The organism is Sphingobium fluviale, from assembly GCF_004122115.1.
In the GTDB taxonomy this organism is placed as follows: domain Bacteria; phylum Pseudomonadota; class Alphaproteobacteria; order Sphingomonadales; family Sphingomonadaceae; genus Sphingobium; species Sphingobium fluviale.
The window spans coordinates 52,888-107,926 of record NZ_SBKP01000006.1; the positions used below are offsets into that span (position 1 = coordinate 52,888).

A 55,039-nucleotide genomic window follows, 5' to 3' on the forward strand; every position below is an offset into this window, starting at 1 on the left:
GATCTCTTTCGATCGTAGCCAATTCACCAATTCCTCCTTCTCCTTATCCCGAATGGATTGCCCGATCGCGTCAAGCACCGCCTTGGATACCAGGGGTAAATCGACAGAACCCCCTGTTGTCATCATGAGGCGGGTCAGATCTTCTTCGCCTTTCTCAAACTCGTAGAGATATCCCTGGCTGCGGATTTCGCCTTGGATCGCGCGGGATATTAGTTCGATCAGCGCTTCCTGAGACACCTTCATCACGCACCATAACCTTTCTGTTCAAGCCAGCACAGGGCAGCGATACAGGCTGCTAGGGTGATGACCGTACTCATTTCTGCTCCATTCCGATCACACGCTCGGCAAAGCACGCCGTCAGGATCAGGAGTAGTCCGACCGGCGCATTAAGCCATCCTGCACCGTGAAGCGCAATCCAAAGCATGAGCAGGCCGACCGTGCAAGATACGGCGCTACAAAGGTTGCGAAGAGCCAGTGTGGCGAGATAGCGCCCGCGAGACTTTGCTGCGCGCCAATCCCCAAGCAGGACTTTCAATTCCGCCCCATCTGTCATTTCTGCTCCTCCTGCAATATTGCGCGCACGGCAGTATATCCTGTTTTCTCGCTCCATATTTCGTGACACTCTCTCACTGCTTCATTAGGCTCAGCGATGGTGCCGCAAATCATGCACTCTTTATGAGTATACGGCTTACGGGCCATATCTGACCATCTTACAGGCGAGCCATCATCAGGTATCCGCCACTCCCAACCACCGCCAACATAACGCCAGTCGTGGCCATCAATGACCATTCTGATATCGATCCTGTCGGCAAGGCTCGCTATAGTGGCTGGGTCGGTCATGGGCATATATCGTCTCCATCGCTCCCGCCGTCTGCCGCACAGCACAGAAGGATCAAAAATAGCGCGCCTGATCTGGCCAAAAGCCTGTAATTGCGCACGAATGAAATCCTGCCGCTGCTTCTCAAACCACGCCATCACCCCACCTCATTTTGTGTAAGGAGTGCGCGGCGGCGGGCGTGCCATCCAGCGGAGTATTCTAAGCGAACGCTTGTTGTTCCTGCATCGCGCAGTAACTCCTCCAACCCAGCCACGCGGTCGCGTAGTTGGGCTATGGTGGCTTCGGCGGATTGCGCTCGTGCCCGCTCCTTATTGAGCGCATTATTGCAACGCCTGTAGTGCATCTGGCCAAGCTCCACCTCCTCCCGCAGCGCATCAAGCTCGGCGGATTGGGTGGCTGACGCATGCATCTGCAATATTCTATTAGCCTCGTCGCAGATGGGAGACATTACAGCAAAACCCTCTTTGTCGAACCACCCCCCATGATTGCTCGCCAATAGGCACACATGCGAGATAAAATTGTAGACGTCTTCCGGTAAAGCCGTCGCTGCGGCATCACTTACTTCCATGATCGTTCCTTTCTGTGAGGCGGCGGGCCTCCTGCTGTTGTGCCCATTCAAGAGCGCCCTCATAATCGCCGTCGATGTCATGGCTATCGTCGTCCCATTCAGACGCTAGGACGAATGTCAGGCAATCAATGATCGCGATGAGCTTGCGCCTGCTGAGACGCTTCCCGCTCACCCCTCGCCTCCTTGGAGTGTTGCGAGAGCGCGTAAGCTCGCTGCGGTAAGGGCTAGAGCGGGGGCAGCTGCATTACCTCCTTCGCAATCAAACTGTGGTTCTTCGCCAACTTCACGGTCGATGACAGCCCACGTAACAGGGCCAGCGATCTCAGCATGCCATTCCCGATCCTGTGCGGATCTGAAGTCGCTCGGGCAATAGTTTAGGCCAGCCAGCCACCACCCTTCCGGCACAAGCGTCAGGGCAGCGTCTATAGATTTCGTATAAGGCTCACAGCTCCAGAAGCTATGCGGACCGATCGCGAACGTGCCCGCATCGATTGCAGCGCATGGCCGGAATGCCCCCTCCGGCACAACGCCAACGGCTATAGCAATCTCCGCATCTGTCTCCCGGCACGGCCCCGATAGCGCCTCAACGCGCCGCGCCAACTCCTCCAGCCTGTCGCTCAAGGTTGCTGTGGGGGCGGTCATGCGGCTCTCCATAAAATGGGTTTCTGGTCTTTTGGGATGCGATGCTTGCCGCGAGCCATAGGGTGGGTAGGCGCACCGCTTTTTGTGGTTCCCCAGCACCAGAGATCGGGGTAAGGCGCCTCGCCGCTCTGAATTTCCTCAACGACATGCTCGATCCAGTCTTGATCCCAAGCGATGTTGCCCCAGCAGACAAATACCTGATCTGCGCGCTTGGCAGCGGCAACCAATTCGGACAGGTTAGCGTAGACGATCTCATCGCGCGCCGCCCAATCTGGTCCATTGTTTTGCCAGTCAGCCCAGCGGCGACATTCCGATGGGTCGGATGACACTTTGGACCAAAGGTTCATCGCGTCGTAACCACCGAAGCCGAACAGGCGGAACCACGCATTCCACCAGAGCGACGTTGGGTCGTCCCGTTCATGTCCCGCGTTGGATGGGTTGCAGCCTATCACAAGCGCATGTGGACCCGGCCCCCAATTACGGGTAAGGCGGCGGCGGATGCCTGGCTCAGGGAAATATGCTGACCTTTGCAGAACAGCTTCCCCGAACAGATTCACCTCGTCGGTCATTCCTAAAGGGGCTTTCCTTGCTGTCATGTTAGTGCCTTTCTGGGGGTGGGTTAGAACGGCCTGCATATTTCGCAGTCAATCTCAGCGAAACCATGCGGACAAGGCTGCGGCTTGCTAGAGTGCTCGCCGCAAAAATCGGTTTTCTTAATAACCGGCCATACCGTCATCGTCGGGCAGTGCAGCCCGCCCGTAACGACTGGCGCACGCAGTTTGCACGCGAACATAATGTCGCTGAACTCCGCTGTCCCCCGGTCTGGATTGAGGTAAGGCTGCTCTGAGCGCCAACGACATGTTTCACAGGTGCCCATATCACCCCACCTCCTGCGTATCGGGGCGGGATGCTCCGGGGGTGGGGGAGAGGGTTTTCCAGTTGACACGCGACTCGCAGCTTTCGACAGGGCGAGTTTTCCACACGACAGGACGTTTTTTTGCAGAAAAACGTGCCTTCGAATTAATTTGACATTAACCCTCAGCCTCCACAAAAGTGCCGCATATCTGCGCGGAAGCGGGCTGTGCGGAGCGTTTTTGGGGATGGGTCCGTCTTGTTTGCAAACGACGATCTGAGTGGTGCGCAAGGTGGCGTGGCGGCAGCGGCGCTGACCTTGCCCGCGACTGGCGCGATACGCAGCTTTGGCCGCGCAGTCCCAGCCCCTGCCCGCCCGCAACACTGGCGCGAAAGCCTGAAATACTGGGCCGAGGAGGTCGATCTCGTCCCCGATCTGGGGCGCGATGTCGGCAGCCTGACCTGGTGGCGCGGCCTTGCCACCTGCGCGGCGCTGTGTTTTGTCACCATCAAGCTCGCGCCCGATCTCGCGCCGCTGCCCGGCCTTGCCGAAGCGCCGATGACCGCCGCGCGCTATGACGAAATCCGCTCTCAGATGATTACCCCGCTGGCCTATGGCAGCAACAGCGGACGGCACATGGGGCCGACCGAGCTTGTTTCGCCGCTCGCCAGCACACCTGAACGCCCGATGATCCAGCTCTTCTCCTCCGTGGGGGAGAGCGGCGGCCTGTCCCGCGCGCTTGCGCGTGCAGGCGTTTCCAGCGCGGATGGCCGCGAGGTGATGCGCACGCTGGGCGGGGAGATCAGCCCCGGCAGCATCGACCCCGGCACGCGGCTGGACATTACCTTGGGCCGCCGCCCCCACCCCAAGGCCGCGCGCCCGCTCGATGCGCTGTCGTTCCGGGCGCGGCTGGACCTCGCGGTGGACCTGAAGCGCGAGAATGGCGCGCTCACTTTGCATCGCACGCCGATTGCGGTGGATGACACGCCGCTGCGCATCCGGGGCGTAGTGTCAGACAGTCTCTATCAGGCGGCGCGCGCGGCGGGGGCCACCCCGGCGACGGCGCAGGCCTATCTGCGCGTGATCGCACAGCAGATTTCGCTGGAGCGGATCGGCGCGGGCGACCGCTTCGACATCATCATCGCGCATCGCCGCGCGGCAGACGGCATGGCCGAGCCGGGCGCGCTGCTCTATGGCGGGCTGACGACCGCGAGCGGCAAAAAGCTCGACATGCTGAAATGGACGCATGAGGGCCGCGAGCAGTGGTTCGAGGCGTCCGGCGTCGGCAAAAAGCGCGATGGCCTGGCCAAGCCGGTGGAAGCGCGGCGGATCTCGTCCGGTTTTGGCATGCGCTTTCACCCGATCCTCGGCTATTCGCGCATGCATCAGGGCGTCGATTTCGCGGCGCCGACCGGCACCCCCATTTATGCGGTGACGGATGGCGTCGTCAGCTATGCGGGGCGGCATGGCGGGCACGGCAATTTCGTGAAGCTTGCCCACAGCGGCGGCATCGGCACCGGCTATGCGCATATGCACAGCATCGCCGTCTATGCGGGGCAGCGGGTGCGGCGCGGGCAGGTGATCGGCACCGTCGGCTCCACCGGCATCTCCACCGGCCCGCATCTGCATTATGAAGTCTATAAAAACGGCCAGACGGTGAACCCGCTGTCGGTGAAATTCCAGCAGCAGTCGCTGCTCGCCGGGCGAGAGCTGAAGGCGTTTCGCGCGCGGCTGGACACCCTCAAATCGCAGGCGCGCGGGTCTGGCGTGGCGGTGGTGCCCGCCGATACCGTGAAGGCCGCAGAAGACCGCAAGGTAGCTTCGCGCTAAGCCGCTTGCCGCGCGTTGACGTGCAGCCTAAAAGCCGGGCATGACTTTACCTTCCGCCCCCTACCCCGCACTGCGCCTGCGCCGCACCCGCGCCCATGCGTGGAGCCGCGCGATGTTCGCCGAGAACCGCCTCCACCCGTCTGACCTCATCTGGCCGCTGTTCGTGACCGAGGGTAGCGGCGTGGAGGAACCGATTTCCTCGCTACCCGGCGTGTCGCGCTGGTCGGTGGACCTGATTGTGGCGCGGGCGAAAGAGGCAGCGCAGGCGGGTATCCCCTGCATCGCCCTCTTTCCCAACACGCAGGCGGAGCGCCGCTCTGACGACGGCAAGGAAGCGCTTAACCCGGATAACCTGATGTGCCGCGCCATCCGCGCGATCAAGGATTCTGTGCCGGAGATCGGCGTGCTCACCGATGTCGCGCTCGATCCCTATACCGCGCACGGGCAGGACGGGCTGGTAGACGATCAGGGCCGCATTGTGAATGATGCTACGATCGAAGTGCTGATCGGCCAGTCGCTCAATCAGGCGGCGGCAGGGGCGGACATTATCGCGCCGTCTGACATGATGGACGGGCGCGTCGGCCTCATCCGCGCGGCGCTGGAGGAAAACGGCCATCAGGACATACAGATCATGGCCTATGCCGCCAAATATGCGTCCGCTTTCTATGGCCCGTTCCGTGATGCTGTCGGCTCTCGCGGGTTGCTGAAGGGCGACAAGAAGACCTATCAGATGGACCCCGCCAATTCGCAAGAGGCGCTACGCGAGGTGGCGCTCGATATTGCCGAGGGGGCGGACAGCGTGATGGTGAAGCCGGGCCTCCCCTATCTCGACATTGTGCGCGCCGTGAAAGAACGGTTCGCGGTGCCGGTGTTCGCCTATCAGGTGAGCGGCGAATATGCGATGATCGAGGCGGCCGCAGCGGCAGGCGCGGGCGACCGCGATGCGCTGGTGCTGGAGACATTGCTGGCGTTCAAACGCGCGGGCTGCACAGGCGTGCTGACCTATCACGCGCTGCATGCGGCGCGGCTGCTGGGATAAGCCTCAAGGCTGCCTGAGCGCCGCTTTCAGATCGTCGATCCGGTCGTTCTGCCCATCGACCGCGGCGAGCGCGCTTGTCCGCGCCGCCAGTATTTCGGCAAGCCCGCCCTGCGCTGTGCCATCAGCCATCGCCTTCATCCGGTTGGCATAGAGCGTATCAAGGCTGGCGAGCGCAAACACGCTGTCATAGCGCGCCTCTTCGAGCCGGGCGAGCTCTACCTGCGCTGATACCCAGGCCTCGCTTGATACTGCCGCGCCAGAAGCCCCGCGAATCCCCGGCCCCACCTGCGCATAGAGCGCATCGAACGCACCCTTGCCCTTGTCTGCCTGTGCTGCCAGCACAGCCAGCTCCCTCGCCAGCGCAGGATCAGCCGGGCGGGCCTCACCCTGCTCTGGCTGTGCGGCCGGATCGGGCGGCACCTCACCGCCTACCCGCGCGGTTTCTGCCGGGCGGCGGGCAAGCGAGGGATAACTGCGTCCGTCCTGCCCCATGCTGGCGCAGGCGGAGAGGAGCAGAGTAGCTATGGCAAGTAGGCGTCTGTGCATGGTCCCCTGCCATGTAGGGCGCTGCGGCGGGCTGTGCAACTCCGGCTTTGCATTGTCAGTGCTCGGCAAAGCCCCTATGCGGACCCTCATGCTGACGACGCTCGCCACCATTGCTCCGGTGTTCCTGATGATCGCGACAGGTTATGGCGCGCGCAGGCTTGGCATCATGCCGGAAGGGTCCGGGGCGCTGCTCACCCGCTTCGTAACCTGGATCGCGCTTCCCGTGCTGATGTTCCATATCGCCGCCACTACCGACTGGCGCTCTGTGTGGGATGCGGATTTCGTGGTGGCCTCTCTGCTGGGCAGCGTGGCGCTGTATGCCATGGGCATGGGGATCGGGCGGCTGCGCGGCCTTCCCTTGTCGGACATGGCGGTCGATGGCCTCAATGCCAGCTATTCCAATACCGCCTATCTGGGTCTGCCACTGTTCCTGCTCGCCATCGGACCCATCAGCGCGCCCTATGTCATCATCGCCGCAACTGTGACGCTGATGACATTGTTTGCGCTGGCCGTAGCGACAATCGAGCTGGGTCATCATCGTGCCCAGGGGTTGTGGCATGCCTTGGCCAAGGCGGGCCTTGGCGTCCTCAAGAATCCAATCGTCGCCGTCTCGCTCGCGGGTGTGGCTTGGTGGGTAACAGGCTGGACGCTGCCCAGCGTGGCCGAGCGCTTCACCCATCTTCTGGGCGGAGCAGCCAGCCCGGCGGCGCTGGTCGCCATCGGCCTGTTTCTGGCCGAGCGCCCGCTGGCCGAAGCGATCAACAACCGTTTTGTGCTGGCGCTGGCGGCGGCAAAGCTGGTGGCTCACCCGCTGGTCACGGTGCTGATCGCCTATGGCGTGCTGGGCATGCGCGGCCTGCCCGCCTTCATCGTAGTGGCGATCGCGGCGCTGCCCATTGGCACCGGGCCTTTCATGGTAGCGGGCTTTTACGCGCGGGACGGCAAGGTGACATCAGGCGCGATCCTCGTCACCACGCTGCTTTCGGTGCTTACGCTTTCGGCGCTGCTGGCGTTTTTGCCGCGTTAAACCACCCCGAATCCGGTTGACAGTGCAGCCCCTATCCACTAACGGGCCACATTCCGCGCAGGGTCATGGGGCACTGCACCCTTGGTCTTGTGCCAAGCATTTTTGGATGAAGAGATAAAGCCATGTTCGCTGTAGTGCGCACGGGCGGCAAGCAATATCGCGTAGCCGCCGGAGACAAGATCGTCGTCGAGAAGCTGGCCGGAGCGGCCGGCGACACCGTAACGCTGGACGATGTCCTGCTCGCGGGTGAAGGCGCGGACCTCAAGGACACCAAGGGGCTGACCGTCTCCGCAGAGATCATCGCGCAGGCGAAGGCCGACAAGGTCATCGTCTTCAAGAAGCGCCGCCGCCACAATTATCGCCGCAAGAACGGCCACCGCCAGAACCACACGATCCTGCGGATCGTCGCGATCGGCGGAGACAAGCCGAAAAAGGCCGCCACCAAAAAGGCAGAGGCCGCTGAAGCCGCTCCGGCCGCCGAAGCCTGAGCGCAGAAGAATATTCAAGGAGTCTTGAGAGATGGCACATAAGAAAGCTGGCGGATCGTCGCGCAACGGCCGCGATTCAGAATCCAAACGCCTTGGCGTGAAGAAGTTCGGCGGTCAGCACGTGATCGGCGGCAACATCATCATCCGCCAGCGCGGCACCCGCGTCTATCCCGGCCGCAATGTCGGCATGGGCAAGGACCATACATTGTTCGCGCTGGGCGAAGGCCGCGTGGTGTTCCACGATGGCAAGCTGGGCCGCAAATATGTGTCCGTAGACGCGATGGCGGAAGCCGCCGAATAACAGGACGATCTTTCGCCGGATCGTCCGCATGGGACGCCCCGGAACGAGGATCGCTTTTAACCAAGCGAATCAAAAACGGGGCGCTCCGCAAGAGCTTGCCCCGTTTTTTGTTGTCTGGATCGCCCGGAACATCGCTTTGTCCCGCGCGTTGCACAACCGGGAACATAAGGGGCTGTAATCTCCTATAATGTCGTCAAGCTGTCACCATATTAAGCGATGATAGCATTGCACGAGAGGACCGAATAATGTTTGCCAGAACAGCGCGTTTGCTGCTGCGTCCAGGCTGGGTGGAGGACGCCCCCGCACTGGCTGCGGCTATTGCAGACCCCGCCATCGTCCACAACCTCACGCGGGCGCCGTGGCCCTATACCGAGGATGACGCGCGCGCATACCTTACCGCGCCCCGCGCGGACGCGCTGCCCGATTTCCTGATCGTGAAGCGCACACGCGGCGCACCGCAGCTCATCGGCGGTTGTGGCATCAGCCTGCGCGACGATGGCACGCCTGAGCTGGGCTACTGGATCGCGCGGCGCTATTGGGGGCTGGGCTTTGCCACCGAGGCCGCCAGCGCCGTGATGCAGATTGCGCGCAGCACAGGGCTGGGCCGCATCCACGCGAGTCATTTTCTCGATAATCCGGCGTCCGCTGGGGTGCTGCGCAAGCTGGGCTTCCGCCCGACTGGCCGGATCGAAAAACGCCACAGCGCCGCGCGCGGCGAGGCGGCGGAGTGCGCGCTGTTCGAGGATGCAGACATGCGCCTCCATCGGCCGGACCCGTCGCTGGAACTGTATCGGGATCGCGCGCCGATCGCGGCATAATCCGCTTGCCCCGCATCAGTGCTGGATAAACATGGGATAGCGCTATAAACGCGCTTCCCATGCACTTTCTCGATCAAGCAAAGATATTCATCAAGTCCGGCGCGGGCGGCCCTGGTTCCGTCAGCTTCCGGCGTGAGAAATATGTCGAATATGGCGGGCCGGACGGCGGCAACGGCGGCAAGGGTGGCGACATCATCTTTGAGGCGGTTGCGGGGCTGAACACCCTGATAGACTTTCGCTATACCCAGCATTTCAAGGCGCAGCGCGGCACACCCGGCGCTGGCAAGAACCGCACCGGCGCGGGCGGCGACGATCTCGTCATCAAGGTGCCGGTGGGCACGCAGGTCATCTCGGAGCCGGACGAAGAAGGCTATAGCGAGGTTCTGGCGGATTTCACCAAAGTCGGGCAGCGGCAGGTGTTCCTGCGCGGCGGCGATGGCGGGCGCGGCAACCTGAGCTACAAGACCAGCACCAACCGCGCCCCCCGGCAACATGGCACCGGCTGGCCCGGCGAGGAAATGTGGGTCTGGCTGCGCCTGAAGCTGCTGGCAGACGTGGGCCTAGTCGGCTTGCCCAATGCGGGTAAATCGACCTTCATCAATCAGGTGACGAACGCCAAGGCCAAGGTCGGCGCCTATCCCTTCACCACCACCAAGCCCCAGCTCGGCGTCGTCTCTCACCGCGACCGGGAATTCGTGATCGCCGATATCCCCGGCCTGATCGAGGGCGCGTCCGAAGGCGTCGGCATCGGCGACCGCTTCTTAGGACATATCGAGCGGTGCCGTGTGCTCATCCACCTCATTGATGCGACGCAGGATGACCCCATCGCCGCCTGGGAGATCGTGCAAAACGAGCTGGAGGCCTATGGCGAAGGCCTGGAAGACAAGCCCCAGCTCATCGCGCTCAACAAAGGCGATCTGATCGGCCCTGAGCTGATGGAAGATGTGGCGGGGCAGCTCAGGGATGCGGGGGCGGAGGGCGTATTCCTCATCTCCGGCGCGACCGGAGAGGGCGTGCCCGCCCTGCTCGATGCCGTGCTGCCGATGCTGGATGACGATAGCGCCGCGCTCGCTGCACTGGCCGACGCGCCAGAGGAACCGGAGGGAGAGGAGGGCAAGCCTTGGTCACCGCTCTGAATGGCTTTCCCCCCGCCACCATAAAGCGGCTTGTCGTCAAGATCGGCTCGGCGCTGCTGGTGGACAAGGCGGGCGCGATCCGTACCGAGTGGCTCTCAGGCGTGGTGGCGGATCTCGCCGCGCGAGCCAAGGCCGGGCAGCAGATCATCGTAGTGTCCTCAGGCGCGATTGCGCTGGGCGCGCGCCGCCTCGCCCTGCCCAAGGGCGGGAGGGGGAGCCTTGATGATGCGCAGGCCGCCGCCGCCGTCGGGCAGATCGCGCTTTCGGGCCACTGGGCGCAGTTGCTGGGCGAGCAAGGCCTCACCGCCGCGCAGATGCTGCTGACGCTGGATGACCTCGAAAACCGCAGGCGCTATTTGAACGCCGCCGCCACGCTGGAGCGGCTGCTCTCGCTCAATGTCATCCCGGTCATCAACGAGAATGACAGCGTCGCCACCACCGAGATCCGCTTTGGCGACAATGACCGGCTCGCCGCCCGCATCGGGCAGGCGGCGCGCGCGGATGCTGTGGTGCTGCTGTCGGACGTGGACGGGCTCTACACCGCCAATCCGCACACCGACCCCGATGCCCGGCTGGTGCGCGAAGTCGCGCGGATCGATGCCGACATTCTTGCCATGGCAGACGGCGGATCGGGCAGCGGCATGGGGTCTGGCGGCATGGCAAGCAAGATCGCCGCCGCGCAGATCGCCACCGGAGCGGGCGCACATCTCGCGATCATCTCCGGCCTCGCCGAACGCCCTTTGTCAGCGTGGGAGAACGGCGCGAACGGCACTATCTTCCTCGGCCAGACCGGCAAGCGCGCGCGGAAAAACTGGCTCGCCGGGCGGTTGACCGTGAAAGGCTGGATCACGGTTGACGCAGGCGCGGAGCGGGCGCTCGGCAAGGGCAACAGCCTGCTGCCTGCTGGAGTAACGGCGGTGAGCGGCAGTTTCGCGAGGGGCGATGTGGTAGACATAGTCAATGCCGAAGGCCGCGCCATCGCCCGTGGTCTGGCGGAATATGACGCGGAGGACGCCGCGCGCATCGCGGGCAAGCGCAGCGAGGAGATCGCCGCGCTGCTGGGCGATGCGGTGCGCCCTGCCCTCATCCACCGCGACCATATGGTGATGCTCTGATGCGCACGGTTGCCGTCACCGGCGCCACCGGCTTTGTGGGGACCGAGACGCTGGAGCAGCTGCTCTCCGCCGGTTTCTCGGTGCGGGCGCTTGCCCGGCGGCCACAGGCGGAGCGCGCGGGCGTGGCGTGGATCATGGGCGGGCTGGACGATGCCGCCGCGCTCGATGCGCTGGTGACAGGCGCGGATGTGGTGCTGCATATTGCGGGGGTGGTGAACGCGCCTGACCGCGCCGGGTTCGAGGCCGGCAACGGCACCGGCACCGCCAATGTCATAGCCGCGATGGAACGCGCGGAGCCAAAGCGACTCATCCATGTTTCCTCCTTCGCGGCGCGCCAGCCGGAGCTGTCCGACTATTGCTGGTCCAAGGCGCTGGCCGAGAAGAAGGTGCTTGGCAGTGGGCTGGACTGGACGATGGTACGCCCCCCTGCCGTCTATGGGCCACGCGATACCGAGTTCATCGAGGTGATGAAGGTGGCGCGATACGGGATCATGCCGGTGCCGCCCAAGGGCCGGGCCTCGCTGATCCATGTCGCAGATCTTGCTGCCGTACTGGTTAGCCTATGCGGAGAGACTGGCGATGATTTCGCGAACGAGACGTGGGAGGTCGATGACGGCGCGCCGGGAGGCCTCTCGCATATCGAGCTGGCCGCCACCTTCGGGCGCGCGCTCAAACGCAGGGTGATCCCCCTCCCCCTGCCGCAACCGCTGCTGATGCTGTTCGCGCATATCGACCGCATGCTGCGCGGCCCCGCCGCCAAGCTGACGAAAGACCGGGTGCGCTATATGTGCCATCCCGACTGGGTGATAGACCCGGCCAAACGACCGCCCAGCCAGTTTTGGCAGCCGCGCATCGGCGCTGACGAGGGGCTGGCGCAGGTAGCCGCGACACTGAAACAATAATGCCCGAATCTCGCCGTAATCGCTTGCCAAAGGGGCGAGATCAGGGGCATGAACCCGCATCCTTCATGAAAGACCAGCCATGACCGACCGCTCAGAAATCTACGATCAGGTGACGGCCCAGATCACGCCGTTCAACAAGAAGGGGATCGACCTGTCCGAGGCGACGACCTTTGCGGGCGATCTGGAGTGGGACAGCCTGACGGTGATGGATTTTGTCGCCGCGATCGAGGACGAGTTCGACATCATCATCAGCATGAACATGCAGGCGGAGATCGAGACGGTCGGGCAGCTGGTCGATGCCGTGGCGAAGTTGCGGGGTTAGTTCGCCTCCCTGTCATGCTGAACTTGTTTCAGCATCCATTGCGCCTTCGGGAGCGGCGGATTGCGGGGAGGAATGGACCCTGAAACGAGTTCAGGGTGACGAATGGAATTGCAAGGCAGAGAACAAGAATGACCGACCTATTTTCAAAGTTCGACCCATTGATCGAGATGCGCGCCAACCTGTTGCAAACGGGCGTGACGGATCCTTTTGGCCTCGTGATGGAGCGCGTGGTCTCGCCCACCGTCGCGATCTGCAACGGGCGCGAAACGATCCTGCTCGGCACCTATAATTATATGGGCATGACCTTCGACCCCGATGTCATTCAGGCGGGCAAGGACGCGCTCGATCAGTTTGGTTCCGGCACCACCGGCAGCCGCGTGTTGAACGGCACCTACGCCGGGCACAAGGCAGTGGAGCAGGCGTTGAAGGATTTCTATGGGATGGACCACGCGATGGTCTTTTCCACCGGCTATCAGGCAAACCTCGGCATCATCAGCACGATTGCGGGCAAGGGCGACTATATCGTGCTCGATATCGACAGCCACGCCAGCATCTGGGACGGTTGCAAGCTGGGCGATGCCGAAGTGGTGCCCTTCAAGCATAACGACCTTGAGGCGATGGAAAAGCGCCTGAAGCGCATCCCCGAAGGCGCGGGCAAGCTGGTGATCCTCGAAGGCGTCTATTCGATGCTGGGCGACATCGCGCCGCTGAAAGAGATGATCGCCGTCGCCAAGGCCAATGGCGCCATGGTGCTGGTGGACGAGGCGCACTCGATGGGCTTCATCGGCCCCAATGGCCGCGGCGTGGCAGAGGATCAGGGCGTTCTCGATCAGGTCGATTTCGTGATCGGAACCTTCTCCAAATCGGTTGGCACTGTCGGCGGCTTCTGCGTTTCCAACCACCCCAAGTTCGAGATCATGCGCCTCGTGTGCCGCCCCTATGTCTTCACCGCCAGCCTGCCGCCCAGCGTGGTCGCGACCGCCTGCACCTCTATCCGCAAGCTGATGCACGCGGCAGACAAGCGCGCGCATCTGTGGGAAAACAGCAAGACGCTGCACAAGGGCCTGCGCGAGGCCGGATTCCAGCTCGGCACCTCCGAACCGCAGAGCGCGATCATCTCGGTCATCATGCCCGATCTGGAGCGTGGCGCCGGAATGTGGGAGGCACTGTTGCACGAGGGACTGTATGTGAACCTTGCCCGCCCGCCCGCAACGCCCGCTGGCATGACGCTGTTGCGCTGCTCGCTCTGTGCCGAACATAGCGCGGAACAGGTGCAGACAATCATCGGCATGTTCACCCGCGCGGGCAAAAAGACGGGCATAATTGGCGGAGCATAGCATCCTGCCGCTCCGTGCTTTTCTTGGGCGTTCAGATGGTATAGCCTCAATCGCATGAGCGACTATTCCGCCGTAATAGCTGACGAGGGCGCGCGGTGGCGAGAACGGGTTGATCGCCTGCTGCCGTTCGTCATCGGCGTTTCGCTCGCGCTCGCGGTGGGCGCTCTGCTCTATTTTGCCGGCACTGCCGCACGGGAGCAAAAAGACGCGCTGATGCGTCAGCAGCGCAGCTATGAAATCGTCGCTCTGGCGCATCAGCTCGATGCCTCGGTGGCGAAGGCGGAATCTTCGCTGGGCCGCTATGTCATCAGCATGGACAAGAATATCGGCCGCCAATATCAGGCCGAGTGGGATCGAGCGGCGCAGGAGCTGGCGACGCTGCGGCGCGTGACCTATAACGACCGGGTGGAGGCGCGGCTGGTCGAACAGCTTGAAGCCGCCTTCAAGGAACGCGGCGCCACGCTCAGCGACATCGCCCTGCGCACCACATATGATCAGAAGGAAACCTCTCTCGGCACCTTCTATCAGGCCAGCAAGGCGCAGAGCCTGAAGCGCATCAGTTCGCTGCTGGATCAGGTGATCGAGGAGGAAAACACCCGGCTGGACGAACGCAACATCGCGGTGGAACGTGCGGGCGACAGTGTGGCGCAGGCGACCACGACCTATCGGCTGTTCGGCCTTGGCCTCCTCATCGCATTGCTGCTGATGGTGTGGGTGGCGCGCGCGGCGATGAAGGAGCGGCGGCAGGAACAGCGGCAGATCGACGAGGAATATCGCCGCGCACTGGCGCTGGAGGCCGCCGTGGCAGAGCGCACGGAGGAGCTTCAGCTCGCCTATGCCAAGCTGCAACGCGAGACCGAAGAGCGCGGCAAGGCCGAAGAAAGCTTGCGCCAGATGCAGAAGATGGAAGCCGTGGGCCAGCTGACCGGCGGCATCGCGCATGATTTCAACAACATGCTGGCGGTTGTCGTCGGCGGGCTGGAACTGGCGCGCCGTCGGGTCCCGGATGAGCCTGAGGCGGTCCGCCATATCGACAATGCGCTAGACGGCGCAAACCGCGCCGCCGCCCTCACCCGCCGCCTGCTCGCCTTCGCCCGCTCGGAGCCGAATCTGCCGGAATCGCAATCGCCCGACGCGGTGGTGACAGGCATGGTCGAACTGATCGACCGCGCGATAGGTGATCAGATCACGGTGGAGCTGGAGCTGGACAGCGGCGACTGGCCCGTCTTTGCCGACAGGCATCAGCTCGAAAACGCGCTGCTCAACCTCGCGGTCAACGCGCGTGATGCGATGGAGGGGCGCGGCACGCTCATCATTCGCACCGCGCAGGCCCGGCTCCGCGCGCGCGAGGTGGGAGATTGCCCTGCGGGCGAGTTTGTGCGCCTGTCCGTCATCGATACCGGCTGCGGCATGAGCCCTGAGGTGCTGGAACGGGTATTCGAGCCATTCTACACAACGAAGCCGATCGGCAAGGGAACCGGCCTCGGTCTCAGCCAGGTATTCTCCGTCGTCCGCCAGTGCAACGGCGAGGTCAATATCCTGTCCACACCGGAGCAAGGCACGGAGGTTCAGCTCTATTTCCCGCGCCATATGCCCTCCGCCCGCAGCGGCGCCGCCAGCGCAGACAGTGGCGAGGCCGCCGCAGGGACTGCTGCGGTCCACAAAGCTGCGCCGCAGTCTTCGCTCACGCTGCTGGTGGTGGAAGATGACCCGCGCGTGCTGGCGCAGACCCGATCCGCGCTTGCGGAGCTGGGCCATCAGGCCGTGTGCTGCGATCATCCCGCCAAGGCGGTGGCGATGCTGGAGGACAACCCGGATATCGACATCATCCTCAGCGATGTGCTGATGCCCGATATGACCGGGCCGGAGATGATCGCCGCTCTGCCCGCGCAGTTTCGCTCTATTCCCGTGATGTTCGTCACCGGCTATGCGGGCGATGTGGCGGACAACCGGATGTTCGAGGGCCATCTGCTGCTGCGCAAACCCTATACGCTCTCCAGCCTGGAAAAGACCATCGCGCAGGCGGTCAACCGACTGCCCGGCTTGCCAGCAGGCGCGGAAGCAGCACTATAGCCGCGATCAGCGGGTGCCGCCGCTGCCAGGGGCGGAGGACTATCTGCGTCCCCGCATGCCGGTTGATCTTCCAGGCGAGATACTCGATCCCCCCCGCGAAGGTAAAGCTGGCCTTGATAAGGCGCACGACACTCAAGCCTTTGCCGCGCCGCTGCAAACGCCGCCAGCGCCGGGAGGCGATCTTTGCGTCTGCCGGGCTGACCGGCGCCAAGGGCGATATTTGCCCATCCGCCTGCGCAGCCTCGAAAAGCGCGGCGTAATATTCCGGCGCGCTTTCGATGATCGAACCCGCGCGTCCCTTGCGCTCTGCCCGCAGCTCCGCCTTGTAGGTCATGGAAAAGCCATGGTCGAACACCGCATGCGCGCTGGTGCGCGCGTCTGGCGCAAGACCCGGCAGCGACAGGCTGAGCAAGGTTGGCCCCGCCTGCGCCACTGCCGCCACAGCCTGCTCGCGCGCCGCCCCATCCGCCGCCCACGCCAGCCGCGCGGGCTGGGCGAACCGTGCCCATACCGACACATTATCTGCCTGAGGGCCGCATAGCCGGGCGAAGTCATCCTCTGACAGCACCGCATATTTCGCGCTCAATCCCTGATGCGCGAAGGGAAAGACATTGGGCGGGATCAGGCGGTTGGCAAGGGCAAGCCAGCGCCGCTCATAAGCCGCGCTATAGTTGGAAACGATAAGGTAGAAATCGAGCATCAGCCCGTCGAGCTGGCTCTCGCGCAGGCAGGAGCCGTAAAACAGCACCGCGCGCGAGGCCGCCCCGTGCTGTGCCGCTATCGCAGACGCCATTTCCGCCACGCGCGGATCGATTGTCTTGGCCAGCTCCGCCCCGACCAGCGCCAATACGGCATGGCTTGCGCTCACGCCGCCAGACGCAGAAACGGCACCGGCGCGGTGGAAGTGAGGACGATAGGCCGCCCCGTATGCGCATGGAATATCTCGCCGTCGAGGATGACGCTGCTGTTCTCGCCCTCGATGTGGATTTCATCGCCCTGTTGCAGATGGATGCCCTGCATATTGGTGGTGCCAAAACGCCCGCCAAAGATGCTGACCAGCAGCATGCGCAGCATAGCGGCCGGGCTATGATCTATCGCCAGCAGCTTCAGCCTGCCCGCGGCGGCCTGCCCCACAGGCCTGGCGCCCAGCAGCAGCTTCTCCAGCGTCGTGACCACCAGCACGGCAAAGCGCCCCGCCAGTTGCCCGTCGCGCATCATCGAAATGGACACCGGGCGCGCCGCCGGGGGCATATATTTGCCCTTGAGGCCAAAGAAGATCGCGGCGAGCACCATAATCGCGGTAATCGCATGCGAGATGCCGTTCGATAGCCCCAGCGGATAAATGCGGTTGCGGCAATAGAGGATCGAATCGGCCAGCCCTGCCCCGCCGAGGAACATGCCCAGCACCGGGCGGCTGGTCGGCGCGCCATCTGACAGCGAAATCAGCTCCCTCGCGACGACATGGCCTTCCACGCCGTTGCGCGCGATGCCGACAATCTGCTCCAGCGCCTTGATCGGATCACCCCTGATGCCGAGATCGAGCGCGATGAGGTTCGTCTTGCCATTGGGCAGCACCGCGACCGGCGGCGGCGCAGCTCCGTCGAAATAGCGGCCCTGATACAGCTCGGTCAGCGCGGTTTGCACCGTGCCGTCTCCGCCGTTGATGACGATGACGGCGGGCTTCACATGCGCGATCATCTGCATCGCCCGGCCGATCTGCTCCACGCTTTCCACCTCATAGTGGAAGATGTCCGGGTTGCCCGCGCAATAGCTGCGCACGCGCGGCAAAAGCTGGCGGTTGCCGGTCGATTTGGGGTTGGAGAGGAGCGCGACGAGAACCATGATTACAAATATTGCAGCGAAATGGCGATTGTGACGGGCGCACTGCCCACGGGCACCGCAGCCTTCTCTACCGCAGGTTTGCCAAGGTTGAAAATGCTCGCCTTCGGATTGTTGGAAAAGCCGCCACCATCCCGGCTGAGGTCGGTCTTGCCATTGCCGTTCACGTCATGCCGCACAGCGATGCCATAACGCCCGGCGGAGGGCAGCGGCACACAGAAGCGCATCTTCCCGTTCACCGGCTTCACCGGCACCTCGATCCGGTTGATCCACGCGCCCTTTTCCAGCCATGCCTTGCGGGTGGCAGGATAGGACTGGATACGAACGATTCCACTGGCCGTCTCGAAACCGGATACATCCACAATGATCGCGGAGCCGGCACCGGCGGCACAGCGCGCCATGTCGTTATCGATATGCTGGCGCTGGGCATAAGCCTGAGCGGGCGCCACCGCAGACCCGGCCATCACGAGCGCCGCAAGCGCGGCAGCCGCCGCCCCTTTGCGATAGGCACCCGAAATTTTCAGCATGACCAACTGTCTCCTCGAAGCTATAGCCTGCTCAGGCGGCCCTGTTAGCCCCGACATCGGTATGAGAGACATTTGCGGCCAAAAAATGGTGACGGGACGACGATAACTTGAAAATACTCACCGCCACTGACCGCTATATCGCGCGCCTCATTGCGGTGCCGCTCGCCAGCACCCTCGTGATCTCTGCAATGTTGCTGGTGCTGGAGAAGATGCTGCGGCTGTTCGATTTCGTCGCTGCGCAGGGCGGGCCTGTCAGCGTGGTGTGGCGGATGCTCGCCAATATGCTGCCGGAATATCTCGCGCTGGGCATCCCAATCGGCCTGATGCTAGGGATTTTGCTGGGGCTGAGGCGGCTCGCGCTGTCGTCTGAACTGGATGTGCTGCGCGGAGTAGGCATCTCGCCCGCGCGCATGATGCGCGTGCCTTATATGTATGCGGCCGGGCTGGCGCTCATCAACCTCGCCATCGTGGGGTTTATCCAGCCTTATTCCCGCTATGCCTATGAGGGGCTGCAATATGAGTTGCGCTCAGGCGCGCTCGGTGCCTCGATCAAGATCGGCGAGTTCGCCAACATCGGCAAGGGCATGACGCTGCGCATCGAGGAGAGTTTCGACAGCGGGCGCGACCTGCGCGGCATCTTCGTGCGTGTGGAGCAGGATCAGGACCAATCCCTCGCCGTCACTGCCGCGCGCGGCACCTTTCTGCGCACGGACGACCCGGACACCATCATATTGCGCCTGTCAGACGGCGTGCTCGTACAACGCTCCGCCAAGCTCGCCAGCCCGCGCATCCTGAGCTTTTCCGGCCACGACCTGCCAATAGACTTGCCCAAGATCGAATCCTTCCGCAATCGTGGCGGCGCGGACAGGGAACTGACCCTGCCTGAGCTGGTGCGCGTAGGCGCGGCAGTCGAAACTGCGCCCAAAACCCGCAACGAGGTGCTGGCCAACATGAACTTCCGGCTGGTTGAGGTGGCGATGATGTTCCTGTTACCGCTGGCGGCGCTGGCCTTTGCCATCCCTCCCAAAAGGTCGACCTCGGCATTGGGCGTGTTCCTTTCGATCATCTTCATCGTCACCTATCACAAGATCAACCAATATGCGGAAGGTCTGGGAGAAAGCGGCAAGGTAAACCCCTTCATAGCGCTGTGGGTGCCGTTCCTGCTGTTTGCCGGGCTGATCTTCTGGATGTATCATGTCGCGGCGCACCGCCCCGGCGGCCAGCCGATCGGCGCACTGGAGGCGGTGTTTGCCAAGACATCGAAATGGCTGGGCAAATGGGCGCGGCTGGGCCGGCAAAAAATGCGCCATGCGCTATAGGGTGAAACACCGATAAACCGATGCAGCTGCAGTTCTTCCCTTCCCGCCGCCTTGCCATCTATATGGCCCGCGCCTTTCTTGTCCGCAGCTTTGCGGTGCTGGCGATGCTGGCTCTGGTGCTGATGACGCTCGACCTGCTGGGCGAGAGCGGAGACATACTCGCCGTGCCCGGCAATGGCGAGGCGGAGCTATGGCATTATGTCGGCCTGCGCCTGCCACAGATCATCGCCACATTCCTGCCATTTTCGGTGCTGCTCGGCACGCTCATTACCCTCGCGACGATGAATCAGCACAGCGAGATCGTGATGATGAAGGCCGCTGGGCTTTCCGCGCACCAGATACTCGCCCCGCTGATCGCGGCGGCGGCGGCGATCGCGGTGCTGAGCTTCACCTTTAACGAGCGCATCGTCACCCGCGCCAGTGCCGCCTTCGATGCGTGGAAGGCGGTGGGCTATGGCGAAATTCCCAAGGATACGGGCCTAAAAACCAATATATGGGTGCGTGAGGGGAACAACCTGATCACCGCTGGAACAGTATCCGGGCGCGGCAGCGCGGTGAAACTCAGCCAGATCGAGATTTTCCACCGGGTTGACAATCATCTCGTCGATATCGTGCGCGCCCCGCGCGGATATTATGACCCCGCGCGGCAGGATTGGGTTTTGGAAGATGCGCGCCGGTTCGATGTAACCAGCGGAGCCAGCACAAGGCTGGGCACCATCCGCAACGGCAAGGGCATCAGGCCCGATCAGTTTACGCTGGCCAAGGTCGATGCTGACGCGCTGGGTTTCATGGCGCTGCGCCAAGCTATAGCGGACCTGCGCGATGCGGGCCGCCCCACCGGATCGCTGGAGGCAAGCCTGTGGCACAAGATCGCCCGGCCACTCTCGTCGCTGCTGATGCCCTTGCTCGGCTCTGTCGCCGCCTTTGGGCTGGCGCGTTCCGGCCATCTGTTCATCCGCGCGGTCATCGGCATGTCTTTGGGCTTTGCCTATTTCGTGGCGGACAATTTCGCACTGGCGATGGGCAATATCGGCGCCTATCCACCGTTGCTCGCGGCATGGGCGCCGTTTCTGCTGTTCCTGATGCTGGGCGAAGCGGTGCTAATACGCACCGAGGAATAGATTATCGCCGCCCCATCGTGCTGCGCGCGATCTTGGCGAGCAGCGGCATCATCCCGCCATAATGCGCGCCTGCATAAGTCGACCCCGCGCCCAGATGCGCAGACAGCCGCCGGTGCGCCTCTCCCAGCGCATGATAGGGCAGGCTCGGCAGCAGATGATGCAGCGCGTGATAGCGCAGGCCCACGGGCGCCCAGAGCGGCGCAAGCCAGCCGGGCGGCGGCACATTGACCGAATCGAGATATTGCGCGGTCACGGTCATCGCCTCGCCGTCATTCTCCCACAGGTGCGCCACCAAGGTGCGGAGCTGGTTCAACACCGCCGTCAGGGAAAACACAGCCAGTGCGATCAGCAATGGCCGCCAGCCGATGAACTGCGTGCTCGCGATCAGCGTGATCGCCCACGTTGAAGCACCCAGCTCCTGCCAGAAGACCATGCGCCCGAATTCGCCTTCAGGCGGGCGGCGGCGAAAGCCGGGGTTGATGGAAAGTGCGGAAAACCGCTCCCACACCACCCGTCGCAGCGGCGGGATCACCGCGCCCAGCGGCACCAGCACCGCGCTGCGGATCAACAGCGCCACCGGCGCAAGCGCCGCCACTGCCACGAACACCGGCAACGACCACGGCTTCATCAGTGCAAGCGGCAGATATTCCGGGTCTTCCGCAGTGCCATAGCGGGTGCGTGCGTGGTGCAGTGTGTGGACATTCTCATACATGAAGCTGGGCGTGAGCATCGGTATGCCCACCGCCACATTCCAAGCAAAGCGGAAGCCGGGAAGCGCATTTCTGTGGATATGCGTCAGCTCATGAATGAACAGCAACGCGCGATAGAGCGCCAGCGCCGCCACCAGCGCGCACACCACAGCCAGCCAAGTCTCGCGCAGCAAGACCGCCCCAGCCAGAGCCCCATAGCCCAATGCGGCCGACAAAAAACAGTCCGGCCAATAGATCGCCGCTCGTGCGGCCGAGATATCCTTGGTCAGCTCCACCGCGGCGCGCAGCATCGCCGCATCATCGGGAATAGCGGATTTTTTCGCCGCAGTGATTGTCTCATATGCCGTCATATTGGGGATCCTAAGCTCCAATTGCGCGCGGATCATGGCAGCAAAGTGACATAATCATTGTCCGGCGCGCGCCGCCGCCGTAACAGGATCAGCGCAACCGCTTCCTTGCTCCCGATCAATAAAGGGCCGTGCCGTGACCCCACAAGACCTAGTGATCTCTCCCGTCTCCGGCAAGGCCGACCTCAAGGCTTTCGTCGATTTCGCATGGGAGGTGTACAAGGATGATCCGAATTGGGTGCCGCCGCTCAAAGCCGAGACGTTGGATCTGCTTACCCCCGGCAAGAACCCGTTTTTCGAGCATGCCGAAGCGCAATATTTCCTGGCACGACGCGGTGGGCGGATCACGGGCCGCATTTCCGCGCATATTGACCGGCTGGCCCTCACGATGTCGCCCGAACAGGGCATGGGGCCGGGCACGGGCTTTTGGGGCATGTTCGACGCGCTGGACGAAGCAAGCGCGGCAGCGCTGATCGCGGCGGCGGAAGGCTGGCTCAAGGCCAAGGGCATGACCCGCGCGCTCGGCCCCGTCTCGCTCTCGATCTGGGAGGAGCCGGGGCTGTTGACGCTGGGGCATGACCACCCGCCCACAGTTATGATGGGCCATCATCTGCCGCAATATGAGGGCTGGGTGAAGACAGCGGGATACGCGCCGGCGAAGGAGCTGCGCACCTATGAGCTTGATATAACGACCGGCTTCCCTCCGCTGATCCAGCGGATCATCCAGTCTGGCGAGAAAAGCGACCGCATCCGTATCCGCAGGGTCGACAAGAGCAAGTTCGACCGCGAAGCCGCGATCATACTCGGCATATTGAACGACGCGTGGGGTGACAACTGGGGCTTCGTGCCGATCACCGACGCAGAAGTGGCGCACACCGGCAAGAAGCTGAAGCCCATCGTGTTCGAAGATCTGATCCGCATTGCCGAGCTGGATGGAGAGCCGGTCGCGTTCATGATGACGCTGCCGGATTTGAACGAGGCGCTGATGCCGCTCAACGGCGCGCTGTTTCCCTTTGGCTGGGCGAAACTGCTCTGGTGGCTGAGAAAGCCGCAGGTGCGCACGATGCGTGTGCCCCTGATGGGCGTGGTCAAGCGCCTGCAGGCCAGCCGCATGGCAAGCCAGCTCGCCTTCATGATGATCGAGTATATCCGCCGCGACGCGATCACGAAATTCGGCGCAACGCGCGGCGAGATCGGCTGGGTGCTAGACGACAATCAGGGCATGAACGCCATAGCCGAGGCGATCAACAGCACCGTGAACAAGATTTATACGGTGTACGAGAAAGGCCTCTGAGGGCCTTCCCCCAACCGGCCCCGATCAAGGTTAGTCGATTTCCCAGCCGCGTTCGCCATGGCTGGCGATATCCAGCCCATCATGCTCGGCCTCCTCGGTCACGCGCATCGGCACCAGCAGCGCCGCGCCCTTCGCGCAGAGGAAGGTTGCCACCGCCGTCCAGAATATCGTGACCCCTACCGCCAGCGCCTGTGCCGCAAACTGCTGGGACACCCCATTGCCCTCTGCAAAGCCGATGCCGCCTATCGCAGGCAGCATTGTCACCGGGATCAGCAGCGAGCCGATTATGCCACCCACGCCATGCACCGCGAATACGTCTAGCGAATCATCGACCGCCCATTTCTGTTTGACGAGCTGGACCGCATAAAAGCAGATCGCCCCACCCAGCAGGCCGAGAATGATCGCGCCCGCCGGGCCGGTATAGCCCGCTGCCGGGGTGACGGTGGCGAGGCCCGCGATGGCGCCGGTGACGATGCCGACCGAGGTTGGCTTGCCGATGCGCCAATATTCGATGCCGATCCACACTAGCGCCGCCGTGCAGGCCGCGAAATGGGTATTGAGTATCGCGCTTGCCGCTCCGGCGCTCGCCGCCAGTGCCGAGCCGCCGTTAAAGCCATACCAGCCGACCCACAGCAGGCCCGCGCCGGTCATCGTCAGCGCCGGGCTGTGTGGCAGCATCAGCGTCTTGGAAAAGCCCTTTCGCGGTCCCAGAAGCAGTGCGACGACCAATGCGGCAATGCCCGCCGTCGTATGCACGACGATGCCGCCCGCAAAATCGAGCGCGCCCCATTGCGCCGCCAGCCAGCCGCCGCCCCACATCCAGTGCGCGACCGGGAAATAAACGAGCAGCGTCCACAGCAAAGAAAATGCCATCACCCAGCCGAAGCGCACCCGCTCCACAAACGCGCCGACGACCAGCGCAGGGGTGATCGCCGCAAATGTCATCTGAAAGAGTGCGAAGGCGTTTTCCGGGATGGTCAGCCCGTCTCGCAGTGGAGCGAGGTTGGCGAGGAAGGCATTGCCCATCCCGCCGATCCACGGCTCTGCGCCGTTGAATACCAGGCTGTAGCCCGCCACCGCCCACAATAGCGAAACCGCGCAGGCAATCGCGAAGCAGTGCATGAGGACCGAGAGCACATTGCGCGCCCGCACAAGGCCGCCATAGAACAGCCCCAAACCCGGCAATGTCATCAGCAGCACGAAGGCCGATGCGGTCAATATCCAGCCGGTATCCCCGCTGTTTGCCGCCGCGCTTTCCTGCGCATGCGCCGCAATCGGCGCAACACACCCGGCGGCCAGCGCCGCCTTCATGCCTCCAAGCCTCATATGTTCCCCGCTGCTTATGCTTTGCGGCAGCTATGCCACAAATGGCGCAGGGTTCAAGAGCCGAACTCTATTGCCTCGAACCGCACCGGCTCACCAATAGCATCATGGGGGAGGCTGTCTTCCCACATCACGCGCTGGCCACGGATGATCGTCCCCACCGCCTTGCCGGTGAGCGTATCCCCCTCGAACGGGGACCAGCCGCAGCGCGATTGCAGCCAGTCCGCTCCTACTGTCCAGCGCTTCTTGAGGTCCACCACGGTGAAATCCGCGTCGTATCCCAGCGCAATCCTTCCCTTGCCGACGAGGCCGAAGATGCGCTGCGGCCCGGCGCTCGTCATGTCTATAAAGCGTTGCAGCGTCAGCCGCCCCTCTGCCACATGATTAAGGAACAGCGGCACCAGCGTCTGCACGCCGGGCATGCCGCTGGGGGAGGCGGGGTAGGTTTTCGCCTTTTCCTCAATGGTATGCGGCGCGTGATCAGAGCCGATGACATCGGGCACGCCCTGCCTCAGCCAGTGCCACAAGCCTTCCCTGTGGGCTGCACTGCGGATCGGCGGGTTCATCTGCGCATAGGTGCCGAGGCGCGGATAGGCGTCCTCCCCCGCCAGCGTCAGATGCTGCGGCGTAACCTCGCAGGTGGCGATGTCCTTGTGTTGGGCGATATACTCCAGCTCCGCGGGGGTGGTGACATGCAGGATATGGATGCGCCGTTTCGCCGCGCGGGCGAGCGCGATGATCCGCTTTGTGGCCAGCATCGCGCTCTCGTCATCGCGCCAGACGGGGTGCGAGGCGGGATCGCCCTCTACCCGATGGTCCTTGCGCGCGTTCATCCGCGCCTCGTCCTCGGCGTGGATCGCAACGCGACGCGTTCCGCTCGCCAGCACCCGCGCGAGCGCCGCATCATCATCGACCAGCAGGCTGCCCGTCGATGCGCCCATGAAAATCTTGACCCCCGCCGTGCCGGGGATGCGCTCCAGTTCGCGCAAGTCCTCCGCGTTGTCCGCCGTGGCGCCCACATAGAACGCATGGTCGCACCACATGCGGTGGTGCGCGCGAGCGAGCTTGTCGTGCACCCGGTCTGCGGTGTCGGTATTGGGATTGGTGTTGGGCATTTCGAACACTGCCGTTACCCCACCCATCACCGCTGCGCGGCTGCCCGATTCAAGGTCTTCCTTGTGCTCCAGCCCCGGCTCGCGGAAATGGACCTGGCTGTCGATGACTCCAGGCAGCACATCCAGCCCCGTACAGTCGATCACCTCGCCCGCATCGGCCCGCAGCGCGCCGATCTCCGCGATCCTGCCGCCGCGCACGCCGACATCAGCGCTCACCGGCCCGCCGGGCGTATGCACGGTGCCGCTTTTTAGGATCAGGTCGAATGTCTGGGGCATATCAGGAGCCTCTTGGATAATCAGTCGCACCGTCCTACCTAAAGCGGATGCCCGATACTACCCTCAAAGACCGCGCGCTCATCAGACTTTCCGGCGAGGAGGCGCGCGCGTTTCTGCAGGGGCTGGTGACACAGGATCTGCTGGGCCTTGAGGCGGGCGCGCCGCGCTGGTCCGGGCTGCTGACGCCGCAGGGCAAGGCGCTGTTCGATTTCATCCTGTGGGCCGAGGGCGAGGATGTGATGATCGACTGCGAGGAAAGCCAGGCAGATGCGCTGGCAAAGCGCCTGAGTATCTATCGCTTGCGGCGCAACGTAATGATTGCGCGGGACGAGTCGCTCTCGGTGCATTGGTCGATGGAGGCAGCCGATAAGCCCTATGACCCCCGCCTCATGACGCTCGGCCAGCGTTGGCTCGCCCCTGCTGACGAGGGCGATGCATCTGCCGCCTTCAAAGCGCATCGCCTGTCGCTCGGCATCACGGAAGGCGTCGCGGAGCTGGGCAGCGACAAAACGCTCTGGCTGGAAGCGAACGCGCGCGAGCTGAACGGCGTCGATTTTGCCAAAGGCTGCTATGTGGGGCAGGAAAACACTGCGCGCATGCACTACCGGCAAAAGGTCAACCGGCGGCTGGTGGTGGTGCCGCTTGGGCAGTCAGACCCCGCGCGGCAGATAGTGGCCTATCCCGATCTCGGCCTTGCCGTCGATCATCGCCGGGTGGAGGACATGGCCGCCCTCCCCCTGCCCGACTGGCTGGCCGAGGCGATAGTGGAGCCGCCCGCGTGAGAGTCTTCGCCGCGCTCCTGCTGGTGCTCCTCGCCCTCGCCCCGGCACAGGCGGAGACGCGCTGGTCGCTGGTGCGCAGCTACCCGCATGACGAAAAGGCCTTTACTCAGGGGCTGATCTGGCTCGATGGCGCGCTGTATGAAAGCACCGGGCAATATGGCGCATCCAACCTGCGCGAGGTGCGTCTGACGGACGGCGCGGTGCAGCGATCCGTACCGCTCTCGCCCCGCTATTTCGGAGAGGGGCTGACGAACTGGGGAGACAGCCTCATCTCGATAACCTGGCAAAACGGCCTCGCCTTCCGCTGGGACCGCGCGACCTTCCGTCCGACCGCCACATACCGCTATGCGGGCGAAGGCTGGGGGCTGACCAACGATGGCGCACGCCTGATCCTCAGCGACGGCAGCGCCACCTTGCGCTTTCTCGATCCCGTCACGCTGGAGGAAACCGGCCGCCTGCCTGTGACTTTCAACGGCAAGCCGGTGCGCATGCTCAACGAGCTGGAATATGTGAAGGGCGAAATCCTCGCCAACATATGGATGACAGACCGCATCGCGCGGATCGATCCCGCGACCGGCCATGTGATCGACTGGATCGACATCGGCAAATTGACGCGCAAGCTGCGGCTTACCAACCCGGACGCCGTGCCCAACGGCATCGCCTATGACGCAAAGAACGACCGGCTGTTCGTTACCGGGAAATACTGGCCCAAGCTGTTTGAGATACGGTTGAAGCGTTAAACCCGCATCGGCATCAGGACATAGAGCGCAGGACTGCGGTCATTTTCGCGGATCAAGGTCGGCGCGGCCTGATCGGCGAGGTGCAGCTCCACCACATCGCCCTCGATCTGGCCGAGGATATCGAGCAGATAGCGCGCGTTGAAGCCGATCTCGAACCCGTCTGACGCATAATCGCCCGGCACTTCTTCCGCTGCATTGCCGTTTTCGGGACTGGTGACAGAAAGGGTGATCTTGTCCCGATCCAGCGCCATCTTCACCGCGCGGGTCTTCTCGGTGGCGATGGTGGCGACGCGGTCGACACCCTCCTCGAAGCTGCGCGGATCGATGCGCAGCAGCTTGTCGTTCGCGGTTGGGATCACGCGGCTATAGTCCGGAAAGGTGCCGTCGATCAGCTTCGAGGTGAGGATGGCGTTGCCGATGCCGAAGCGAATCTTGCTGGCCGACAGCGAGATTTCGACGCTACCCTCGACCTCGTCGAGCAGCTTGCGCAGCTCTGCGATGCACTTCCTCGGCACGATGATGTCCGGCATGCCCTCGGCGCCATCCGGGCGCGGCACGGTGACGCGCGCCAAGCGGTGCCCATCCGTAGCGGCGGCCTTCAGCACCGGCTGCCCGTCATCCGACACGTGAAAGAAGATGCCATTGAGATAATAGCGCGTTTCCTCGGTCGAGATGGCAAAGCGCGTCTTGTCGATGATCTGCTTCAGCGTCTCGGCCGGCAGCTCGAACTGCGTGGGCAGATCGCCCTCCGCGATCATCGGGAAATCGTCACGCGGGAGGGTGGAGAGGTTGAACTTCGCCCGCCCGGCCTGGATCAGCATCTTGCCGTCCGCCGCCTCAATCGAGACCTGGCTGCCCTCTGGCAGCTTGCGGGCAATGTCGAACAATGTGTGCGCGGATATGGTCGTCGCGCCCGGCACCTCGACCTGCGCCTGCACCTGCTCCACCACCTGAAGGTCAAGGTCGGTCGCCATCAGACGGATCGTGCCGCTGGCCGCGGCCTCGATCAGCACGTTGGAGAGGATCGGGATGGTGTTGCGCCGCTCCACCACCGACTGGACGTGGCTCAAGCTCTTGAGCAGCGTTGCGCGTTCGATGGTTGCCTTCATTCCCTGTTCCCGCTCTTGCCGTGATGTGCCCCTGGCGGGTTGCCCCGCTGTGCCCGGATATTTGGACTTCCTTCATTACCGACAATGCGACGCATCGCAAGCGGCTGGCGCGTTTCATTGGGATATTTTGCCGCCGATGCTTGCAAAAGCCGCCCCCGTGCGCTTTGCATAGGGGCATGAAGCGGATCGGGATTGGATTGCTGGCGGCATGGGCGGTGTCAACACCGGCGCAGGCGCGCGATTCGCTCGGCGTATTCGGTGGCTGGGGCGCTTTTCACGATCCCGCCACGCCGCGCTGCTATGCCATAGCCGAGCCGGTTCGCACATCATCCGGCAAGGCGGGTTGGCGCGCCTTCGCCTCGGTCGGCACCTGGCCGAAGCAGCGGATACGGGGCCAGCTTCACATCCGCCTCAGCCGCGAGCGCACCGCGCAGGCCAAAGTCTATCTCAGCATAGGCGAACGCCGGTTCGCGCTCTCCGCCGGCGCGGCTGACGCATGGGCGCAGGATGCCCGCATGGATGCCGCCATCATCGCTGCGATGCGATCTGCCTCTACGATGAGCATAGAGAGCACGGCAGCCAACGGGCGCGCCTTCTCCGACCTTTACGCGCTGAAGGGCGCGGCCACCGCGATGGACGCCGCCGCGCTCGGCTGCGCGCGCTGATGCATTAGAACCGCTTGATAAGGCGGATCACCGAACCGGGACCAGAACCCGGCTCATGCGTAGCCCCTTCGCCCGCTTCCTTTTCCAGCGCGGCGCGGATCCTCTCCAGCTCGTGATCGGTCATATGCTCGATGCCTATGAACTCGTTGCGGGCATTATCCAGCGCGCGGATCAGCTCATCCAGCTTGGCCTGCATCGCCGCCGCATCGCGGTTCTGGCTGTTCTGGATCACGAACACCATCAGAAAGGTGATGATCGTGGTGCTGGTATTCACCACCAGCTGCCATGTGTCCGAAAAGCCGAAAATCGGCCCGGAGCAGGCCCAGAGAATGATGCTCGTCGCCGCGACGATGAACGCCCAGGGTTGACCCACGGCTGCGGAAACAGCAGTGGCGATGCGGGTAAAGAAGCGGTCCATTTGATATTCTCCGGTGCATTGTGCAAACCCCCGAAAAGGCTGGCGGTTGCAGGCACCTCATACTATATCGCGCTCCCATGCAAATCCCCGGACATATCGACCCTGTACCCGTGCCGCGCGCCATTACCCCGCGCGAGGATGGGCGCGTGGACTTGCTCGGCCTCTCGCGCGATCAAATCAGGGCGGAGCTGGAGAGCGCCGGGCTGGACGCCAAACAGGCGAAGCTGCGCGCCAAGCAGATCTTCCACTGGCTCTATCATCGCGGGGTCACTGATTTCGACGCGATGACCGACATCGCCAAGGCGCAGCGCCCGTTCTTTGCCGAGCGGTTCGTCATTGGCCGCCCGCAGGTGGTGGAGGCGCAGGTCAGCTCTGACGGCACACGCAAATGGCTGCTCCGTTCAGACGACGGGCAGGATTACGAGATGGTGTTCATCCCTGACGCGGACAGGGGCACGCTGTGCGTTTCCAGCCAGGTAGGCTGTACTCTCAATTGCCGTTTCTGCCATACCGGCACGATGCGCCTCGTGCGCAACCTGACGCCGGGCGAAATTGTGGGCCAGGTGATGCTGGCGCGCGATGCGCTGGGCGAGTGGCCCAAGGGCACGATGGCCGCCAGCGACGAGGACGAGGACGACGACGCTCCGCAATATTCGCCCGATGGCCGGATGCTCACCAACATCGTGATGATGGGCATGGGCGAGCCGCTGTATAATTTCGACAATGTGCGCGATGCGCTGAAAGTGGTGATGGATGGCGATGGGCTGGCGCTGTCCAAACGGCGCATCACGCTTTCGACCTCCGGCGTGGTGCCGATGATGGCGCGGGCTGGCGAGGAGATCGGCGTCAACCTCGCGGTCTCGCTCCATGCCGTCACCAAAGACGTGCGCGACGAGATTGTGCCGATCAACCGGAAATATGGCATAGAGGAGCTGCTCTCCGCCTGCGCCGCCTATCCCGGCGCGAACAATGCGCGGCGCATCACGTTTGAATATGTGATGCTGGCGGGCAAGAACGACAGCGACGAGGATGCGCGAGAGCTGGTCCGCCTGATCCGGCACTATAAGCTGCCCGCCAAGGTGAACCTCATCCCGTTCAACCCTTGGCCGGGCGCGATCTATGAGTGCTCAAGCCCGGAGCGGGTGCGGCGGTTTTCGGAGATCATCTTCGAGGCAGGGATCAGCGCGCCTGTGCGCACACCGCGCGGGCGGGACATTGCGGCGGCCTGCGGGCAACTGAAGACGCAGGCCACAAAGATGAGCAGAGCTGAGCTGGATAGGCTGGCGGAAGAGAAACAGGCGGCTTTGGGATAACCCGCGAGCGCCACAATCATCATCTGCCCAATACACCGGGGCAGGTGCGGGCGACGTGCAAGCTGTCATCCCATCGCGGCTTGTATATCGCGCTCCCATCCCTCAGCTGCGCGCAGGACAAATCCCCATCTGTGCCCTCCAGCGCCGCTATGGTGCGGCCATATTTATCCTCGCCATAACGCTGGATCGGCATGGTTGATCGTACCATGCCCGAAAGCGAAGCGGTTGCGGCGTATGGGTCTCCCGGCGCACAGTCGCGTCCCGGCCGGCAATGACCCGGCATCTCTGGCGCGTCGATGCCCACAAGGCGGACACGCTCACCACCGCAGCGCAGCGTGTCGCCGTCAATGGCATGACAGCCAGTCACGACGCCGTCATAATTACCTGCGGCCACTGCCTCCCGGCCAAAGAAATGCGTGGACGAACCGATGCCAACCACCGTTCCTGCAAAGGCCGCGGCAAGTAGGATGGTATAGGGCTTTACCGCGATGGGTGGGCGGCGTCGGGGTGCACTATAGTTGTAGGCGTGCCAGGATGTCCGATGAGGGGGACGGCGCTTCATGGCGCCATAATGGCACCGAAGGCTTAATGGTTCCGGTGCCCAAAGGGTTTACGTGGCATTGAGCGTGTGGGGACAGGATGCAGGCAAGAGGCGGTTCAAGCCGCCTTTTTCAGCTCCAGCTCGCTGCGGCTCCAGATTTCGACCAGCGCGCTGACCAGATCGCGCATCATCGCCTCGCTGTGCGCCGGGCCGGGGGTGAAGCGCAGGCGCTCTGTGCCGCGCGGCACGGTGGGATAGTTGATCGGCTGCACATAGACGCCATATTCCGCCAGCAATATGTCGCTGATTTTCTTGGCTTTCACCGGATCACCCACCATCAGCGGCACGATATGGGTGACGGACGGCATGACCGGCAGGCCCGCCTCCGCCATCAGGCGCTTGAGCAATGCTGCGGCCGCCTGCTGGCCCTCGCGCTCCTCGCTCGATGCCTTGAGATGCCGCACGGAGGCGAGCACGCCTGCGACCAGCACGGGCGAGAGCGACGTCGTGAAAATGAACCCCGGCGCGTAGGAGCGGATGCAATCGACGATCATCTGATCGGCGGCAATATAGCCGCCCATCACGCCGAACGCCTTGCCCAGCGTCCCCTCGATGATCGTCACGCGGCCAGCCACCTCGTCCCGCTCGGTAATGCCTCCGCCGCGCGCGCCATACATCCCAACTGCGTGGACCTCATCGCAATAGGTGAGGGCGTTGAACTCGTCCGCCAGATCGCAGAAGGCGGCAATCGGCGCGACATCGCCGTCCATCGAATAGACGCTCTCGAAGGCGATCAGCTTGGGCGCGTCGGCGTCTTCTGCCTCCAGCAACTCTCGCAGATGCTCCACGTCATTGTGACGGAACACCCGCTTTTCGCAGCCGGAGTTGCGGATGCCCGCGATCATGCTGGCGTGGTTCAGCTCATCGGAAAAGATGATGCAGCCGGGCAGCAGCTTGGCCAGCGTCGCCAGCGTCGCTTCGTTGGAGACATAGCCCGATGTGAACAGCAGCGCGCTTTCCTTGCCGTGCAGATCGGCGAGTTCGGCCTCCAGATCGACATGATAATGCGTGTTGCCGCCGATATTGCGGGTTCCGCCAGAACCGGCGCCGACATCGTGCAGCGCCTCTTCCATCGCGGCGACGACCTTGGGGTGCTGACCCATGGCGAGGTAATCGTTGGAGCACCAGACCGTTATCGGCTTGGGGCCGTTATGCCCATGGAAACAGCGCGCATTGGGGTAGGCGCCCTTGTTGCGCAGTATGTCAATGAACACTCGGTAGCGGCCCTCGGTATGGAGCCGGTCTATCGCCTGCGAAAAGATATGCTTGTAATTCGTCATGCCCGCGCCGCCGACCCTTATTGCCGCTTCTCGCACCAAAGCCGCCCTTTAGCGCGGCGCTATCGCCATTTCCAGCGATAACGGCTCGCAACTAGCTGCCCTACCATTATAGGGCATTGATTTGCATCAAGCCATAGGTCGCGAGTGCAGGCTTGAGCGCGGCGATATCGGGGTCTGATCCTGTAAAGACGGCGATGCCGGGCGCGGGCGTTTCCGGCCAAGGCAGATCGCTGTTCAGATAGGCTATGCGGCGGGCGATGCCATCGCCTCCGTGCAGGAAGGCAAGCGGGCGGATATTAAGAGCCTTGGCCGCCTCCTCAAGCTCCGGCTGCACCAGCGGAAAATGCGTGCAGGCCAGCACCACGCTGTCCATTTTCTCCCCGCCCGGCTGCTCGATCAGGCCGAGCAGCGCAGTCCGCGCGACTTCGGGATCGAGCGGCTGCCCGCGCAGCTTCGCCTCCGCCAGCGCCACCAGCGCCGCGCTGCCGTGGCGCAGGATCGTGCAGTCTGAGCCATGTTCGGCCGCCAAGCGATCGACATAAGGCTGGCGCACCGTCGCCTCTGTGCCCAGCACGCCGATCACGCGGGTTTTTGAGGACAGCGCGGCGGGCTTGATGGCGGGCACGGTTCCCACGACCGGAATATCCAGCGCCGCGCGCACAGCCTTCAACGCAATAGTCGACGCTGTATTACAGGCGATGACCGCAATGCGCGGGCGATAGCGCTCCACAAGGCGGCCCAGCAGCGCGGGCACGCGCGCCGCGATCTCCGCCTCGGTCTTGGTGCCATAGGGAAATCCCGCCCGGTCCGCTGCGTAGACGACCGGCATCTGCGGCAACAGCGCGCGCGCGGGCGCGAGAATCGAAAGACCCCCAACGCCGGAATCGAAAAACAATACTGGAGCCTCGACACGGGCGTCGCTCATCGTCATGCGCGCCTGTGTCTCCGCTCAGGCCAGCCAAGTCAAGCTAGTGACCCGAATCTCAAGTCCGCTCCGGGTCGCGAGGGTAAATGAGGCGAATTTCAAATTCACCACACTACGGCTTGTTCGCTGCCAAAAACCGCTGGCGGTATCAGGACTTGTCGCCCTTGCCCGCGCGCCATTCCTTCATCTTCGCCTTCATATAATCCATCCGCTCGCCGGCGGTGACGGTGCCGTTCTTGTCGGCATCCATCGCATCGAAGTGGGTTGTTGCGGCTTTGGTCGCCTCGGCCAACGTCACCTTGCCATCATTGTTGGCATCGGCCTTGTCGAACATGCGGTTGCCCATCTTCATGCCCATGCCCTTCATGCCATGGCCATGGTCGCCTACCGGGCGCGAAGAGCCTGCCGAGTCATCGCCATGCGTCGCCATTCCGCCTGCTCCGGGTTTGTGCCCGGCAAAAAACTCCTCGCGGCTGATCGAGCCATCGCCGTTGCTGTCCATCGCCTTGAAATGATCTTCCAGACGATCTGCCCGGCGGTCTTCCATGCTGGCCTTGGCCTCTTCCTTAGTGACTGCGCCGTCCTTGTTCGTATCGGCCTTGGCGAAATGATCCTTGACCATCGCCTCCATCTGCGCGCGCGTCATATCGGGTTTCATCATCGGCCCGCCTTCGTGATGCATGGCGATGGCGGGCACAGCAACCGCGACAAGGGCGGCGCTGGCGATCAGGAGTGTCTTTTTCATGGGCATATCTCCGGGCATTAGTCTGATGATGGCTTTCTAACCCTGTCCAACTGCACCTCCGATGAACGGCAGCGCCAGCAGCCGTTCAGAAAATTATAGCGCGCATTAACCAAATCTGTAACCTGCGGGCACATGAGCGACCCTGCGTTTTCTGAACCCTCTCCACCGTCACCCGCGCCTGTTGCCCGCAGCCGCGGACGACCGCGCGGGTTTGATACCGACCGGGCGATGGAGCAGGCGAGCGCGCTCTTTCACGCGCGCGGTTACGACCGGGTCACGTTGAGCGATCTTACGAGCGCGATGGCGATCAATCCGCCCAGCTTCTATGCGGCGTTCGGCAACAAGGCGCTGTTGTTCGTCCGCATTGCTGACGCCTATTCGCGCGCGCTGCTCGATGACATACGCGGCGCGTTCGAGGATGAACCGACACTGCCAGATGCGCTGGAGATGGTTCTCCTCTCCGCCGCGCGCCGCTTTGCATTTGAAGATGGCCGGGGCGGCTGCCTGATCCTTGAGGCGGCGAGCAACTGCTCTGATGCGGGCGTGACAACGCATCTGCGCAAGGCGCGCCTCGCCATCGCCGCCGCGCTCTATCGCGGCATTTCACGCACGGCGCCGGAGCGGGTGGTGGAGTTGACCGACCATGTGATGATGCTGCTCGCCGGGTTTTCGGCCATGGGGCGCGATGGAATGGATACCGAGAGGCTGATGCGCGTTGCCGCCAAAGCGCTGCAGCCGCTGTGCGATTCGTCCGAACGCCTTTAAGGATCATCCTTCATGAACATCGTTCTCACCTCGACTGCGCTGGTCGCGCTCGCCGAAATGGGCGACAAGACCCAGCTCCTCGCCATCCTGCTCGCCACCCGCTTTCAGAAGCCGTGGCCGATCGTTGCGGGCATTTTCGCGGCGACGCTGCTCAATCATTTCCTTGCCGCACTGGTGGGGCATGGCGTGGCGGAGCTGCTGGACAGCCCGGCGTTCCGTATCGCAGTCGCGTTCGGCTTTGTCGCGATGGGCCTGTGGACGCTCGTTCCCGACACAATCGACGACGAGTTGAAAGCGCCTGGCGCCGCAAGCGTTTTCCTCACCACCGCCATCGCGTTTTTCCTCGTCGAGATGGGTGACAAGACCCAGATCGCTACCGTAGCCATGGGCGCGCAGTTCGGTGCTACCCTGGCTGACGTCGTGCTTGTTACGTTCGGCACCACGCTCGGCATGATGATCGCGAACGTGCCCGCTGTACTGCTGGGCGAGGCGCTGGTGAAAAAGGTGCCGCTTGCCCTCATGCGCCGCATTGCCGCCGCACTGTTCATCGGGCTGGGGCTGTGGATGCTGGGTGGCGTGCTCGGCTGGTGGTGAACTGTTGCGATTCCTCCCCATCGCTGTTAGGCGCGCGCCAGATCATCCAACCGCATTGAAAGTGTCCCCATGTCAGACAAGATCAACCGTCCCGCGGCGGACGCCGCTGTCAAAAGGGTAGTCCTCGCATATTCCGGCGGGCTGGACACCAGCGTGATCCTGAAATGGCTGCAACAGACATACAATTGCGAAGTCGTGACCTTCACCGCCGATCTGGGACAGGGCGAGGAGCTGGAGCCCGCGCGCGCCAAGGCCAAGCTGATGGGCGTCAAGGACGAGCACATATTCATCGACGATCTGCGCGAGGAATTCGTGCGCGATTATGTGTTCCCGATGATGCGCAGCAACGCGCTTTATGAGGGGCTGTATCTACTCGGCACCAGCATCGCCCGCCCGCTCATCGCCAAGCGCCAGATCGAGATCGCCAGACAAGTCGGCGCCGATGCCGTCTCCCACGGCGCGACCGGCAAGGGCAACGATCAAGTGCGGTTCGAGCTGGGCTATTATGCGCTTCAGCCCGATATCAAGGTGATTGCCCCGTGGCGCGAGTGGGACCTGACCAGCCGCACCGCGCTGATCGAGTTTGCGGAGAAGCACCAGATCCCGGTGCCGAAGGACAAGCGCGGCGAAAGCCCCTTCTCCACAGACGCCAACATGCTGCACACCTCCTCTGAAGGCAAAGTTCTGGAAGATCCGTGGGAGGAAGTGCCGGATTATGTCTATTCACGCACCGTAAACCCCGAAGACGCGCCGGACGCACCAGAGTTCATTACCATCGATTTCGAGCGCGGCGATGGTGTGGCGCTGAACGGCGAGGCGATGTCCCCCGCCACATTGCTGGAAACGCTGAATACCTATGGCCGCAAGCACGGCATCGGGCGGCTCGATCTCGTTGAAAACCGCTTCGTCGGCATGAAATCGCGCGGGATGTATGAGACACCGGGCGGCACCATCTATCAACTCGCGCATCGGGGCATAGAGCAGATCACGCTCGATCGCGGCGCGGCGCACCTGAAGGATGAACTCGCGCCCAGATATGCCGAGCTGATCTATAACGGCTTCTGGTTCTCGCCGGAGCGGGAGATGCTGCAGGCCGCCATCGACTATAGCCAGGAAAAGGTCTCCGGCACGGTGCGCCTCAAGCTCTACAAGGGCGGTGTCTATGTGGTAGGCCGCAAATCGCCCAACAGCCTGTACAGCGAAAAGGTCGTCACTTTCGAGGACGACGCGGGCGCCTATGACCAGCGCGACGCCGCGGGCTTTATTAAGCTCAACGCACTCAGGCTGCGGTTGCTGGGGCGGCGGGACAGGTAAGCGCCGCCCCGCGCCGCCCTTACGTCAGCGCATGGCTTCGTTATGCGTTTTCAGCGTTTCGGCTTCGGTCACATCAGGCGAATTGAATGCACCGGTAATCCAGATCGCGCTCAGGGTGAGAATGGCGAGGGCAAGCGAGAATGCCAGCACATAGCGGACGATGTGCGGCGTTTCTCCCGCTCTGGCGTGGTCGGTTGTCTCGTGAATTTGCGGGTCCATGATGGGCGTCCTTTCCCGCTGTAAACGCGAGGGCAGTCCATCCGTTCCCGCCAGAGCATTTTCAAAATGACCGTCACGCGGTCATCTACCGCTTCTTCACAAACTCCGCGCGCAGCACCAGCCCTTTGATGCCGTCATAGCGGCAGTCAATCTCCTGCGGGTCGCCGGTGAGGCGAATGGACTTGATCAGCGTGCCGCGCTTCAGCGTCTGCCCCGCGCCCTTCACCGTCAGATCCTTGATGAGCGTGACCTGATCGCCATCGGCCAGCAAATTGCCCACAGCATCGCGCACCTCAACCGCCTCCGCGCCATCGGATGAGGCCTGCGCATCGGCAGCGCTGATCCACTCGCCGGTGTCTTCGTCATAGACATAGTCTTCAGGCTCATCGGCCATTATGCAGTTCCTTCGTGTGGGAGTGACATAGGCCTTAGCCGCCCCTGTGGCATTTTTCACCCCTTGCTTACACATATATTGTATGGGCGGGAGGATGAGCGACCCCGCCCGCGCACAAACGGCCACACGCCCCCCCTGCCCGCCCTCCGCCGTCAGCCATGGCGTCGGCATGGCCGGGCTGGCCGGGCTGGCGGCATGGACGACGGTGGCATGGCACTATGGCATGGATGGCCCACATGCAGGGATCGCCGCCGTGCTCGCCTGCGGAGTGCCGATGGTGCTATGGTCTTTGCTTGTCGATAAGGTCCATCGCAACCCCACGACCGGCATAGACTGGCGCGGCAGCCTGCGCACCAACCGGGAAGCGCTGGACATCTCGATCGTCAAGCTGGCCGGCTTATGGGCGACATGGGCCGTGATTGCGCTGTTTTATGGCACGGCGCGCTGGTATTGGGAGGGGAACTACAGCTATACCATGGCGCTGTTCCGCTGGTCGGTCATCCCGCTGGTGCTGCTGTCCATCCCCTATGTGATCTGGCTGGACAGGCGCCTGATCGACCCCAAAGATGGCGCATATGCCTTCGGCCAGTGGATCATCGGCGGGCGGGCGGGCAAACCGGCAGACGGCGCGATTGGCGATCACTTGCGCGCATGGGGCGTGAAGGCGTTCTTTCTTGCCTTCATGCTCTCTATCACGCCCGCAAACTTCGCCGCGGTCATCGGCTGGCGCATGGGCGATCCGCTATCCGGCCCGGTCGCATGTGTGGCGTTCCTGATCGCCGCCCTGTTCATGATCGACGTCGCCTTCGCGACCATCGGCTATATGCTCACCATGAAGCCGCTCGACGCGCATATCCGCAGCGCTAACCCTCATGTCGCGGGCTGGGTTGCGGCGCTGATCTGCTATCCGCCGTTCGTGCTGATGGGCGGTGGCGGGCCGTTGGATTATCATCGCGGCACGGCGGAATGGAGCCACTGGCTCACCGGCCATCCCACGCTGCTGTGGCTGTGGGGTTCCCTGTTGGTGGTGCTCACCGCTATTTACGCCTGGGCGACAGTGGCATTCGGGCTGCGCTTTTCCAACCTGACGCATCGCGGCATCCTCACTCATGGGCCGTATCGCTGGAGCCGCCACCCGGCCTATCTCTCCAAAAACCTGTTCTGGTGGTGCTCGGTGCTGCCGTTCCTCTCGGTCAACGGCAGCTGGCTGGAGGCGCTGCGCAACTGCACGTTGCTGGGTATTACCAGCGCGGTCTATTACTGGCGCGCCAAGACCGAGGAACAGCATCTGAGCGAAGACCCGGATTACCGCGCCTATCATGAATGGATGGGGCGTTATGGCCCTGTGCCGCGTCTGCTCGGCTGGGTTGCAGGCCGGCGCTGAGGTGGATTAGTCCTCCAGCATCGCATTGATCACATGGGCGAGCGCAAAGTCCCGCTCGGTTATCCCGCCCGCGTCATGCGTCGTCAGCCAGATGTCGAGGCGATTATAGACATTGCTCCATTCGGGATGATGATCCGCCTTTTCCGCCGCCAGCGCGATCCGCGTCATCAGCGCGAAGGCAGACGGGAAGTCCTTGAGGCGCAACTGGCGGTGCAGCGCCCCGCGCGCGCCGTCCACCGCCCAGCCCGGCACTTCGCCCAGCCGCTCGCGCACCTGCGCCTCGCCCAACGCCGCCACCATAGTCCACTCCATCAAAAGCTGCCCCCAGCATTAAAGCCCTGATGCCGCGCTTGCGTCCAGCGACATTTCACGCTAGCAGCCGCCTTCCCGCATTTGACGCGATCGAGGCCCGATGGCGGAGTGGTTACGCAGAGGACTGCAAATCCTTGCACGCCGGTTCGATTCCGGCTCGGGCCTCCAGACATCTAGCCAAATTCGGGATAAGAGAGCGCTAACAAGAGAAGCGCGCTGTTTTGGCGTTTTTTAGCGATACTTGGCCCTTTATGATCTCCGGGCGCCTAAAGTCTGATATTATCTTCCGTGATATTGACCGAGGCATCCACGCTCTTAGTGCGGGCATGAACTTTCGATCTTCGCGTCCAAGTCATGTATCGCGAAGCTCTCTTGCCTGCCGCACTGGATTGAGTTTCGCCCGGCTGCGGATTCTGTATAACGCGGCTTTTGCACCTTAATCTGATGGCTCATGGACGATATTGACGACGATCACGCGGGTCTAGCCGCTGCTTGCCGGAACGAGGCGGCCCTATGCACAATCGTGAGGATTGATGGCAGCTTTTCACGTCGGCTGGGGTCGCAGCTGGCTATCACGCGCGATGGCGATATCATCGGAAGCCTCGCAGACGGATGCCTCGAAAAACAATTGGCTGCCGATATGGCGCAGTGCCAAAAGCCAACCGTCAAGCGTTATGGCAAGGGCTCGTCTCAAATAGATTTTCGCCTACCCTGCGGCGGCGGGCTCGATATCCTGCTGGATCCGCAACCGGACGCTGCGCAGTGCAGGGCAGCGCTGGAGGCACTAGACGCACGCAAGGCCGCTGCGCTCCAACTCGCAACCAATGACCTGCTCGCCGTTCGCCACTATATTCCAAGATTGCGCGTGCGCGCCTTCGGCGAGGACCCGGAATTGGCAGCACTGGAAGATCTGGCGAGTGCAAGTGGTATTGTCTTGGAACGGTATGACAGGAGCTTGCTATCGCTCGGCCGTGAGCCTGCTATTCCGCCTGCCGATCTGTGGACGGCCCATATTCTTTTATTTCACGATCACGAATGGGAAGCTGCAATCCTGCGTCAGGCTTTGGCTGGGCCGAGCTTCTATATAGGAGCGCAAGGGGGCGCGAAAGCGCGGTTGGACCGCATCGAGAGACTGGCGCGAGAAGGCATCGGCCCTGAAGATTTGGCTCGTATTCGCGGACCTGTGGGGGTCATTCCGTCGTCGCGGACGCCGAGATCGCTTGCCCTGTCGATATTGAGTGAAATTGTCGGTGCATATGAGCGGTTGCATCCGCATGCCTGATCCGGGGGTTGCGATAGCTCTTCTGGCCGCGGGGCGAGCTGAGCGTTTCGGGGGCGGCAAGCTCGATGCCCTGTGCGCGGGAAAGCCATTGGGAGCATGGGCCGCACAGGCGGTTGAAGCCGCGAAATGTGCCTTCCAGCTTGTCGTTGTGCCTACAGCCTGCCCTGCCTTTGCGAAGGAGCTGAAAGGCTGGAGCCTCGTCACCAATACCGCGCCAGAAGAGGGCATTGCCGGTTCAATCCGCATCGCCGCGACAGCAGCACAGGGCTTCTCGCGGCTTGTCATCGCACTTGCGGATATGCCCTTGATCAATACGGCACATTTGCGTGCGCTCGCTGCGGCGGATGGCATCGTATTCACGGCCTACCCGGATGGCGACCGAGGCGTTCCTGCGGCATTTCCCGCTCGCTGCTTTGGAAGGCTCATTGAGCTGAAGGGCCGTGCAGCCCGGCTCGATTGGGGCGAAGAAATCACGCTTTTTTCACCGCCTTCGCCACAGTCACTGCTGGACGTGGACACAGCCGATGATCTGACGAGGGCTCAGGCACTGCTCATCGGGGAGTAGCGGGCTGCCTTCGGTCCGAAGCTATCGAGCGGCACAGCATCGCTCAGGACGAGTTCGCCCTGCTCGACCCGCCGCTTGAGATAGGCAAAGGTTTGCGCGGTCTGATTGAACAAATGCTCGCCACCTTTCAGCGGCGCGTAGCGGGCAACTTCGCCCCTCACGACCGGTGCCACAACATAATCATAGTCGAAGGCGCAAAACATCGGGAAGGAATAGCGCTCCTCTGGAACTTTTTTGACCCGATGGCGGGTGGCGAGATAGCGGCCGTTGGAAAGTATCTCCATCATATCGCCGATGTTCATGATCATCGTTCCATCCAGCAACGGCACATCAACCCACGCGCCCTTTTTGTCGATCACCTGAAGACCCGGCGCGGTCACGGCCAGCAGGGTGAAACATTCATAGTCCGTGTGCGCGCCGATGCCGGGCCGGTCTTCCGCACTCGCATCGTGGGGGTAATGGATCATGCGCAGCTGGCTAGGCGGATGGCGCAGATGTGCGTCGAAGTAATTTTCATCGAGGCCGAAAGCCAGCGCGAAAGCGCGGAATAGCTGACGGCCTATGGCTGCTACATGGGCGTAATACGCCCCTACATCATGGCGAAATCCCTCCATCTCCGGCCATAGGTTAGGACCCAACAGCGGTCCACGGCCTTCATCCAGCGCGTATTCGCAGTTGATGTCAAAGGCTTCCTTGAGATCATAAGTACCACTGCCCAGTTGCTCCTCACCCATAGGCACATAGCCGCTATGATTGACGGAAAGGCCGATGTAACTCTTCATCTTGGTCTCGGCATCGAGCGCAAAATACGCTTTGGCCCGCGCTAACAAGCGGGTGAAAGGCGCATCGTCGATTTGGGTGCCAGTGAGATACAGAAATCCGGCGTCCATGCAGGCCCGGTCGAGATCGCGGGCTACAGCCAGCCGATCCTCCAGCAGGCCGCTCTCCAAGCGGGATATGTCGACAACAGGCAAAACGGTCACGCACTCGTCGTAGACGATAGAGGTCATAACGATAGATACGGAAATTTTATAATTATCATTGATTTGGTCTATGTGTCCGTCATTATAAGCCGAAATCCGGGAGGATCGTAATGAGCGACCGTACGCCCCTGATCGACAAGAAATTCGCCAGCCGGGTCGACTGGAACCTGATGCGGACGTTCGTGGACATCGTGCGCGCCGGTGGCATAGGTGCGGCGGCGCGGCAGCTCAACCGCCAGCAGCCCAGCATCAGCGCCGCGTTGAAACGGCTTGAGGATCAGGTCGGGACGACGCTGTTGCACCGTACCGCCACCGGCGTAGAGATGACCGCTGCGGGCAAGGCGATGATGTCGCTGTGCGAGGACATGCTCGAATCGGCGCGGATGGTGCCACATCACATCGCGCAGGCGACGAAGCGGGTCGAGGGCATCGTCCGTATCCAGATTATCTCAGGCCTGTTCTCAGCCGAGTTTGACGAGGCAATTGCCAGTTTTCATCGCCGCAATCCCGCTATCCATATTGAGATCCGCGTCTCACCATGGCGGCAGGTGCTGGATGCGCTGGAGCAGGGCGAGGTCGAGATCGGCGTAGGGTATGACAGCAGCGTACGCGGCGGCCTGATGTATGAGCCGTTGCTGGTGGAGCGGCAGCAGCTCTATTGCTCACGCAGCAATCCCTACTTCGGCTACCGGATCAGTCGACTGGGGGAACTCAAGGACCAGGCCTTCGTGCTCACGGGCGACGACGAGATCGAACTCATCACCCACCTGCGGCGGCGCTATCGCCTCGGTACAAGGGTGAGCGGCTTGGCCGAGGATATCAACGAGGCGCGGCGGTTGATTGTTCAAGGCGTTGGAATCGGCTTCCTGCCGGTGCTGGCGGCAGAAAGTGATGTCGCCAAAGGGCGGCTTTGGCCTATCCTACATGCCGACACCGAGCCCACATACGACATCTTCATGCTCGCCAGGGCCGAGGCCGCCCGTGATACGGCAACGCAGCTTTTCTGGGAGGAGGTTATTCGGCGCGTGCGCGCCCAACGCAGGTCATAATATTGATCTATGCCTTTCATCGATAATTTAGCTCTCCTATCATGACGCGCCGCAGCGCAGTGTTAAGGCACTGAATGGAGCTGCGTCATGGAAACGAGCCTCAAGAACCGGGTCTTCAATTATATCCCTCCCGCGATGATCGCGGCCGTCCTGCTGTTCTGGGCCTATGGGCCGGAAGAGCTGCTGGCCAATCCCTGGACGATGATCATCATCTCGCCCCTCATCGTTGTCGTCATACTGCTGTTAGAGCAGATCAATGAGCGACATGCGGGCTGGCGCATGAATAGACAGGAATTCGTCGCCGATCTCTATTACAACGTCCTGGGTGCGACGCTGATCGCGTGGCTGGTCAAGGCTATGGCCGAAGACCCTCTGCTCTCCATCAAGGCGTCGCTCGGCATCACAACCCAGTGGGCAGCCGCGCTGCCGTGGCTGGCGCAGGTCATGCTGGTCGTGACCGTGCATGAATTCGGCCAATACTGGATGCATCGGCTGATGCACAATTGGACGCCATTCTGGCTGACCCACGCGCCGCATCACCACATCACCCAGCTCAACGGAAGCAAGGGCTGGGTCGGTAATCCTATCGAGCTATTCCTCATCAGCCTGAGCGTGATTGCACTGTTTGATCTGAAGGACACTGCAATCTTCGCGGCCTACAGCGTTACTGGCGTCATATCGACCTTTGCCCACGCCAACGTCCGGGCCGATCCGCCGATCTGGTACTCCTTCTTCTTCACCACCATCCGCAACCACAGCCTGCATCACTCTACGGATTATGAGAGCACCCGTTGCAACTATGGCAACTCGTTGATCCTGCTCGATCGCATATTCGGCACCTATCGCGAGGGGGAAGGTATCCTCGTGGGGCAGGATGACCGCAGGCGCCTGTCGATCTGGGAGCAGACGGTGTTTCCGTTCCAGCCGCTGATTGACAGGTACAAGGCCCGAAGGGCCAGCGCTGGCCGCGCGGGTGATGACCAGAACGGACCTGCGGCGACGGCATGAGAGGAATGGGCGCAGCAAGGGTTCAAACCACGCAGCGCACCTCACGGGGCCCAGGCTCCGCCCATCTTCCAGGCGTCACGACGGCATTCGCAGCGAATTCCGAGATCGCAAGGCGCGCCTTTTCCCGCGGAATGGCAGAAGCGAAGGCCGGGCGGGTCCGCGTCGGGATCGAACATCTGCGTCAGGCGATCGAGCTGGACCCGCAGGGGGAGTATCGCGCTCAGCTCGCCAAGCTGTATACCCTTGTCCGGCAGGACGGTGATGCAGCGGAGACCCTGCGACACGCCGAGCAGGCTCTTCCAACTGACGCGCTGAGCCGCGATACAATGGGCTGTGTCTATGCCCGCCTTGGCGACCATTGTGCGGCGCTCCCCCATTTTACTGAGGCGGTGCGGCTGGAACCTCGCAACACGGAGTTTCGCTATAACCTTGCGGCTACACTAAACTTTCTCGGCCGGACGGATGAGGCCAACGCAGCACTTGAGGCGTTGCTCGCCATCGCTCCGGGTCATGCGCGGGCGCACTATCTGCTCGCCAGCCTGCACAAGCAAAAACCCGCGCAAAACCATATCGACCGGCTGAAGCAGGTCTCTGCCAAGGCCCGCGAGCCGCGCGACCGCCTGCTGCTTGGCTATGCGCTGGCCAAGGAGCTTGAGGATATCGGCGAGCCAGCAATGGCTCTTGAGACGCTATGCGCCGCCAATGCCGAACACCGTCGACGGCTGGATTACGACTTCTCCCGCGATGCCGCCATATTCGATGCTATCGAGGCGGCCTGGCCACTTACCGCCGCGCAGACAGAGCCGCCTCTTGACGCTCCGATCTTCATCATTGGCATGCCGCGTACCGGCACGACTCTGGTGGACCGCATCCTATCGTCTCACCCCGGCGTTGAAAACGCGGGCGAGTTGCAGGCGATGCCGCTAGCCGTGAAATGTGCCGCCGAAACGCGCACACGGGTAGTGCTGGACCCCGAAACCATCGCGCAGGCAGCGCGCACGGACATCGGCGCAATCGGGGCCGATTATCTGCGTCGGGCCAACCACCACCGGCGCGATCCCGCCCTGCGCTTTACCGATAAATTCCCCGGTAACTTCCTCTACGCTGGCTTCATTGCCCATGCGCTTCCTAATGCCCGGATCGTCTGCCTGCGCCGCCACCCGATGGACACGGTGCTCAGCAACTTCCGCAATCTCTTCGCGGTCAGTTCGCGCTACTACGACTATAGCTACGATCTGCTCGACATCGCTGCGTATTATGTCCGGTTCGATCGATTCATGGCTCTCTGGCACGAGCGACTCCAAGGCCGCATCCTCGAACTGCGCTACGAGGATCTGATCGCGGATCAGGAGGGGCAGACTAGGCGCCTGCTCGACCATTGCGGCCTCGACTGGTCCGAGAATTGCCTCGATTTCCATACCAATAGCGCACCCGTCTCAACCCCAAGCGCCGCGCAGGTACGCCGACCGATCTACCGGGACTCGGTCGCGCGCTGGAAGCAACACGCCGAGATTCTAAAACCTGTGAGCCATTTTTTCGAGGAGGCTGGCATTGCTCTGGACTGATACCTCTAAACTTTTGCGCCGCCTCTTGCTATGCGCCGCGGCCTTGGGCGCTGGCCTCTCCATGCCGGCCTTTGCGGCAGAAGCCTTAAGTACGCGGCTGGTCTCCTGCGGCGAGGAGAGCTGTCTGCTTGTGTCGGGGACGCGGACTGACGCGGATGCCCAGGTCGCAATAAATGGCCGCGCCGTCGCTGTGGAAGGCGCGCGGAAATGGCGGGTCCGGGTGCCGGTCAATACGCTCCGCCAGTGGTCCGCACCGTCCGCCCGGACCATAATGGTCTCGATCGACGGTGTGCCCGATGAGGCTGACCTACCTATCGGGATGCTCATGGGCATCGAGCATCTTGCGATGCTCACAATTACAGCCAAGTAATAACGGGAGACCTCCTTAGTAATAAAACAACAATTTCTGCGTAAGTATTGTTATTTTAATCTTCTGACATTATAAGAGTGTCAGTCGCCGGAGAGTGGCGCTCATTCGAAATGCAGGAGATGACAATGAAAATCGGCTTCGTGGCTCTTGCCGCGCTCGCTTTTGCAACCCCGGCTCTGGCCGCCGACGAAAATCCATTCGCGCAGGACTCAGCCGTTCTCAACCTTAAAGATCTCGATCTCGCCACTGCCGAAGGGCAGCAGCGCCTCGCCATCCGCATGGATCAGGCTGCGCGCACCGTGTGCGGCGATCATGTTGCCAGCGTTCACCTCGCCCTTGAGGCAAAGGCCCGCGATTGCCGCGCAGCCGTGGTTGCTGATGTTCGTGCGCAGATCGAAGCGCGCACTGCTATGGCATCGACCTCGGCAAAGCTCGCCTACAACCGCTAAGCTATTCCTTCGGGCCGCAACATCGATCGGGCTCCTCACCGAGGGGCCCGATCCTGTTTTTCCGCTGGGTTTACTTGGCGATCTTCTTGGGGTTCGGCCACCATGTAAGCGTGTGCACATCGTGCGCCGATGTCCAGATCCCTTTGCCGGTATAGCGCAATGCACCGCTGCCTTCCGCCTTGCCGACGCGTTTGCGCACGGTCATAGTTTTCGGATCGATCACCACGAAGGTCTGATCTTCCGTGGTGCGCAACCACACCAAGCCACCGCCGGTGTCGATGTCGCCCCATTTGAGTACTTCACCCACCTTGACCCGGCCAGATACCTCGCCTGTCGCTGAGTCAATTCGGGCGATCGTGCCGTCGCCCTGCTCCTGCACCCATATTGCGCCTTCACCGGCGGCGAGAAAGCCCGGTGCGCGGCCGAGCTTGGTTGTTCTAACGACGCTATTCGTTGCAGGGTCGATACGCTGGATCGTCTGCCGTGGCAGGCACACCGCCCATAGCGCGCCATAGCCGTAGGTCAGATAGGAGGTTTCCGGATCGACAGCGATTGTGGCGGTGACTGTGTTTGTGGCTGTGTCAACCCGCGAAATCACGCCCTTGGCGTCGCTAGCGACCCAGATCGATCCTGCGCCCGCAGCCAGTTGAAGCTCTGCTTCCTTGAGCACGGCGATGCCAGTCGGAATTGAGGCTATAAGCTTCGAGGTCTTGAGATCGATCCGGTTGAGCGTGCCGTCCTCGCAATTGTCGACCCAGAGGCTGCCGTCTGCGATCACCATTGCGCCGCAGGGTTTGGCGATAGCCACTTCGGCGAGCTTGCCTTTGCGGGACCAGCGCTCCACTCGTCCGGCGTTGGTCACCCACACCGTGTCGCCGTCCACCGCCAGAAAGTCGGCAAAACCTTCCACCGGGATGATCTGCTCCTTGGGCGCCTGCGCAGCCGAGGGTAACGAACCGCAGCACACGGCGGTAGCGATGGCTAATGCACCAAGCTTCTGCATGACTATCCCTTTCTGTTGATGAATGCGCGCCAGCCGCCGAGGCTGGTTATGTCCTCGGCCCCGATCACCGCGCGCGGCTCTGCAACGAAACCCTTGACGCTGCTGCCGTCAGCCAGAGTCACAGTGCCGATGGCGAGCGGCGCAGGCACTTCCGCGACGAAGCTGCCAAATTCCGCGACGCCGAGCTCATAGACCTCGATCGCAATGGCCGCGCCATCTTCGCTGTGCACCAGCGCTGGCTTGGGCGGCACGCTATCTGCAATCGCATAGAGGCGATATGTGGGCGCCGTCTCAAAGGCGCCAACGAACGTGGCCTCACGCGAGGTAAGCTGCCAGTGCAGCGGCATATCCTTCAAATGCGCGCCGACAACGGCGAGTTTCACGGTCTGCATTCTGCCCTCCAGATCAAGCGGTGGTGGGGATGGAAGATCGGCCTTCGCGAGATAGGCGTCAGCTGCATCGAGCAAGGCGCGGTCAGTGTCAGCCGGGCCGATGAGCGTGATCCCGAAACCGGTGCCGTTGGCGCGGACGCCTGCGGGTATCGCAACTGCCGCCATGTCCAGCAGGTTCACGAAGTTGGTATAGAAGCCCAGCGCGCTGTTGAGGGCGATCGGCGCGGCAAGCAGTTCGGCAATGCGATACGTTGTGCCTGTGGTCGGGAAAGCCAGCAGGTCGATCTTATCCCACAGGACATCGGCCTGTCGCTTCAGTGCCGCCAGCCGGTAGATGCCGTTAAAGAGCTCAACGGCGCTTATGTGCTGACCCGGCTCGACTACCGCACGTACTGTGGAATCGATAGCATCGGGATTGTCCAGAAGAAGGCCCGCCATCGCGGCAGCGCGTTCTGCTACCCATGGGCCGCCATAGAGCAATTGCGCGGCTTCTTGCAGCGGAGATACATCGATCTCGATAACGTCCGCCAGTTTGCCAAGCACTTCCAGCGCGCGGTCGTAGAGATATTCCGACTCGCTGTCACCGAACCAGACCCGCTGGTCGCGGCGCGGCACGCCAATCGTCTTGCCCGCGCGCGGGAGGTCCGCCAGTGCCTTTGAATAAGGATCTGCATCATCCAAGCCCGCGATCACGCTGTCGATCAACCGGGCATCCCTCGTGTCATGTGTGAAGACCGAGATACAGTCGAGCGTCCGGCAGGCGGGCACCAGTCCGCGGTTACTCCACCGCCCCTTGCTCGGCTTGAAACCGATCAGGTGCTGGAATGCTGCGGGCACGCGGCCCGACCCTGCAGTGTCGGTGCCGAGGGCGAAGGGGACCAGCCCCGCCGCCACCGCCACCGACGATCCGGAGCTGGAGCCGCCACTCACATAGGCGAGGTTGTAGGCATTGCGTGGCGCGCCATAGGGGCTGCGTGTGCCGTTGAGGCCAGTAGCGAACTGATCGAGATTGGTCTTGCCGACACAGATCGCGCCCGCCGCCGTGAGGCGCTCGATAACGGTGGCGGAGCGCTCAGGCGCATAGGCAAAAGCAGGGCATGCCGCCGTGGTGTCGAGGCCTGCCACATCGATATTGTCCTTTGCGGCGAACGGAACTCCGGCAAGTGGCAACACCTCGCCCGCGACCACTCGCGCATCTACGATCTTGGCGGCAGCGAGAACCAGCTCGTCGCTGAAGCGGCTGATCCATGTTTGCGGCTGGATTTCATCATAAGCGGCGATGCGGGCGAGTGCTTCCTCAGCCACCGAAACGGCGCTGATCTGCCTTGCATTGACGGCAGTGGCTATTGCGACCGTGCTTCGGATATCGGGCATGCTCAATCCTCAGCCATCAGAGCAAGCATCGGCGCGCCGGGTTGCAGCGCTTGCCGCTCCTGCACATAGACAGCGGCGATGGTTCCCGCACCCGGACTTTGTACCGCACATTCCATTTTCATGGCTTCTATGATCGCAATCGTATCGCCCGCCTTCACCGCATCGCCCGCCGACACCAGCAGCTTCCAGACGCTCCCCCCAAAGGGCGCTTCCACGAGGTTCGCGCCGTCGGGCAGGTCGATCGTGGCGGCCTGCAGTGTGTCGGCTTCGCTGGTATCGGTGAGGCGATCAAATTCGCCGCTGCGCTGCCATTCGGCGCGCTCTTGGTCGAACGCGGTTTGCCGTCGTGCCTCAAATTCTGCGATGGATTCTGCATTGTCCGCGAGGAAAGCGCGATAATCTGCAAGGCGAAATTCGGATGGTTCAATACGGATCGAGCGCCGCCCGGTCGGAAAATCCCGTCGCCATTCAACGAGTTCCTCCGCACTGACCGGATAAAAGCGGATCTGGTCGAAGAAGCGCAACAGCCACGGCTTGCCTTCGATGAAGGCATCGGTCTGGCGATGGGTGTTCCACACCTGAATGGTGCGACCGAACAGCTGATAACCGCCTGGCCCCTCCATACCATAGATGCACATATAGGCGCCGCCGATGCCGACGACATTGGGGGGTGTCCAGGTTCGTGCAGGATTATATTTGGTTGTGACAAGCCGGTGTCGCGGGTCGACCGGCGTGGCAACCGGAGCGCCCAGATACACGTCGCCAAGGCCCATCACGAGGTAATTGGCATCGAATATCAGATTTTCCACCGCAGCAGCATCGGGCAGGCCATTCACCCGACGAATGAACTCGATATTGTCCGGACACCACGGCGCATCGTTGCGGACTGTACCCATATATTTTTCGATCGTTTCGATCGTCGCGGGGTCACGCCAGCTCAGTGGAAGATGGACGATGCGCGAAGGGATCGAAAAGTCCTCAAGGTTGCCCAGCCGCTCCTCCGCCTCGATCAACGCGGCGAGAGCGGCCCTCTGGTGTAACCGCTCGCCGTCGAAATGGAGCTGGAGAGATCGGATACCGGGAACGATGTCTATCACGCCGGGCAGTGCAAGCCGCTCAAGTTCGGTCATCAGGGCATGAACCCTGATGCGCAGCTCGATATCGAGCACGATCGGCCCATATTCGACAAGGATGTTGCGGTCGCCCTGCTGGCGGTAGACGGTGCGCGGGCGGCCTGCTTGGGCCTCTATCTCGGCGAGAATTGGGGAGAGCGTCTCGATCGGGTGGGCAGCCCCGGCGACTGGCGATGCGCCTGAGGCGATCATCTCGCGCTGCCGCGCATAGGCTGTCGCCGCATCATCGGAAGTGACCGGAACAAAGCGCAGCGTGTCGCCCGGCGCAAGCTGGCCTATCTTCCAGCGATCTGCGGCGATTACCACGAACGGGCAGACGAAACCACCCAGCGAAGGGCCGTCAGGGCCAAGGATAATCGGCATGTCGCCGGTGAAATCCACTGCGCCAATGGCGTAGGCGTTGTCATGAATGTTGGAGGGGTGAAGTCCTGCCTCGCCGCCATCCGCCCGCGCCCACTGCGGCTTGGGGCCAACAAGGCGAACGCCGGTGCGGTTGGAGTTATAATGGACCTGCCATTCCGAGGTGACGATGGCGTCTATATCGTCAGGCGTGAAGAAATCGGGCGCGCCGTGCGGGCCATAAAGCACGCGCAGGCTCCATTCGGTCGAGAGACGGGGTAGCGCAGCCTGGGGGAGCGGGGCGGACGTTTCGTTATTGCCCAGATGCAGCGTATCTCCCGCCAGCAGCCGTCGCGCGGCATGGCCGCCAAACCGGCCCAGCTCGAACGTGCTGCAACTTCCGAGATAGGGTGCTATGTCAAGTCCACCCGCGAAGAGCAGATAACCGCGCATCCCGCCGCCGGACGCACGGCCAATCATCAGCGTCTGCCCAGCAGCAACCTCTATGACCTGCCCCCGCCGCACCGGAGCCCCATCGAGCATCGCACCGAAATCCGCACCCATGAGGCAGATGAGCGCCGGCGCAGTGAAGGTCATGGTGGGGCCGGTCAACGTAAATTCCAGACCGGCAGTGCCCTCAGGATTGCCTAGCAGCCGGTTGCCGAGGCGGAATGACTGGTCATCCATCGGGCCGGATGGCGGCACGCCAACTGCCCACAGCTTTTGCCGACCGGGCCAATCCTGAACGGTGGTTGCTGTCCCGCCGCTGATGATCCTGACACTGCGCGAATGATGGGCAATACCATCCAGCAGACGCGTCGACACCTCGCCGCTAACGAACTGATCGCAGCATATCACGTCCCGCAGCCAGCGCAGGTTGGTCTCGATGCCATCGAGCCGCGTCTGGCCGAGCGCCGCCTGCATTGCGGCAATTGCCTCGGCCCGCGTCGGCGCGTGAACGATCAGCTTGGCGAGCATCGGATCGTACCAGATGGAAACCTCTGTTCCACCTGTCACCCATGTCTCTGCGCGGATATTGGCGGGAAATTCAACCATGGTCAGCGTGCCGGAGGTAGGGCGGTATTCCTGCGCCGGGTCCTCGGCATAGAGGCGCACCTGCACCGAATGACCGTTCGGGCTGGGCGGTGCGGCATCGAGGAAGGTGAAGTCGCCCGCCCCCCCACGTATCATCCACTCGACCAGATCGATGCCCATCACCTCCTCGGTCACGCCATGCTCGACCTGAAGGCGGGTGTTCATCTCAAGGAAGAAGAACTCCTTGCGCTCGGCATCATAGAGAAATTCGACCGTTCCCGCCGAGAGATAATTCGCGGCTTGCCCAAGGCGGGTCGCGGCGGAGATAAGATCAGCGCGCACGTTATCCGGCAGCAGCGGCGCGGGCGCTTCCTCGACCACTTTCTGGTTGCGGCGCTGGAGCGAGCAGTCACGCTCGCCCAAGGCCATGATCCGGCCCGCGCCATCCCCGAAGATCTGCACCTCGATATGCCGCGCGCGCCTGATGTAGCGTTCAAGGAAAATCCCGGCGTCGCCAAAGCTACTTTGCCCCTGCCGCGCCACGGCAGCAAAGCCTTCGCGCACGGCGGCCTCGTCCTCGCAAACGCGCATGCCGATGCCACCGCCGCCCGCTGTCGCCTTGAGGATGACGGGATAGCCGATTGCGTGGGCGGCGGAGGCCGCCTCATCCTCGTCAGTGAGCAAATCCGTGCCCGGCGCCAGCGGCAGATTATGAGCAGTCGCCAGCGCGCGGGCACTGTGCTTGAGGCCGAAGGTGCGGATGTTTTCGACCGTCGGGCCAATAAAGATGATACCGGCCTGCGCACAGGCCTCGGCAAATTCGACATTCTCAGCAAGGAAACCATATCCTGGATGGATTGCCCCCGCCCCCGTGGCCCGCGCGGCGTCCAATATGGCCTCGATGTTGAGATAGCTGTCCGATGCGCGCGCGGGGCCGATGCAGACGGCTTCATCGGCCTCTGACACATGGAGCGAGCCTTCGTCGGCTTCGGAATAGACCGCGACCGAGCGCAGGCCCATGCGCCGCAGAGTCCGTATGATGCGCGTGGCAATGGCGCCGCGATTGGCGATCAGGACTGTGTCAAAACTCATGCGGTGACGATCATGCGCACGGGCGTGGGGTTGAAACCATTGCAGGGATTGTTGATCTGCGGGCAGTTGGAGACGACGACAATGACGTCCATCTCGGCGCGCAAATCGACGGTCAGGCCAGGCGCGGAAATGCCATCGACAATCCCAAGCGCGCCATCATCCTCTACCGGCACGTTCATGAAGAAATTGATGTTGGAAACAATGTCACGCTTGCCACGCCCTTCGCGCAGATTTGCTTCAAGGAAGTTTTCGACACAGGCATGCTCTGCCTTGGTGTGGTGGCCATAGCGCAAAGTATTGGACTCACACGAACAGGCGCCGCCGATGGTGTCGTGATACTCTACTGAGGTGGCGGCGATGGTCATCATCGCGCGGCCCTCGTTGGAGCGCAGCACTGTGCCCTCGCGCAGAAACAGGTTGCCCTGCGCCGCCATAGTGTCCTGCGCACTATAACGCTCGGTGTCGTCTTCCGCCGCATAGAGCAGGAAATCCACCGCCTGATTGCCCTCCAGGTCGACGATACGCAGCGTCTGGCCGGCAAGGACATGATATAGCCACGGCGCGCGTGCAGGCACGACCTCATCGTGGATCACGGCTCCGGTCAGGCCGGAAAGATGGAGATCGACGCTCATGGTGGCCTGTTCCTTGTTACCGGCGGAAATAATCTTCGACATTCTCGAAGGCGCGCTGGCCCTCTGGGGTCGCGTTGCGGATGGGATCATCCAACGGGGTGATCGCGCCGCGCCATGCCGTCGCGCGCAGCGGCGTCACCGTCCACTCCTCGCGCGGGTCAAGCACATGGGGGCAATTGGCAATTACGACAATCACATCCATCTCGGCGCGCAGCAGCACGCGCCTCCCCGGCGCGAACGGGCCGATCTGCGGGGTGATCGCACCGTCCTGCTCGATCTTCACGCCCTTGAACAGGGTGACGCAGGGGTGAACGTCACGGCGCTGCAATCCATGTTTGGCCGCGCCCAGCAGGAAGCGGTCGCGCCCATTGGGCGTGGGGCCGCTGTTGGCGCCATTGCCATATTTGGCGGCATTGGTGGCGGCGTTCGAGGTGCCGCAAAAGCAGTCATGCGTCTCGGCAGTGTCCTCAAGGACACTCATGAGTACCCTGCCCATGTCTGACAGCAGCAGCTTGCCCGCGCCGAGATAGGCGTTCCACTGTACTTTTACCGTATCGGCCACGTTAAGCCGCTCGGTCGGCATCTCGGCATTGAACAGCAGCATAGAGGCGCAGGCGTCGCCCTTGAGATCGATCAACCGGAGCCGCGAGCCGCGTTTCAGTCGCCGCGCGGCATAGCCGCCCGCAGCGATCGTCTCCTCCCACACCAGATCGCCAACAGAGACATCTGCGGGCAGATCGTCTGCCACAGGCGGCAGTACCGGCATGGCCTCAACCACAGTGCCCGCCATGGCGCGGGCGTGGTCGCGCGCGGCAAGCGGATTGGCGAGAGCTTCGGTCATGCAGCCGCTCCTTTGTCGTGTGCATCCGGCTCGTAAAGCGGAGGGAGCAGGGTCGTGGTGGTGGTGAGATGGAGCTGGTGTACCCCGCGCACCCTGCGCAGCGCATCGCACAGTTCCTTCAACCGCAGGGCAGGGCCCTGTACCAACAGAACTTCGAGCGACTGATCATCTTCAAGAAACACATGCTGGGAGGAAATAACCTCCTTCAAGTAATCGGCCTGTGTCTGTGCAAGCTGGTGCCGCACCCGTCCGCGATCACCGCGATAGACAATAGTGATCGTCCCGGCGAGCATCTCGTCCGGGCGGGTGAAGGCCTCATGCTGGGCGAGCGCATGGCGAATGAGCTCTGCGATCAGCTGAGAGCGCGACGGCAGCTCGCGCTCTGACACCATGACATCGAGCTGCCGGAACAGCTCTCCCGGAAGGCTGATGCTCAGCCTCGCCAAGCTGGCAACTTCGCTACCCATGTCCGATACTCTCCTTGGTGTTTGGGTTTGCGTCGATTTTGGGAGTGAGTGATGCCGCCACCAGCTCTTCTCCCGCCGCCCGGTCTTTGCGATTGCGCAACGCAAGGTCGTATACCGCAGTTGCACCGAAACGATGCGGTGCATCGGGATCATGGCGGCGCTTGTCCAGCGCGAGCACTCTCGTGCCGAGCTTG

General features: G+C 62.6%; 60 protein-coding genes and 1 tRNA gene (2 of these 61 running past the window's edge). 31 read left to right on the top strand and 30 right to left on the bottom strand.

The annotated features are described in order from the left end of the window. The 6 genes from EQG66_RS07890 to EQG66_RS07915 all read right to left on the bottom strand — a co-directional run. On the bottom strand, positions 1-246 hold the 5' portion of the coding sequence (locus EQG66_RS07890) for a hypothetical protein (RefSeq protein WP_129404055.1). The gene continues 147 nt to the left of window position 1, outside the view; the window shows 246 of its 393 coding nt (coding positions 1-246); its start codon is at positions 244-246; its stop codon lies off the left edge, out of view. Positions 247-313: 67 nt separating this feature from the next. After that, positions 314-553 (bottom strand): hypothetical protein, encoded by a 240-nt coding sequence (locus EQG66_RS07895; RefSeq protein WP_129404056.1) that lies wholly within the window; start codon positions 551-553, stop codon positions 314-316. Further along, positions 550-975 (bottom strand): hypothetical protein, encoded by a 426-nt coding sequence (locus EQG66_RS07900; RefSeq protein ID WP_129404057.1) that lies wholly within the window; start codon positions 973-975, stop codon positions 550-552. Before EQG66_RS07900 ends, EQG66_RS07895 begins: the two co-directional genes overlap by 4 nt. Continuing rightward, positions 975-1,406 (bottom strand): hypothetical protein, encoded by a 432-nt coding sequence (locus tag EQG66_RS07905; RefSeq protein ID WP_129404058.1) that lies wholly within the window; start codon positions 1,404-1,406, stop codon positions 975-977. The genes EQG66_RS07900 and EQG66_RS07905 overlap by 1 nt, the downstream gene beginning before the upstream one ends. Next, a complete protein-coding gene (locus tag EQG66_RS07910) occupies positions 1,393-1,578 on the bottom strand; it encodes a hypothetical protein (protein WP_129404059.1) in 186 nt (61 codons plus the stop codon). The genes EQG66_RS07905 and EQG66_RS07910 overlap by 14 nt, the downstream gene beginning before the upstream one ends. Positions 1,579-2,044: 466 nt before the next feature. After that, the gene (locus tag EQG66_RS07915; protein WP_129404060.1) at positions 2,045-2,617 is read right to left on the bottom strand and encodes a DUF1643 domain-containing protein; all 573 of its coding nucleotides are present in this window, start codon (positions 2,615-2,617) and stop codon (positions 2,045-2,047) included. Between the two features lie 542 nt (positions 2,618-3,159). Between EQG66_RS07915 and EQG66_RS07920 the strand changes: the two genes are divergently transcribed. Together EQG66_RS07920 and hemB are read left to right on the top strand one after the other, a co-directional pair. Next, positions 3,160-4,731, top strand: coding sequence for a M23 family metallopeptidase (locus EQG66_RS07920; RefSeq protein WP_245987942.1), 1,572 nt, complete (start codon positions 3,160-3,162; stop codon positions 4,729-4,731). A gap of 40 nt (positions 4,732-4,771) precedes the next feature. Continuing rightward, entirely contained in the window at positions 4,772-5,770 is a 999-nt protein-coding gene (gene hemB, locus EQG66_RS07925; RefSeq protein WP_129404061.1) for a porphobilinogen synthase, read from the top strand. 3 nt (positions 5,771-5,773) lie between these two features. Here hemB and EQG66_RS07930 read toward each other — a convergent pair whose 3' ends face one another. Then, a complete protein-coding gene (locus EQG66_RS07930) occupies positions 5,774-6,316 on the bottom strand; it encodes a hypothetical protein (protein WP_129404062.1) in 543 nt (180 codons plus the stop codon). A 76-nt stretch (positions 6,317-6,392) separates the two neighbouring features. Between EQG66_RS07930 and EQG66_RS07935 the strand changes: the two genes are divergently transcribed. The 10 genes from EQG66_RS07935 (at position 6,393) to EQG66_RS07980 (ending at position 15,835) form a co-directional block, all read left to right on the top strand. Further along, positions 6,393-7,343, top strand: coding sequence for an AEC family transporter (locus EQG66_RS07935; protein ID WP_164975631.1), 951 nt, complete (start codon positions 6,393-6,395; stop codon positions 7,341-7,343). A gap of 122 nt (positions 7,344-7,465) precedes the next feature. Next, positions 7,466-7,831: a 50S ribosomal protein L21 gene (rplU, locus tag EQG66_RS07940; RefSeq protein WP_129404064.1), complete on the top strand. Its 366-nt coding sequence runs from the start codon at positions 7,466-7,468 to the stop codon at positions 7,829-7,831. A 31-nt stretch (positions 7,832-7,862) separates the two neighbouring features. Then, the gene (gene rpmA, locus EQG66_RS07945) at positions 7,863-8,132 is read left to right on the top strand and encodes a 50S ribosomal protein L27 (RefSeq protein ID WP_129404065.1); all 270 of its coding nucleotides are present in this window, start codon (positions 7,863-7,865) and stop codon (positions 8,130-8,132) included. Between the two features lie 245 nt (positions 8,133-8,377). Beyond that, positions 8,378-8,950 carry a GNAT family N-acetyltransferase gene (locus tag EQG66_RS07950; RefSeq protein ID WP_129404066.1) on the top strand — a complete coding sequence of 191 codons (573 nt, stop codon included), beginning with the start codon at positions 8,378-8,380 and terminating at the stop codon, positions 8,948-8,950. A gap of 59 nt (positions 8,951-9,009) precedes the next feature. Then, on the top strand, positions 9,010-10,086 hold the full coding sequence (gene obgE / locus EQG66_RS07955; RefSeq protein WP_129404067.1) for a GTPase ObgE: 1,077 nt from the start codon (positions 9,010-9,012) through the stop codon (positions 10,084-10,086). Continuing rightward, positions 10,071-11,201 (top strand): glutamate 5-kinase, encoded by a 1,131-nt coding sequence (gene proB / locus EQG66_RS07960; RefSeq protein ID WP_129404068.1) that lies wholly within the window; start codon positions 10,071-10,073, stop codon positions 11,199-11,201. Before obgE ends, proB begins: the two co-directional genes overlap by 16 nt. Beyond that, positions 11,201-12,103: an SDR family oxidoreductase gene (locus tag EQG66_RS07965; RefSeq protein WP_129404069.1), complete on the top strand. Its 903-nt coding sequence runs from the start codon at positions 11,201-11,203 to the stop codon at positions 12,101-12,103. Before proB ends, EQG66_RS07965 begins: the two co-directional genes overlap by 1 nt. Before the next feature lie 79 nt (positions 12,104-12,182). Then, entirely contained in the window at positions 12,183-12,425 is a 243-nt protein-coding gene (locus EQG66_RS07970) for an acyl carrier protein (RefSeq protein ID WP_129404070.1), read from the top strand. 128 nt (positions 12,426-12,553) lie between these two features. Further along, positions 12,554-13,762: a serine palmitoyltransferase gene (gene spt, locus EQG66_RS07975; RefSeq protein WP_129404071.1), complete on the top strand. Its 1,209-nt coding sequence runs from the start codon at positions 12,554-12,556 to the stop codon at positions 13,760-13,762. A 54-nt stretch (positions 13,763-13,816) separates the two neighbouring features. Continuing rightward, positions 13,817-15,835, top strand: a complete 2,019-nt coding sequence (locus tag EQG66_RS07980; protein WP_129404072.1) for an ATP-binding protein — start codon at positions 13,817-13,819, stop codon at positions 15,833-15,835. Here EQG66_RS07980 and EQG66_RS07985 read toward each other — a convergent pair. From EQG66_RS07985 to EQG66_RS07995, 3 genes are read right to left on the bottom strand one after another with little or no spacing between them, the layout of a single operon-like run. Next, on the bottom strand, positions 15,789-16,703 hold the full coding sequence (locus EQG66_RS07985; RefSeq protein WP_129404073.1) for a hypothetical protein: 915 nt from the start codon (positions 16,701-16,703) through the stop codon (positions 15,789-15,791). The two genes, EQG66_RS07980 and EQG66_RS07985, sit on opposite strands and share 47 nt — an antisense overlap. Beyond that, the gene (locus EQG66_RS07990; RefSeq protein WP_129404074.1) at positions 16,700-17,677 is read right to left on the bottom strand and encodes a diacylglycerol/lipid kinase family protein; all 978 of its coding nucleotides are present in this window, start codon (positions 17,675-17,677) and stop codon (positions 16,700-16,702) included. The genes EQG66_RS07985 and EQG66_RS07990 overlap by 4 nt, the downstream gene beginning before the upstream one ends. 2 nt (positions 17,678-17,679) lie before the next feature. Further along, entirely contained in the window at positions 17,680-18,201 is a 522-nt protein-coding gene (locus EQG66_RS07995) for a DUF2141 domain-containing protein (protein ID WP_129404075.1), read from the bottom strand. Between the two features lie 113 nt (positions 18,202-18,314). On the opposite strand from EQG66_RS07995, the gene lptF reads away from it, so the two are divergent. After that, entirely contained in the window at positions 18,315-19,520 is a 1,206-nt protein-coding gene (gene lptF, locus EQG66_RS08000) for an LPS export ABC transporter permease LptF (protein ID WP_129404136.1), read from the top strand. A gap of 20 nt (positions 19,521-19,540) precedes the next feature. Continuing rightward, on the top strand, positions 19,541-20,641 hold the full coding sequence (gene lptG, locus EQG66_RS08005; RefSeq protein WP_129404076.1) for an LPS export ABC transporter permease LptG: 1,101 nt from the start codon (positions 19,541-19,543) through the stop codon (positions 20,639-20,641). Between the two features lies 1 nt (position 20,642). Here the strand turns inward: lptG and EQG66_RS08010 are convergent, their stop codons facing one another. Then, positions 20,643-21,701 (bottom strand): fatty acid desaturase family protein, encoded by a 1,059-nt coding sequence (locus EQG66_RS08010; RefSeq protein ID WP_245987944.1) that lies wholly within the window; start codon positions 21,699-21,701, stop codon positions 20,643-20,645. A 133-nt stretch (positions 21,702-21,834) separates the two neighbouring features. On the opposite strand from EQG66_RS08010, the gene EQG66_RS08015 reads away from it, so the two are divergent. Further along, positions 21,835-22,992, top strand: a complete 1,158-nt coding sequence (locus EQG66_RS08015; RefSeq protein WP_129404078.1) for an N-acetyltransferase — start codon at positions 21,835-21,837, stop codon at positions 22,990-22,992. Between the two features lie 30 nt (positions 22,993-23,022). Here the strand turns inward: EQG66_RS08015 and EQG66_RS08020 are convergent, their stop codons facing one another. Then, on the bottom strand, positions 23,023-24,303 hold the full coding sequence (locus EQG66_RS08020; RefSeq protein WP_245987946.1) for an ammonium transporter: 1,281 nt from the start codon (positions 24,301-24,303) through the stop codon (positions 23,023-23,025). 68 nt (positions 24,304-24,371) lie between these two features. Then, positions 24,372-25,706 (bottom strand): dihydroorotase, encoded by a 1,335-nt coding sequence (locus tag EQG66_RS08025; protein ID WP_129404080.1) that lies wholly within the window; start codon positions 25,704-25,706, stop codon positions 24,372-24,374. A 47-nt stretch (positions 25,707-25,753) separates the two neighbouring features. Here EQG66_RS08025 and ygfZ point away from each other — a divergent pair, with 47 nt between their 5' ends. Both ygfZ and EQG66_RS08035 read left to right on the top strand, forming a co-directional pair. Continuing rightward, a complete protein-coding gene (gene ygfZ / locus EQG66_RS08030) occupies positions 25,754-26,488 on the top strand; it encodes a CAF17-like 4Fe-4S cluster assembly/insertion protein YgfZ (RefSeq protein ID WP_129404081.1) in 735 nt (244 codons plus the stop codon). Continuing rightward, the gene (locus tag EQG66_RS08035; RefSeq protein WP_129404082.1) at positions 26,485-27,228 is read left to right on the top strand and encodes a glutaminyl-peptide cyclotransferase; all 744 of its coding nucleotides are present in this window, start codon (positions 26,485-26,487) and stop codon (positions 27,226-27,228) included. Before ygfZ ends, EQG66_RS08035 begins: the two co-directional genes overlap by 4 nt. Here EQG66_RS08035 and dnaN read toward each other — a convergent pair. Next, positions 27,225-28,337 carry a DNA polymerase III subunit beta gene (dnaN, locus tag EQG66_RS08040; RefSeq protein ID WP_129404083.1) on the bottom strand — a complete coding sequence of 371 codons (1,113 nt, stop codon included), beginning with the start codon at positions 28,335-28,337 and terminating at the stop codon, positions 27,225-27,227. The genes EQG66_RS08035 and dnaN overlap by 4 nt on opposite strands. Before the next feature lie 176 nt (positions 28,338-28,513). On the opposite strand from dnaN, the gene EQG66_RS08045 reads away from it, so the two are divergent. After that, a complete protein-coding gene (locus EQG66_RS08045) occupies positions 28,514-29,002 on the top strand; it encodes an invasion associated locus B family protein (protein WP_129404084.1) in 489 nt (162 codons plus the stop codon). Between the two features lie 4 nt (positions 29,003-29,006). Here EQG66_RS08045 and EQG66_RS08050 read toward each other — a convergent pair whose 3' ends face one another. Continuing rightward, positions 29,007-29,420: a low affinity iron permease family protein gene (locus EQG66_RS08050; protein WP_129404085.1), complete on the bottom strand. Its 414-nt coding sequence runs from the start codon at positions 29,418-29,420 to the stop codon at positions 29,007-29,009. Between the two features lie 77 nt (positions 29,421-29,497). Between EQG66_RS08050 and rlmN the strand changes: the two genes are divergently transcribed. Beyond that, positions 29,498-30,733: a dual-specificity RNA methyltransferase RlmN gene (gene rlmN / locus EQG66_RS08055; protein WP_129404086.1), complete on the top strand. Its 1,236-nt coding sequence runs from the start codon at positions 29,498-29,500 to the stop codon at positions 30,731-30,733. A 19-nt stretch (positions 30,734-30,752) separates the two neighbouring features. Here the strand turns inward: rlmN and EQG66_RS08060 are convergent, their stop codons facing one another. The 4 genes from EQG66_RS08060 to EQG66_RS08075 form a co-directional block, all read right to left on the bottom strand. Next, positions 30,753-31,295, bottom strand: a complete 543-nt coding sequence (locus EQG66_RS08060) for a thermonuclease family protein (protein ID WP_129404087.1) — start codon at positions 31,293-31,295, stop codon at positions 30,753-30,755. 95 nt (positions 31,296-31,390) lie between these two features. Further along, on the bottom strand, positions 31,391-32,614 hold the full coding sequence (gene hemA / locus EQG66_RS08065) for a 5-aminolevulinate synthase (protein WP_129404088.1): 1,224 nt from the start codon (positions 32,612-32,614) through the stop codon (positions 31,391-31,393). Positions 32,615-32,720: 106 nt separating this feature from the next. Next, positions 32,721-33,539 (bottom strand): glutamate racemase, encoded by an 819-nt coding sequence (murI, locus tag EQG66_RS08070; protein WP_425470231.1) that lies wholly within the window; start codon positions 33,537-33,539, stop codon positions 32,721-32,723. Between the two features lie 148 nt (positions 33,540-33,687). After that, entirely contained in the window at positions 33,688-34,284 is a 597-nt protein-coding gene (locus EQG66_RS08075; RefSeq protein ID WP_164975632.1) for an EF-hand domain-containing protein, read from the bottom strand. Between the two features lie 132 nt (positions 34,285-34,416). Here EQG66_RS08075 and EQG66_RS08080 point away from each other — a divergent pair, with 132 nt between their 5' ends. From EQG66_RS08080 to EQG66_RS08090, 3 genes are all read left to right on the top strand, one after another. Further along, positions 34,417-35,049 (top strand): TetR/AcrR family transcriptional regulator, encoded by a 633-nt coding sequence (locus tag EQG66_RS08080; protein ID WP_129404091.1) that lies wholly within the window; start codon positions 34,417-34,419, stop codon positions 35,047-35,049. Positions 35,050-35,061: 12 nt separating this feature from the next. Further along, complete coding sequence (locus EQG66_RS08085) at positions 35,062-35,643, top strand: TMEM165/GDT1 family protein (protein WP_129404092.1); 582 nt, start codon at positions 35,062-35,064, stop codon at positions 35,641-35,643. Between the two features lie 69 nt (positions 35,644-35,712). Continuing rightward, positions 35,713-36,957, top strand: coding sequence for an argininosuccinate synthase (locus tag EQG66_RS08090; RefSeq protein WP_129404093.1), 1,245 nt, complete (start codon positions 35,713-35,715; stop codon positions 36,955-36,957). A gap of 24 nt (positions 36,958-36,981) precedes the next feature. On the opposite strand, the gene EQG66_RS08095 is transcribed toward EQG66_RS08090, so the two are convergent. Continuing rightward, positions 36,982-37,176 (bottom strand): hypothetical protein, encoded by a 195-nt coding sequence (locus EQG66_RS08095; RefSeq protein ID WP_129404094.1) that lies wholly within the window; start codon positions 37,174-37,176, stop codon positions 36,982-36,984. Positions 37,177-37,261: 85 nt separating this feature from the next. After that, the gene (locus tag EQG66_RS08100) at positions 37,262-37,570 is read right to left on the bottom strand and encodes an alkylphosphonate utilization protein (RefSeq protein WP_129404095.1); all 309 of its coding nucleotides are present in this window, start codon (positions 37,568-37,570) and stop codon (positions 37,262-37,264) included. A 94-nt stretch (positions 37,571-37,664) separates the two neighbouring features. Here EQG66_RS08100 and EQG66_RS08105 point away from each other — a divergent pair, with 94 nt between their 5' ends. Next, on the top strand, positions 37,665-38,954 hold the full coding sequence (locus EQG66_RS08105) for a methyltransferase family protein (protein ID WP_245987948.1): 1,290 nt from the start codon (positions 37,665-37,667) through the stop codon (positions 38,952-38,954). Between the two features lie 6 nt (positions 38,955-38,960). On the opposite strand, the gene EQG66_RS08110 is transcribed toward EQG66_RS08105, so the two are convergent. Continuing rightward, positions 38,961-39,254: a 4a-hydroxytetrahydrobiopterin dehydratase gene (locus EQG66_RS08110; RefSeq protein ID WP_129404096.1), complete on the bottom strand. Its 294-nt coding sequence runs from the start codon at positions 39,252-39,254 to the stop codon at positions 38,961-38,963. A 106-nt stretch (positions 39,255-39,360) separates the two neighbouring features. Here EQG66_RS08110 and EQG66_RS08115 point away from each other — a divergent pair. The 3 genes from EQG66_RS08115 (at position 39,361) to EQG66_RS08125 (ending at position 41,113) form a co-directional block, all read left to right on the top strand. Beyond that, positions 39,361-39,434: transfer RNA gene (locus tag EQG66_RS08115), tRNA-Cys, on the top strand. Positions 39,435-39,717: 283 nt separating this feature from the next. Then, on the top strand, positions 39,718-40,548 hold the full coding sequence (locus tag EQG66_RS08120; protein WP_129404097.1) for an XdhC family protein: 831 nt from the start codon (positions 39,718-39,720) through the stop codon (positions 40,546-40,548). Further along, complete coding sequence (locus EQG66_RS08125) at positions 40,541-41,113, top strand: nucleotidyltransferase family protein (protein WP_164975633.1); 573 nt, start codon at positions 40,541-40,543, stop codon at positions 41,111-41,113. The genes EQG66_RS08120 and EQG66_RS08125 overlap by 8 nt, the downstream gene beginning before the upstream one ends. Here the strand turns inward: EQG66_RS08125 and EQG66_RS08130 are convergent. Beyond that, positions 41,089-42,123, bottom strand: a complete 1,035-nt coding sequence (locus EQG66_RS08130; RefSeq protein ID WP_129404099.1) for an isopenicillin N synthase family dioxygenase — start codon at positions 42,121-42,123, stop codon at positions 41,089-41,091. The genes EQG66_RS08125 and EQG66_RS08130 overlap by 25 nt on opposite strands. An 83-nt stretch (positions 42,124-42,206) precedes the next feature. Here EQG66_RS08130 and EQG66_RS08135 point away from each other — a divergent pair, with 83 nt between their 5' ends. The 5 genes from EQG66_RS08135 to EQG66_RS08155 all read left to right on the top strand — a co-directional run bounded on the left by EQG66_RS08135 (position 42,207) and on the right by EQG66_RS08155 (position 46,537). Then, a complete protein-coding gene (locus EQG66_RS08135; RefSeq protein WP_129404100.1) occupies positions 42,207-43,145 on the top strand; it encodes a LysR family transcriptional regulator in 939 nt (312 codons plus the stop codon). A gap of 87 nt (positions 43,146-43,232) precedes the next feature. After that, positions 43,233-44,153 carry a sterol desaturase family protein gene (locus EQG66_RS08140; RefSeq protein WP_129404101.1) on the top strand — a complete coding sequence of 307 codons (921 nt, stop codon included), beginning with the start codon at positions 43,233-43,235 and terminating at the stop codon, positions 44,151-44,153. Positions 44,154-44,284: 131 nt separating this feature from the next. Continuing rightward, entirely contained in the window at positions 44,285-45,718 is a 1,434-nt protein-coding gene (locus tag EQG66_RS08145) for a tetratricopeptide repeat-containing sulfotransferase family protein (RefSeq protein WP_245987949.1), read from the top strand. A gap of 61 nt (positions 45,719-45,779) precedes the next feature. After that, entirely contained in the window at positions 45,780-46,088 is a 309-nt protein-coding gene (locus EQG66_RS08150; protein ID WP_245987951.1) for a hypothetical protein, read from the top strand. Positions 46,089-46,213: 125 nt separating this feature from the next. Then, positions 46,214-46,537: a UrcA family protein gene (locus tag EQG66_RS08155; protein WP_181951792.1), complete on the top strand. Its 324-nt coding sequence runs from the start codon at positions 46,214-46,216 to the stop codon at positions 46,535-46,537. Between the two features lie 70 nt (positions 46,538-46,607). Here EQG66_RS08155 and EQG66_RS08160 read toward each other — a convergent pair whose 3' ends face one another. The 7 genes in view from EQG66_RS08160 to EQG66_RS08190 are tightly spaced (at most 16 nt apart) and all read right to left on the bottom strand, a layout consistent with a single transcriptional unit that may run on beyond the window. Continuing rightward, positions 46,608-47,540: a Vgb family protein gene (locus EQG66_RS08160; RefSeq protein WP_129404104.1), complete on the bottom strand. Its 933-nt coding sequence runs from the start codon at positions 47,538-47,540 to the stop codon at positions 46,608-46,610. Between the two features lie 2 nt (positions 47,541-47,542). Continuing rightward, a complete protein-coding gene (atzF, locus tag EQG66_RS08165) occupies positions 47,543-49,306 on the bottom strand; it encodes an allophanate hydrolase (RefSeq protein ID WP_129404105.1) in 1,764 nt (587 codons plus the stop codon). Positions 49,307-49,308: 2 nt separating this feature from the next. Next, positions 49,309-52,905, bottom strand: coding sequence for an urea carboxylase (uca, locus tag EQG66_RS08170; protein WP_129404106.1), 3,597 nt, complete (start codon positions 52,903-52,905; stop codon positions 49,309-49,311). Further along, the gene (locus tag EQG66_RS08175; protein WP_129404107.1) at positions 52,902-53,537 is read right to left on the bottom strand and encodes an urea amidolyase associated protein UAAP2; all 636 of its coding nucleotides are present in this window, start codon (positions 53,535-53,537) and stop codon (positions 52,902-52,904) included. Before EQG66_RS08175 ends, uca begins: the two co-directional genes overlap by 4 nt. Before the next feature lie 16 nt (positions 53,538-53,553). After that, the gene (locus EQG66_RS08180) at positions 53,554-54,378 is read right to left on the bottom strand and encodes an urea amidolyase associated protein UAAP1 (protein WP_129404108.1); all 825 of its coding nucleotides are present in this window, start codon (positions 54,376-54,378) and stop codon (positions 53,554-53,556) included. Continuing rightward, on the bottom strand, positions 54,375-54,845 hold the full coding sequence (locus tag EQG66_RS08185; protein WP_129404109.1) for a CopG family ribbon-helix-helix protein: 471 nt from the start codon (positions 54,843-54,845) through the stop codon (positions 54,375-54,377). The genes EQG66_RS08180 and EQG66_RS08185 overlap by 4 nt, the downstream gene beginning before the upstream one ends. Next, on the bottom strand, positions 54,838-55,039 hold the 3' portion of the coding sequence (locus tag EQG66_RS08190) for an ATP-binding cassette domain-containing protein (RefSeq protein ID WP_129404110.1). It continues 617 nt past the right edge of the window; only the last 202 of its 819 coding nucleotides appear in the window; its start codon lies beyond the right edge, outside the window; it ends in the stop codon at positions 54,838-54,840. The genes EQG66_RS08185 and EQG66_RS08190 overlap by 8 nt, the downstream gene beginning before the upstream one ends.

Bases quoted from the DNA above. Each gene is read 5' to 3' on its own strand.
- EQG66_RS07895 (WP_129404056.1), bottom strand. From the start codon at position 553: ATGACAGATGGGGCGGAATTGAAAGTCCTGCTTGGGGATTGGCGCGCA.
- EQG66_RS07900 (WP_129404057.1), bottom strand. From the start codon at position 975: ATGGCGTGGTTTGAGAAGCAGCGGCAGGATTTCATTCGTGCGCAATTA.
- EQG66_RS07905 (WP_129404058.1), bottom strand. From the start codon at position 1,406: ATGGAAGTAAGTGATGCCGCAGCGACGGCTTTACCGGAAGACGTCTAC.
- EQG66_RS07915 (WP_129404060.1), bottom strand. From the start codon at position 2,617: ATGACCGACGAGGTGAATCTGTTCGGGGAAGCTGTTCTGCAAAGGTCA.
- hemB (WP_129404061.1), top strand. From the start codon at position 4,772: ATGACTTTACCTTCCGCCCCCTACCCCGCACTGCGCCTGCGCCGCACC.
- EQG66_RS07930 (WP_129404062.1), bottom strand. From the start codon at position 6,316: ATGCACAGACGCCTACTTGCCATAGCTACTCTGCTCCTCTCCGCCTGC.
- EQG66_RS07935 (WP_164975631.1), top strand. From the start codon at position 6,393: ATGCGGACCCTCATGCTGACGACGCTCGCCACCATTGCTCCGGTGTTC.
- rplU (WP_129404064.1), top strand. From the start codon at position 7,466: ATGTTCGCTGTAGTGCGCACGGGCGGCAAGCAATATCGCGTAGCCGCC.
- rpmA (WP_129404065.1), top strand. From the start codon at position 7,863: ATGGCACATAAGAAAGCTGGCGGATCGTCGCGCAACGGCCGCGATTCA.
- EQG66_RS07950 (WP_129404066.1), top strand. From the start codon at position 8,378: ATGTTTGCCAGAACAGCGCGTTTGCTGCTGCGTCCAGGCTGGGTGGAG.
- obgE (WP_129404067.1), top strand. From the start codon at position 9,010: ATGCACTTTCTCGATCAAGCAAAGATATTCATCAAGTCCGGCGCGGGC.
- EQG66_RS07965 (WP_129404069.1), top strand. From the start codon at position 11,201: ATGCGCACGGTTGCCGTCACCGGCGCCACCGGCTTTGTGGGGACCGAG.
- EQG66_RS07970 (WP_129404070.1), top strand. From the start codon at position 12,183: ATGACCGACCGCTCAGAAATCTACGATCAGGTGACGGCCCAGATCACG.
- spt (WP_129404071.1), top strand. From the start codon at position 12,554: ATGACCGACCTATTTTCAAAGTTCGACCCATTGATCGAGATGCGCGCC.
- EQG66_RS07980 (WP_129404072.1), top strand. From the start codon at position 13,817: ATGAGCGACTATTCCGCCGTAATAGCTGACGAGGGCGCGCGGTGGCGA.
- EQG66_RS07990 (WP_129404074.1), bottom strand. From the start codon at position 17,677: ATGGTTCTCGTCGCGCTCCTCTCCAACCCCAAATCGACCGGCAACCGC.
- EQG66_RS07995 (WP_129404075.1), bottom strand. From the start codon at position 18,201: ATGCTGAAAATTTCGGGTGCCTATCGCAAAGGGGCGGCGGCTGCCGCG.
- lptG (WP_129404076.1), top strand. From the start codon at position 19,541: ATGCAGCTGCAGTTCTTCCCTTCCCGCCGCCTTGCCATCTATATGGCC.
- EQG66_RS08010 (WP_245987944.1), bottom strand. From the start codon at position 21,701: ATGACGGCATATGAGACAATCACTGCGGCGAAAAAATCCGCTATTCCC.
- EQG66_RS08020 (WP_245987946.1), bottom strand. From the start codon at position 24,303: ATGAAGGCGGCGCTGGCCGCCGGGTGTGTTGCGCCGATTGCGGCGCAT.
- EQG66_RS08025 (WP_129404080.1), bottom strand. From the start codon at position 25,706: ATGCCCCAGACATTCGACCTGATCCTAAAAAGCGGCACCGTGCATACG.
- ygfZ (WP_129404081.1), top strand. From the start codon at position 25,754: ATGCCCGATACTACCCTCAAAGACCGCGCGCTCATCAGACTTTCCGGC.
- dnaN (WP_129404083.1), bottom strand. From the start codon at position 28,337: ATGAAGGCAACCATCGAACGCGCAACGCTGCTCAAGAGCTTGAGCCAC.
- EQG66_RS08045 (WP_129404084.1), top strand. From the start codon at position 28,514: ATGAAGCGGATCGGGATTGGATTGCTGGCGGCATGGGCGGTGTCAACA.
- EQG66_RS08050 (WP_129404085.1), bottom strand. From the start codon at position 29,420: ATGGACCGCTTCTTTACCCGCATCGCCACTGCTGTTTCCGCAGCCGTG.
- rlmN (WP_129404086.1), top strand. From the start codon at position 29,498: ATGCAAATCCCCGGACATATCGACCCTGTACCCGTGCCGCGCGCCATT.
- EQG66_RS08060 (WP_129404087.1), bottom strand. From the start codon at position 31,295: ATGAAGCGCCGTCCCCCTCATCGGACATCCTGGCACGCCTACAACTAT.
- hemA (WP_129404088.1), bottom strand. From the start codon at position 32,614: ATGACGAATTACAAGCATATCTTTTCGCAGGCGATAGACCGGCTCCAT.
- murI (WP_425470231.1), bottom strand. From the start codon at position 33,539: ATGAGCGACGCCCGTGTCGAGGCTCCAGTATTGTTTTTCGATTCCGGC.
- EQG66_RS08075 (WP_164975632.1), bottom strand. From the start codon at position 34,284: ATGAAAAAGACACTCCTGATCGCCAGCGCCGCCCTTGTCGCGGTTGCT.
- EQG66_RS08080 (WP_129404091.1), top strand. From the start codon at position 34,417: ATGAGCGACCCTGCGTTTTCTGAACCCTCTCCACCGTCACCCGCGCCT.
- EQG66_RS08085 (WP_129404092.1), top strand. From the start codon at position 35,062: ATGAACATCGTTCTCACCTCGACTGCGCTGGTCGCGCTCGCCGAAATG.
- EQG66_RS08090 (WP_129404093.1), top strand. From the start codon at position 35,713: ATGTCAGACAAGATCAACCGTCCCGCGGCGGACGCCGCTGTCAAAAGG.
- EQG66_RS08095 (WP_129404094.1), bottom strand. From the start codon at position 37,176: ATGGACCCGCAAATTCACGAGACAACCGACCACGCCAGAGCGGGAGAA.
- EQG66_RS08100 (WP_129404095.1), bottom strand. From the start codon at position 37,570: ATGGCCGATGAGCCTGAAGACTATGTCTATGACGAAGACACCGGCGAG.
- EQG66_RS08105 (WP_245987948.1), top strand. From the start codon at position 37,665: ATGAGCGACCCCGCCCGCGCACAAACGGCCACACGCCCCCCCTGCCCG.
- EQG66_RS08110 (WP_129404096.1), bottom strand. From the start codon at position 39,254: ATGGTGGCGGCGTTGGGCGAGGCGCAGGTGCGCGAGCGGCTGGGCGAA.
- EQG66_RS08120 (WP_129404097.1), top strand. From the start codon at position 39,718: ATGGACGATATTGACGACGATCACGCGGGTCTAGCCGCTGCTTGCCGG.
- EQG66_RS08125 (WP_164975633.1), top strand. From the start codon at position 40,541: ATGCCTGATCCGGGGGTTGCGATAGCTCTTCTGGCCGCGGGGCGAGCT.
- EQG66_RS08130 (WP_129404099.1), bottom strand. From the start codon at position 42,123: ATGACCTCTATCGTCTACGACGAGTGCGTGACCGTTTTGCCTGTTGTC.
- EQG66_RS08135 (WP_129404100.1), top strand. From the start codon at position 42,207: ATGAGCGACCGTACGCCCCTGATCGACAAGAAATTCGCCAGCCGGGTC.
- EQG66_RS08140 (WP_129404101.1), top strand. From the start codon at position 43,233: ATGGAAACGAGCCTCAAGAACCGGGTCTTCAATTATATCCCTCCCGCG.
- EQG66_RS08145 (WP_245987949.1), top strand. From the start codon at position 44,285: ATGGCAGAAGCGAAGGCCGGGCGGGTCCGCGTCGGGATCGAACATCTG.
- EQG66_RS08150 (WP_245987951.1), top strand. From the start codon at position 45,780: ATGCCGGCCTTTGCGGCAGAAGCCTTAAGTACGCGGCTGGTCTCCTGC.
- EQG66_RS08155 (WP_181951792.1), top strand. From the start codon at position 46,214: ATGAAAATCGGCTTCGTGGCTCTTGCCGCGCTCGCTTTTGCAACCCCG.
- EQG66_RS08160 (WP_129404104.1), bottom strand. From the start codon at position 47,540: ATGCAGAAGCTTGGTGCATTAGCCATCGCTACCGCCGTGTGCTGCGGT.
- atzF (WP_129404105.1), bottom strand. From the start codon at position 49,306: ATGCCCGATATCCGAAGCACGGTCGCAATAGCCACTGCCGTCAATGCA.
- uca (WP_129404106.1), bottom strand. From the start codon at position 52,905: ATGAGTTTTGACACAGTCCTGATCGCCAATCGCGGCGCCATTGCCACG.
- EQG66_RS08175 (WP_129404107.1), bottom strand. From the start codon at position 53,537: ATGAGCGTCGATCTCCATCTTTCCGGCCTGACCGGAGCCGTGATCCAC.
- EQG66_RS08180 (WP_129404108.1), bottom strand. From the start codon at position 54,378: ATGACCGAAGCTCTCGCCAATCCGCTTGCCGCGCGCGACCACGCCCGC.
- EQG66_RS08185 (WP_129404109.1), bottom strand. From the start codon at position 54,845: ATGGGTAGCGAAGTTGCCAGCTTGGCGAGGCTGAGCATCAGCCTTCCG.